The following is a 57671-nucleotide window of genomic DNA, read 5'->3' on the forward strand; positions in this document are numbered from 1 at the left end:
AAAATGACACCTGTGGAATTCGAAAAAAACTTTCCTTTGATGGCTAGCCATCAAAGGAAAACAATGACTATTTTTAACAACGAAGTATTAACCTAAAAACGGTCAACGCTAATCAGGGAAGTACATTTTGACTTTTGGCTAATTGCGAAATAAGGTTGGAGGGTTACAAAATGAAGTCCGACAGTTGTAAAATACACTTGGTCAATGACGGAATACACTTGGTCGATGCCAGAATGTGGTCGAAAGCTCTTGGGATACACTTAGTCGATACCAAAATACACTTGGTCGATGCTCAGATGAGGTTGGTTATAGTCCAAATGCACTTCGTCGAGCCCTGGATAAGATTGGTTACCGCCTTAGAAATATTAAATGTACCCCAAATCAGAAAACTCAAAGACTCACCCCTCACCCCTAAATAGGGTTCCGTTTAAAACTGATTTTTTTCAGGTCTTGTATTCGATATCATTGTTGTCCGATAAAAAAGTTGATAAGCTTTGAAAACCTCTATTACCATTAAGAAATTATGAGTTTATAGAAAAGACATCTTGCTTTCTAAAATTTAGACAACTTATTTTGAAACTGAATCACCTTTACTTCAAAAACTATAATAGACAAGTAGTTACAAATAAGTCTTTGTTCTATTTTCTAGCAGCGCAGCGGTCTATTTTCTTTAACCGGAAAATACTGATTCGATATTCAAAGTTGTATATTTGAACACTAAAATGTATCCTTTACGCTAATTTTATACTATTGTTGTTACAAAAATTTAAAGATCATATTACTGACGATTTTTCATTTTTAAAAGAGAAGACATTGTTGATTGCGTGTAGCGGGGGATTAGACAGCATAGTTCTAGTAGCACTTTGTCATCAGTTACAATTAGAATTTGGGATTGCACATTGCAACTTTAAATTAAGAGAAAAAGAAAGCGATGAGGATGACATATTTGTAAAGACTTTAGCAGAAAAACTCGGTATATTATGTTTTAGAACAAGTTTTGATACAAAGAAATACGCCAGTCAGCACAATGTATCGATACAAATGGCGGCTAGAAAATTGAGGTATGACTGGTTTAAAAAAATAGCCTTTGCATCTAAGTTTGATTATGTGCTTACTGCGCATCATGCCGATGATAATTTAGAAACATTTTTAATCAATCTCTCTCGAGGAACGGGGTTAAATGGTTTAACCGGAATTCCTAAGGTTAATGAAATATTCATTAGACCCTTATTGCCATTTTCAAGAAAAGAAATTTTAGATTTTGCTATAGAAAATAAATTACAATGGCGTGAGGATAGTAGCAATCAAGATAAAAAATATCTTCGAAATCATGTACGCCATGGTGTAGTTTCAGGTTTAAAATCTGTACACCCACAGTTTTTACAAAATTTTGCCAATACCTTACACTACCTCAATCAAAGTAAGCATTTTATAGAAGATCAGGTAGCCTACCTTAAAAAAGAGGTGTTTGATACTTCAGACACAAATACGATTAAAATCTCTATTGCCAAACTGCATCAATACAGTCAGCCAGAACATAGTGTATATTTTTTGTTTAGAGATTATGGATTTACCGCTTGGCACGATATTGCACAAATGATGACGGCACAATCTGGAAAACAGATTTTTTCTACTACCCACAGACTGGTTAAGGATAGAGCATATCTATTATTAAGTCCTATTACTGAAGAAATTTCGGATACTACATACTACATCTCAGAAGAAGAACAAAAGGCGATAATTCCGCCGGGTGTGATACAGTTAAGACGAGTTTCAGAAATAAAGCCAACAGATCTCAAAACGGTTTATCTAGATAAAGAAAAGTTAAAGTATCCTTTACTAGTAAGAAAATGGAAACCAGGCGACTATTTTTATCCCTTCGGAATGAAAGGAAAGAAAAAACTAAGTAAATTTTTTAAAGATGAGAAATTATCTATTCTTGCAAAAGAAAACGTATGGGTTTTATGCTCTCAAGAAGATATCGTTTGGGTAATCAACTATAGATTAGATAATCGATTTAAAGTAACCCCCCAAACCGAACAATTATTAAAGATCACTATTACTTGATGAACTATTTCTTACTACTCATTACTACGTTTTTATTGGCAAACCCTATTTTTGCTCAAACCCTGGATCCAATTCAATGGGAAGCTAGTGCCGAAAAAGAATCAGAAAATAACTATATAATATATGTTAAGGCAACTTTGGATAAAGGCTGGCACTTGTATTCACAAAATGAGTCGGATACAGACGAAATAACACCTACGCCAACTGCATTTACATTTAATGCTACAAAGGAGACCTATAGTTTACTAGGAGAAACTTTTGAACCAAAGGGTATCGAAAAATACGATAATATCTTCGAAATGAATGTTAAGTATTTTGAAAACGAAGTCACGTTTTCACAAAAAATACAACTCATTGATACAACTTTGAAGGTCGTTAAGGCTGAAGTCTTTTTTTCGGTTTGCGATGATGAAAAGTGTCTGGCACCAGAGGTTGTAGAGTTTACTATAAGTCTTACCGGAGAAGCCATCGAAACTAATGAGAATGTATCTAATATCTCTGCAGATGATTCTGCCAAGTCTGAAGCATTACATATCGATGTTAAAGGTTGGGATAAATTTCCAAAAGAAGAGATTAATGATAAAAGTTACCTTACCATATTTGTTTTAGGATTTTTAGGGGGATTACTAGCGCTTCTAACCCCATGCGTGTTTCCTATGATACCGCTTACGGTCTCTTTTTTTACAAAAGGAGGCGGGAGTAGAAACAAGGGAACGTTTAATGCCATTCTTTATGGCTTCTTTATCTTTTTGATATACCTTTTATTAAGTTTGCCATTTCATCTTTTAGACTCATTAGACCCAGAGATTTTAAATACCATTTCGACTAATGTGACATTAAACATTCTGTTTTTCATCATCTTTATCGTTTTTGCTATTTCATTTTTTGGATATTTTGAAATTACATTACCCGCATCCTGGAGTACAAGTCTTGACAGTAAAGCCAATAGTGTAGGTGGAGTGGTCGGCGTATTTTTTATGGCACTCACGTTGGCTTTGGTATCATTTTCTTGCACGGGACCTATTTTAGGCTCCTTGTTAGGAGGCTCTCTAAGTAGCGACGGTAGTGCGATACAACTCAGTTTTGGAATGGGAGGATTTGGTTTAGCACTTGCTTTACCTTTTGCATTATTTGCCCTATTTCCTAACTGGTTAAACTCATTACCCAAAAGTGGAGGATGGTTAACCACAGTAAAGGTTGTTTTAGGATTTATAGAATTAGCGCTAGCCTTTAAGTTTTTATCTAATGCCGATTTGGTAGCACACTGGGGGATATTAAAACGAGAATTATTTATTGCTATTTGGATAATAATAGGGGTTGCCATGGCATTGTATCTCTTCGGAAAAATTCGTTTTCCACACGATGGTCCTTTGCAAAAACTAAGTGCCGGAAGAAAAACATTAGGAGTAGTCACTTTGGCATTTGTGATATATTTACTTCCTGGATTAACCAATACCAAATACGCTAATCTTAAGTTACTTAGTGGATTCCCTCCTCCGTTATTCTATAGCATATACGAGAAAGAAGCACACGGACCTTTGGGCCTCAATGCCTATACAGATTTTGAAGAAGGAGTGAAAGCAGCCCAACTTCAAAACAAACCCATAATGATTGATTTTACGGGTTGGGCCTGTGTGAATTGTCGTAAGATGGAAGAACAGGTATGGAGCTATCCAGAGATCATGGATATTTTAAAAACGAAATACATTCTGATATCTTTATACGTAGATGATCGAAAAAAATTACCTGAAAACGAGCAATTTAAGTTTTTAAAACCTAATGGAAGTGTTAAAAATATCAAAACCATAGGCGATAAGTGGGCAACATTTCAAACGGTTAACTTTGAAAATAACTCACAACCTTTTTATGTACTTATCGATGCGAATATGAATTTGCTTAACACGACAACAGCGTATACACCAGATACCACAGCATATCTAGAATGGTTAAAGACTGGGTTAGAAAACTTTGAAAATCAGATTTTCATCAAGTAATACCAAATCTGCTATAAAATGGCATAAAAGATGCGAAGTTGCTTTTCTCTCCTTCGAAGCCGTAAAATCATTGCATAGGCTCAAGCTACGGAATTATTTTTCAATGAAGTAGGAGGGAAAATGAACAAGGAGATTTGTGCTATTTTATGGTAGATTTGGTATAAAAGTATGGCAAGGCAAATAGTAATGTCATCATTCAGCACTACGAAAACTTTTGACATGTGTATGTATACGTTGAGATTTGTTAAAATCTCCTTAAAAACAGAAAACTGGCGCTACCATTTTTTATCTTCAGCATTAAACAAAATACATACGAATGCAATCGATAAAAATTATTCTTTTTCAAAGTCTTTTATGCGTCTTTCTATCCTCGTGTTTTGCACAAGAATCTGATAGTTTTGATATCAAAAAACAGTATGTCAAACAAGAGGTTGACATAGAGATGCGTGACGGTATTAAATTACATACAACGATCTATTCGCCGAGGGACACTTCAAAAAAATATCCAATTATAATGCAAAGGACTCCGTATAGCTCAAAACCATACGGAAAAGATCAATACAGATCAAAAATCGGTCCTAATGAATTTTTGATGAAAGAAGGAAATATCATTGTTTATCAAGATGTTCGCGGTCGTTGGATGAGTGAGGGAGTATATGATAATATGCGCGCCTATATTCCAAATAAAAAAGGAAAACAAGTAGATGAGGCAAGCGATACATATGATACCATAGATTGGTTAGTTACTAATTTGGATAATACTAATGGTAAAGTGGGTATATGGGGAATTTCATATCCCGGATTTTATGCAACTTATTCTTTATTAGACTCACATCCGGCTTTAAAAGCGGTATCACCACAGGCTTGTATCGGAGATTTCTTTTTTGATGATTTTCATCATAATGGAGCATATTTACTGAGTTATTGGAGGGCAACCTCAGTATTTGGATATGAAAAGACCGCGCCTACTGCCAAAAGTTGGTATTCTTTTCCTGATTTAAAAAGTGAGGATCAATATCAATTTTTCCTAGATGCGGGTCCTTTAAGTACGCTGGATCAGTATTATAAAGAAGATAATGTGTTTTGGACTCAATTAAAAGAACATCCCAATTATGATGAGTTCTGGCAAAAAAGAGGTATTATACAGCATTTGGAAAACATAAAACCTGCAGTTATGGTCGTAGGTGGTTTGTTTGATGCAGAAGATCTCTACGGACCTTTCGAAACGTACAAAAATATAGAAAAACGAAGTGATAACTATAATATCATGGTTTTTGGGCCATGGAGCCATGGGGATTGGGCACGCACTACAAAAAGGCAAGCTATCGGCAATGTGTATTTTGGCGACGATTTATCGCTAAACTACCAAAAGAATGTAGAAACTCGCTTTTTTAATCATTTCTTAAAAGAGGAAGCTACCGGAGATACAGGTCTTCCTGAAATTCAGATTTTTGATACCGGGAAAAAGGAATGGAATACTTTTACTAGTTGGCCTCCTAAGGATGTGTATAAAAAGAAATTCTATCTATCTTCAAATAGTGCATTATCTGAAAAAAGTGATACCAGTTTTTCAGAATTTATAAGTGATCCTAAAAAACCAGTACCATATTCCGAAGATATTAAAATGGTGTTTACACCAAGAAAATACATGACAGATGATCAAAGATTTGCTGCTCGTCGTCCAGACGTATTGGTTTTTGAAACACCTGTACTTACTAAAGACATGACTTTATCAGGAGAAGTACTAGCACAATTAAAAGTGGCAACTACCGGTACTGATGCAGATTGGGTTGTAAAATTGATCGATGTTTACCCTAATGATGCAAAGGACACGCAAGAAACACAAGAATATCTCAAAATGGCAAATTATCATTTGATGGTTCGTAGTGAGGTGATGCGTGGACGATTTAGAGAAAGTTTCAGTCAACCCGAGCCATTTGTGGCCAATCAAAAAACAGAAGTGAATATTAAGTTGCAAGATGTACACCATACATTTAAAAAAGGACATAAGATTCAGATTCAGGTGCAAAGCACTTGGTTTCCATTAATAGATTTGAATCCGCAAACCTATGTACCCAACATTTTTAAAGCGAAAGCATCAGACTTTACCAAAGAAACGCATAAGATATATCATGATTCTGCCATAGAGTTTTCAATTTTAAACCCTTAAGCTAACCCTCTAAATGTAAACTATGAAGCATAAAATAACGGCAAGCATTTTGTTGCTTTTTTATATGGTACTTCTAAATAGTTGTAACAATCAAAAAAAGCAAACAAAAGAAAATATCGCGGTTACAACCGAATCGGTAAAAGAATATTCTGAACGGTTAAACGAATGGTTCGAGAAACAATTTCAGGACGAAGTTAGTCGATCACCTATGCGACAAACCTATCTGGGTATTAAAACAGAGGATTACGGGAAATGGGATGATATATCTTCTAAAAGAGAAGCAGATGATCTTCTAAGAGCTAAGCAACGTTTATCCTTTTTAAAAGACTCTATCAATACTAGTTTATTGAATGATGCTACTCTTTTAAGCTATCAATTAATGAAACAAGACTTAGAAAATCAAATTGAGGATTTTTCTTTTCGGCTTTATGATTACCCTGTAAATCAAATGAATGGTATGCATGCTCAGGTTCCTGCATTTTTGATTAATATGCATAGTATTGATACGAAAACCGATGCTGGGGCTTACGTTTCAAGATTACTGGGTATAAAGCCGCTGTTTAGACAATTGGTAGGCAATTTGAAGATTAGAGAGAAGAATGGAATCGTTCCTCCAAAATTTGTATTTACAAAAGTACTCGATGACTGTAAAAATATTGTTACAGGTCGCCCCTTTGATGCATCAAAAACGGCCAGTACTCTTCTAACTGATTTTAAACATAAAATTGCAGAGATAGATATATCAGAACAGGAAAGAAGCCAACTTATCGCTGAAGCAAATCAAGCACTTATAGATAGTGTTCAGCCCGCATATGAACATCTCGTTTCTTTTTTAGAAGGTCAACAACAACGAGCTACAACAGATGATGGTTGCTGGAAATTCCCAAAAGGGACTATATTTTATAATAGAGCACTTAGACGCACAACGACTACCGATATGACAGCCGATCAAATTCATAAACTTGGCTTAAAAGAAGTAGATCGTATTCATAATGAAATGAAAACTATTATGAAACAAGTTGCGTTCGAGGGTACCTTACACGATTTTTTTACATACCTCAAAGAAAATGAGGAGTTTTACTTTTCAAACGATCAATCAGGAAGAGCAGCTTATCTTAAAGAAGCCGAAACTTTGATTAATAAGATGCGAGGTAGATTAGATGAATTGTTTATTACCAAACCCAAAGCAGATATTATCGTAAAAGCCGTAGAACCCTTTAGAGAAAAGAGTGCAGGGAAAGCATTTTATCAACAGGGCACACCAGATGGTTCAAGACCGGGTAGGTATTATGCCAATCTCTACAATATGAAAGCTATGCCTAAATATCAAATGGAAGCTCTGGCCTATCACGAAGGAATTCCCGGTCACCATATGCAAAGGTCGATTTCATTAGAATTAAATGATATACCGAAATTTAGAGTATTTGGTAAGTATACGGCTTATACCGAAGGCTGGGGATTGTATACTGAACTTTTACCCAAAGAAATAGGACTGTATAAAGATCCATATTCAGATTTTGGGAGATTAGCGATGGAGTTGTGGAGAGCTTGTAGATTGGTAGTAGATACAGGTATTCATGCCAAAAAATGGACTAGAGAAGATGGCATCAAATACTATGTAGAGAACACTCCAAATGCAGAAAGTGATGCCATAAAAATGGTTGAAAGACATATTGTAATGCCAAGTCAGGCTACAGCGTATAAAATAGGAATGAATAAAATTCTCGAATTACGAAAAGAGGCAAAAAAGAAATTAGGGGATCAATTTGATATTAGAGAGTTTCACGATGTTATTTTGACCAATGGACCGGTACCGCTCAACATTTTGGAAGAACTGGTGCAAAAATGGATTGCCAAAAAAAGTGAAATGGCAATAAATACGGTTAAACCATAAATAATTGAAAGAATAATACTACAATATTATAAAAAATAGTATAATTTGTGTATTTTGCGGATGAAATATGTTTTTTGTCATATTTACCCCAAAATAAACAAAATGAATAAAACCACCTTAACCGTAATCTTGATGCTTTTGGTCAGCACCATAGTTGTCTCGCAAAGCCAAAAGTCTGAGAATAATTTAGAACATATAAAAACCCTTCAGGATTCTACTGCTTTTCTTAATTCAGTACGAAACTTAGAACAATTAGTTAATGAAGGACAATTGGATAGTGCTACTAATTTAGCTAATGCGTTAATAAACGTAGGTATTGCTATAGGTTATACTAATGGATTAGGCCAAGCATATATAGAAAAGGGGCGGCTACATCAGAAATATCGCAGAGATATAGCATCTAATAGAAATTTTGAACATGCGATTTATTATTTCCAAAAAAGTAATAATGTAGATGGTTTGGCAAAAGTGTATAGCACCAGATTCATAATTGAGCGGGGTAAAGGTAATTTTGAAAAAGCTTCGGATTATTTATTACACGCAAAATTATATAGAGAACAACTGCAAGATAGTATTGGTCTTACAAACATTTACAACAATCTTGGTATTATGTATAATGAGCTTAAAAATGTAAAAGCTGCCGAGACATATTATCTCAAATCCATTGAACTTAGAAAGCAATTAAATCTAGATGAACTCGGGCTAGTTATGAACAATTTGGCCTTGTTATATACCGAAAATGGGGACCTATTTAAGGCTCATGATTTAGTATCAGAAGCATTGGTCATTAATAAAAAAGACAAAGATTTTAAACATATTGCCCAATCTTATAGTATTATGGCAAAGATTGCACTTTATCAAAAAGAGTATAAAACTGCCAAAAAGTATTATGATACTACGCTTTGCGTAGCGAGTCAGACTAATTTCAAAATTTTGGCTATTAATGCTCAACAGCAATTAGGTATAGTTGCTCTCAAAGAAAGAGCGTTCGAAAAAGCCGAAGAATTATTACGAATTGCCAGAAAGGGTTTTGCTGAAGTTAATGCGCAACCCTTACTGCTTAAAAATTATCAATATTCTTTTAAACTAGATTCTACAAAAGGAGACCTGTTACGGGCAATTAGTTGGCAACAAAAATATCAAGAACTTCTGGATAAAAGAATGTCTGATTTGGCTAGCAAAAAAGTTGAAAAAACCAAAGCACAATACGAAGCCGAACTAGAACAATTAAAATTAATTGAAGAACAGCGGCAAAGCGAACAAGAAACAAGGGCCAAATTGTTTAAATTTCGTTTAATAGCATATAGCGCTGTTGCAGCTGTTCTTCTTATTTCGGTTTTTTTGATGATTTTAATAAAAAATAAAAACGAACGGCAAAGATTAATCAGGAAATTAGACAATTCAAATAAAGTAAAGAATAAACTATTTTCTATCATCGCTCATGATTTAAAAAATGAAATTAACGGATTAGATGGCACATTAAAACTATTAAAGGAAAACGCTATTTCTGAAAAAGAATTTAAAGAAATTATACCATTCTTATCTAATGGAACTCATCAAACCTCAATACTTCTGCACAATCTATTAAACTGGTCCAAATCTCAGCTTAAAGAGTTAAATGCCAATCCAGTTTATTTTGACATTACTGAAGTTATTAATGAGAAATTTACATTTTTTGAGCGAAAAGCCCGTGAGAAAGAGATTAAGCTTATCAACAAATTAGAGCCTACCCCCATTTATGCAGATAAAGATATGTTTGGTATAGTCGCCCAAAATTTAATTGCTAATGCTATTAAATTTTGCAACCCAGGAGATTCTATTGCCTTACTATCACTAGATAGAGAAAATCACTATGAGATATGTTTTCAAGATACAGGAGTTGGTATTAAGCCGGCATATATAGATAAATTATTTGCCGAGGATACGTTTACAACCCCCGGAACTCAAAACGAAACCGGTACGGGTCTTGGATTGAAAATTTGTAAAGAACTCATAGAGCTTAATCAAGGTAAAATTGAAGTACAAAGTGAACCCGGTACCGGCAGTACATTTTGTATTTCATTACCTAAAGCGGCATGATTGTAAGTCTATTACTCAAATTTATGTATTCAATTAACAGAATTTCCTTCAAGACGCTGCCTTGAATATAGATATTCCAGTTTACCCTTGAGTATAAGCACAAGCAAAGGCACCGTACCGTGAGGTATTCTGTAAATGGTTTGGTGTAGGTTTTGATGAATCGAATGTAAAGGAAAATCGATATAAAAATTCGCTATAACTCTTGCTAAAGCAGTTAAAGTACCCCAAACAACGGCATACCAAAGGGCATATGTTGAAACTCTAGGGATAAAAATTAATACTGCTATTATAAAATCCAAAATTCCGGCGATATATAAAAAGAGTTTTGCTGTAGCTTCTGTACAACCAAAAATTTGTATCACCATATCTACAAATTTTCCTGGTACAGGATAGAAACCAAACGCATACAATCCGTGTGAGAAAAAAGTTATAGCTATCAACACTTTTAAAATCAAAATGAACCTTTTCTCATTATAATTTTTATGATATAGTAATAAAACAAATGGTAAACCAAATTGAATACTATGCTCAAAAAATTGAGCACTGTGATAAAATTTCTCCTTTGTTAATAAAACCGATAGCAGCAGTAGTGAAATACCTCCTATCCAAATAGGTATTCGAATCCATACCACCTTAGATTTTATATAATATAAAGCACAAAACGAAGCAATGAGATAAATGGCACCATTAATTCGAATACTTGCCTGAATAGAATTATCTGTGGTAAGGCTGGTGACATAATCTTTCCATGGGGTATTAAAAATTCCTTCTACGATAGGTTGAAGTAATGCTTCATCCCAAAAAAATGATCGATATGGCGCATCCCAAAATAAATGTTGCCAGGCTCTTCCGAAGAAGATCATAAAAACGGAAAGGTGTAAAATTAAATAGGCTTTAGAGTTTTTCATGATAATATGATAAAATTTAGTTGAATGCTACTATCTCGAGAGTATTAATTTTTATTGGTACCGCCAAAGGGTATCATACCCCGAGGTAATTTACTAGGCTTTCACTTCCCATAAAGCGCAACGAACATATATTGAAAATTCACATATAGCGTTACCTTTTTAATTATCCTAAACGCTTTAGATAAAAAATATCCATCTCTAACTACACAAAACTTTCATTTTTCGCTAAAACCAAGAAAATGTAAACTAGTTCACTAAATAACGAATACATTCTCTTTTTATTTAAAAATTTTAGTTCTTGTTATGACTGGTGCTATCGAACTTAGTAAGAATATTCATTCAAATTTATAGAATTAATTAAAATAAATTTTATAAAAACGAGTTAGTAGTTTGATTATCTTTTCTATAATTTAATGTTGTCAAATTTAAGTTTACGTTAAAATTGATGATAGGAAAAGCATTATCATAGTCAGTGAATTAATTTTATAATACGAAGCGATATTTTCGTTTCTATAATAAAGAGTAATGTAGCTTGAATATTAAGATCAAATTAGCCTTAAAATAAATTAACTTAATATATACATTAACCCTTAATTCACACAAAATGAAGAAAATTTATTTGTTGTTATTACTAGTATTGACAACACAATTGTATTCGTCAAACGGTAAATATCGTTTAACGTTACGAGACAGCCCCGCTACCTCAATCGTAATTGGTTGGGATCAAACTTCCGGAAGTACTCCGGTAGTGTATTATGGCACCACAGATTATGGTACAAACTACACAAGTTACCCTAATTCTAAAGTTCCAGACAGAACCGTTTCTTATAAAGGAATGAACAATACATTTGCCCGGCTCACCGGTTTAACGCCAAATACAGCATACTACTTCGTAATACATGATAGCGAAGGTACTAGTGAGCGTTTCTGGTTCAAAACTGCTCCTGCAGATAATAGCAGGTTATCTTTTGTTGCAGGAGGCGATTCTAGAAACAACAGAACACCAAGACAAAATGCGAATCGGCTGGTTGCAAAACTTAAGCCTCATGCCGTATTGTTTGGAGGAGATATGACCAACGGAGATAGTAATGGTGAATGGAGAGACTGGTTTAACGATTGGCAGCTTACTATTGCCGATGATAACCGTATGTTTCCTATCGTTGCTACTCGCGGTAATCATGAAGATAGTAACAACAGTGTCTATCATCTTTTTGATGTACCTTCAGCCAATATTTATTATGCCATTACTTTTGGAAACAATCTTGTTCGAACATATACGTTGAATACCGAGATTTCTATTACGGGAAACCAAACTACATGGCTACAAAATGATCTTGATGCTAATCCTAATACAGTTTGGAAGATGGCACAGTATCATAAGCCTATGCGTCCTCATGTTTCGTCGAAGCGAGAAGGGAATAATCAATATAACAGCTGGGCACAGCTTTTTTATGACAAAGAGGTTAAATTAGTAATAGAGTGCGATGCGCATACCGTAAAAACTACATGGCCTGTACGACCGTCTACAGGTTCGGGAAGTGAAGAAGGTTTTGTTCGCGATGATCAAAATGGAACCGTATATGCAGGAGAAGGTTGTTGGGGTGCCCCGCTTAGATCTAATAACGATAATAAAAGTTGGACGCGCAACTCTGCGAGATTCAATCAATTTAAATGGATTTTTGTAGATGAGAATAAAATTGAAACTCGTACGATAAAGGTAGATAATGCTTCGCAAGTCGGTAGTGTTTCAAACGACGATCCTTTTACTACACCTACCAATCTTGACATCTGGAGTCCTTCTAACGGAAGTGTGGTTACTATAAATAACAATAATATTGCAGATGAAGAACCACCTTCTGCTCCTGCTTCCCTAAATTCATTTAATGTAACAGCAAGCACGGTGTCTTTAAATTGGGAGGCTTCTATCGATAATGTTGCTGTATCGGGATATGATGTGTATCAAAATAATATAATGATAGGGAGCACGGCTACAACAGGGTATGATATTAGTGGACTTGCCGGGAATACAACCTATTCGTTTAAAGTGCAGGCCAAAGATAGAGCAGGTAATATCTCTGCATTTAGTACTGTAGAAGACGTAACGACATTAGATAGTTCTACTGTTTTGTATACCGTAGGTGTTACGACCATAGGTGATAGGGATGCTACGCATGCCACTCGAAGGGCAATGCCGTATACAATGACAGAGAATGGAATATTGCAAAGTATTTCTTTACATATTGCAGGAGGTACGGGAGAAGTACAATTAGGCGTATATGCAGATAATAACGGTGCGCCTGGTGATAGATTAGCTGCTACGGCAATTACTCCGGTAAGAACTACCAGAGGTTGGCAAACTATTAGTTTAGAAACTCCTGTTACTGTTCTTAATGGTAACACTGTATGGTTGGCGTGGATGTTTTCAAACCATCCTGGTATAGCTTATGTTTCTGGAACTCCTGGTCGCTACGAAGCTACAGGTTCTAGTTGGTCTGCGGGTGGCAACAATATGCCTTCAAGCTACGGAAGCGGAGCACAAACCGACTATAGATACTCTGTGTATGCGAATTATCTTAAAGATACATCAATAGTTAGCTATACATTAACTACAACTACTGAAGGACAAGGTAGTGTTTCTGGTGCAGGAACATATCCTGAAGGCACTTCGGTAACTCTTACTGCTTCGCCTGCTGCCGGCTGGCAATTTGAGAGTTGGAGTGGTACATCTACAAATGCTTCTAATCCATTAACTATTGTAATGCAGGGCAATACAACTATTACTGCAAATTTTACCGAGAATACTAGTGGTGGTGCATCAGAAAAACTGGGTATTGTCACTGTAGGTGATCGTAATTCAACTCATACTACACAGCGTTCTATGCCCTTTACTATGACTAAAGACGGAACTTTGGAAAGTTTAAGTATACACATAGAAGGCGGTACAGGAGATGTACAATTAGGGGTTTATGCTGATAATAATGGCATACCCGGTAATCGATTGGGACGAACTGCTATTACTTCTGTAATCTCTACGAGAGGATGGCAAACTGTCGCTCTAGAAACTCCTGTTTTCGTGAATAATGGAGACACCATATGGTTGTCTTGGATATTTTCGAATAATCCTGGTGTTGCTTATGTTTCCGGAACTCCTGGAAGATATAATGCAGATGGAAGTAGTTGGTCTGCTACTGGAAACATGCCATCAACTCATGCAAGTGGATTGCAAGGTGATTATAGGTATTCTGTGTATGCCACATTCACTACTGCAGGCACTTCAGAAGCGGTACCTTCTCCAACAGAAGATTCGGCATTTTCAATATTCCCTAACCCGTTTACAAGCGAAATTACTATTGCAACTACTGCAGTAACGAAAAATACAAGTTCATTACAACTTATTATTTATAATCTTGCAGGAGAAGTAGTTAGTCAAGAAAACGTTTCTATGCAATCTAAAATAGTCATACAACCTAAGATTTATAGATCTGGAATCTACCTACTATCTATTATAGATAAAAATAATAATGTATTGGCCACAAAAAGACTAATTAAGAAATAAAATTGTCTCACTAATTTTGCAGTGCAAGCTGTATACCAAAAGGCTTTCTTAAAAAGTGATACTATATAGTTGTAGTTGTGCTTTTGGGAAAGCCTTTGGTTTTTAATAGTATAGTAGTCTTTACATAACAATTTTATAATTCGGTAAAGAATGAAGTTGGATAAATTATTCATATTTTAGTGAGTATATCATCTTAAAACGTATTGTTATGAAATAAGCCATAACGATTAAGATGATACCCATCGATATGATTCATTGGCGATTCCATTTGACCATTAAAAAACAATAAAAATAAGCAGATGAAACGAGCATTAATAAATTTTAAAAATTACTTCACAAAAGGGAATGTTTAAAATTTTTAATGTGAGAGCGTAGCGCTTACATACGTTCTCAATTTTTTAATTATTTCGTTTCCAAACAATTAAAAAGATTTAAACGTATGAAAATAGTACAAATTTCAATTTCAATTTTGATTGCGACACTTTTACTTTTCAATATTTCATGTGAGACACCAAGCCATGAAAATCCACAATCAAAAACCACCTTCAAAAATGCGTTGACATATAACATCCGTTTTGGTTCAGAACATTATGTTCCCAGCGATGACCCCGGTGGAATTCAAGGGTTTTATGCTATTAATATTGAAACGAGAGATATATATTATTCCGACCGAATAGGGCAATATTCTTATGATAATAAAATATTAAATATTCCAGAAGGCACTTATGAATTCGGGGCTTTCGAAGGGTATTTTGAAGGAGCTTCGTCTGAGATTATTGCGTTGCGCCAAGATCTTATTGGAAACGATGGTTTTGTTCAGGTTGATTTAAGATTTTGGTCAGAATAATTAATTCTACGGAAAGCCCTTATAATTAGGAATGTATAATTTATATTATTCTTGTTTCTAAATAAAAACTATACTCCCCGTTTTGCTTCAAGCAAGGGGAGTGTTTTATATTATCTTTTCAGGGATATAAGAACTACTTCGCGTATAGCCCGTATTAATCTTATGAAGATCAGTTTATCGATATTACCAAAGGGAATAATACTTTAAGGCTTACCTCGAAATTGAGAAATTGTTTTCAACGAATGCCTCGTGGTCTCGCCTAAGGTATTACTGAATTAATTTGGTAATCACTTGTGTCTCGCTGTGTAAAGTTTTATGAACAGGACATTTGTCTGCGATTTCTAGAATTTTAGCAATCTGTTTTTCATCTAGATTTCCATCTAATTTGATCTCTCGTTCAAACGTATCTATTTTTGCTGAAGGATCTTCACAGTTTTCACAATCTGTAGCATGATCTTTACCGTAGCTGGTATGTACTTCGACATGTTCTACATCCCATTCTTTTCTGGCTGCATACATTTTGATCGTCATGGCTGTACAAGCAGATAAACCTGCCGATACAAGTTCGTATGGAGAGGGACCAAAATCATGGCCTCCTACATTTTCGGGTTCATCGGCTACCATATAGTGATTTCCTACTTTCATCTGGGTGGTAAATCCTTCTTCGTTGCCCAAGCTAGCTACCACATGGTGCTGACTATTAATTTTAGGAGTATCAGGGATATTGACGTATCTAGATGACCAACCTGCAATTACTTTTCCTGCATATACAGAATCATCTTTTTGCATAAGAAGATGATCGGCTCCATCAAGTGTGACAAAACTTTTGGGGTGTCGAGCTGCAACATAAATCTCTTCGGCATTTTTTATAGCTACTGTAGCATCCTGTGGGGAGTGCATTACCAATAGTGCCTTATTTAAATTTTTTGCAACCTCTGGAAGTGATTTAGTATCCAAATCGTCTAAAAACTGCTTTTTGATTGTAAAATCTCGTCCGCTTAAATTAACAATAGCTTTACCATTAGCTTTGATTTCTTCTATATTGTTTTTTAATAAATGCGTTACATGTTTTGGATTAGAAGGCGCACCTATGGTTGCTACGGCTTTTACAGATTTAATTTGGGCTGCTGCAAAAATAGCGGCAGCTCCCCCCAAAGAATGACCTACCAAAAGACTGGGAGCCTGGTGCTCTTTTTCTAAAAAATCGGCTGCGGCTACGAGATCTTCAACGTTACCAGAAAAATTGGTATCTGCAAAATCTCCTTCACTTTCTCCCAATCCGGTAAAATCAAAGCGTAATACAGCAAACCCTAGTGCTGTGAGCCCACGGCTAATATTTCTTACGGCTCCTAAATTCTTATTGCAGGTAAAGCAATGTGCAAAAAGTGCAAAATTATGGGGATGTTGATCTGGGGGAAGTTCTAAACGCCCAGATAGTGTTTGACCTTCGGTACTGGTAAATGTGACTTTTGATAAACTCATTGGTTATTGTTTTAAATCAGTTCTTTATTTATGCCTGCCATAAATATAATTCTAATATTTAGAGTTCTCAGATTTGGTATGCTAACTATTTCATAAAGAACCCGTTTAACTCTCATAACAAAGTTTTATTATAAAGTTTGGATTCAAAGGTTTTATAAAATTTATCTTTCTCTCCATATGTATGCGGGAAATGCTATAATTTTTTATGATAGCGTACGTAAGAAACAACACAAGTTTGTTAAAGCAAGTTACTAATTTTGATGTAGTATTGATTTTGACTACATTTACATAATAACCAAAAAATAGGTATTATGTTAAAACAAATTCTTAAGCTAGACGGGGTGAGCGAGCTAACTAATAATCAATTGAAAGTTGTAAAAGGCGGATATGTTTGCAGTGAACAGGCCTCTTGTCCCGCGAATAGGTATTGCGATTTTAGATGGGGAAATGAGGGATTGTGTATTTTGTGAATAAAAAAGTTGAATAATCAACTGAGTATTTTAACAGGTTCTTAAAGTATATCCATGCGATGTAAAAACACCTCCAAACTTTAATGAATTTTAAAGTTTGGAGGTGTTTTTATTATGGGCTTACTAAGATTGCCGTAATGTTATACTTTTTTATCCACGTTAGTTGATGTGTTTTTATCGTCATTTGTGGCTTTGACACCTTCACCTTTTAAATAGGTATCCAGGAATTGACGTACTTTTCCGTAGGCTTCGATTTGATTTTCCTTTTTTACGAATCCGTGACCTTCATCTTCAAATAAAACATACTCTACCGGAACACCATTTTTTCGAACACCTTCGACTATTTCGTCTGATTCTACTTTGAGCACCCTAGGATCTTTTGCTCCTTGAAGTACGAGAAGAGGTTTTGTCACCTTTTCGGTATGAAATAAAGGAGAAATTTGTTTTAGTCTTACTGAATCTGCAGTATTAGGGTCGCCCATTTCAGTATACAATGCATCTTTAAAAGATTCCCACCATGGCGGGATACTTCTTAATGTTCTTATCCAATTTGTTACTCCAAAGATATTTACGCCTACTTTGAATTCTTCTGGTGCATAAGTTAGTGCTGCCATAGTCATATAACCCCCGTAAGAACCTCCAATAATTCCTATTTTATCGGCGTCTATACTATCTTGTTTCGCTAACCAGTCTTTTCCTGCTATACAATCTTTTAGATCTTTATCTCCATGATTTTGATCATCCATTTTGAAAAACGACTTTCCGTAGCCACTACTTCCTCTATTGTTCACAGCCAAAACTGCATATCCATGATTCACCAGGTATTGAATAAATGCGCTAAAACCTTGTCTGGATTGTCCTCCTGGCCCACCATGTACCCAAACCAAAGCGGGAACTTTTTCGTTTAAAGATGCCTGTTTGGGGCGGTAGTAGATTGCAGGTATTTCTGTTCCGTCAAAAGAAGGAAATCGTACTACTTCTGCAGTCACGAGGTGATCGGGATCTATTTCTTTATTTAAAACATCGGTTAGTTGATAATAATTTTTGGTTTCAAGATCATAAGCATAAGAGTTGGTGGGTGTGTTTGATCCTCCTACACGTAATAATGCCATAGTTTCATCTTTAGAAAAACTAGCACTTAATATTTGTTGATCTTCGATGTTTGGAAATTGAACTTCATTACCAGAGGCTACTTCCTTTATACTCATTACTGTTTTTGCATCTTCGTTGGTAAACATAATTTGATACGTACCATTCTTTGTAAAATAGAAGTTAGAGATATCCCAGTCTTTCTCGATTAGTTTTTCCTGAGTACCATCTTTAAGATTGTATTTCATCACATAACTAAACTCGGCGCCATCATCGGTTGTATAATAGAAAAATGCATTGTCTGGAGAGAAGTCTTGTGGGGAATTACCACTTACATTTTTATTAATTTTTGTTTTTTCCTTTGTTTTTGTGTTTAACAAATAAAGATCGGTGTCATTAGTGTTAATAGATTTGGTAAGTGCAATAAAGGTTCTGTCATCAGACATTCCGCCAAATTGCATGCCTTCATCATTTTGATATATCATTTTTGGTGTAAAATCACTAAGGTTCATTTCGTAGTGATCCATAAATTTTGGATTACGCTCATTACTGCCATAAAAGAAGCTTTTACCATCTTTGGCCCATCCCCTGAACAAAGCCCTCACATTCTTCTCGGGTGTTAGCCTTTTGATACCGGTGCTATCCTTCATAAAAATTTTGAAGATTTCGTCGCCATTGCCATCCATTCTAAAAAGTATCCTGTCATCTTCTGGGAAATATGATATGCCGAAAACAGAAGAGCTGTCTGATGCAGTTATCGGCGCAAATTCACCACCTTTTACTGGTGTTATATACATGTTATATATCCCAGACCTGTTGCTTGTTATCAACACAGTTGACTTATCTGGAGAAAATCCATTGGAAAACGCATTTTCGTTATCCATAAATTGTTTGATAGAATATTGTTCTATCTTTTCGGTAGTAGCAGTTTCTTGCTTCTTTTCTTGTTTGCACGAGACTAATAAGAGCAAACCAATACTGAAAATGATTAGTTTTTTCATACGTTTAAATCTTTTTAATTGTTTGAAAACGAAATAATTAAAAAATTGAGAACGTATGTAAACGCTACGCTCTCACGTTAAAAATTTTAAATATTCCCTTTGGTGAAGAAATTTTTAAAATTTGTTAATGTTCGTTTCATACGTTTAAGCTTTATTTATTATTTGATAATGGTATAATTATAAAATTGAGCGCGTAGTAACCGCTACGCACTCAGATTAAAATTTCAAAACATTCCCTTTGATAAAATCATTTATTCATTTTATATATTTATAATTTTTGTTCTTCAATTGTCAAAAGTCAATTACACTCAATGCAGCAATGGAATCCTTATACAATCATGTTGTTGATGATCAACATATTTATTATGGTTTAATTTATAAGGATGTTGATATTGATGTATGAAATTAAATCCATTTTAATCTAAGCCAAAGCTTTCTATTTTTTTGAATGGAGAAGTATTTAACTTCTCTATAGTTTCTCTATAAGATTTCCATTCGTTGGTAAAAAATGTATTAGTTTTCTTTAAGGCTTCTTGCAATGCTTCTTTTGCTTGTTGTATTAGTGTATTTTCAGTAGTTGTTAGTCCATTTTGCCTGCTGCCTACATACCAATTAGCTGTGCCCATACGTTGCATAACATGAACTTCGGGATTGCGAGTGATACCTTGTCGCTTGTCTTCTTTTCCGATATAAAGCGCAATAACACTATCGATTTTTTTTGAAATTTCTTTAGAAAGCTGTATTTGATCTTTGAATTTCTTTTTATCAAGTTCTTTAAGCTCTTTTTGATAGCCAGAGGCTACCTCTTTACTTTCAACGAGTTGTTTTACGGCATCAGCGGCTGTTTGTCTCATTTTTTCGATATTTTTTAATGCAGTGTATATTTCATCAATATTTTTTTGAGACACTTGTAGTCGCGGATCAGATTGTACCTTGATTACAGTTTCAGAAGTTTGATCGCCATATTGCATTTTTAATTGATATTGACCTGGTTTTACCAATACTCCGCTAGGTTCTTTAACCTGTTTTGTTAATTTTCTAGAAGGGCGATCTGCTCCTTTTTCTTTCATACCCCATGTAATTTTATGAAGTCCGGTAGAATCAGGTGCCTTCTGTTTTAAAGTTCGTATTAATTGATCGCCATTATAGACTTTGAGGTAAATCGAATCCCAGGTTACTTTGGCTTCCTTTTTTTCATTTTCTTCCGCATCGTTCTCTTTTTCATTATCATCTTTAGTATTCGTTTTCTTTTTTTCAACTTGTACGTAATAGGATATGAGTGCTCCTTTATCTCGGTTCTCTCCATTATACAATGCATCTGCACCAAAACGACTACCTGTAGGTTGTTGATATGCTGCCTGGTAGGCAACTGGTGGATTAAAAAGATGCAATTTCTGATTCAAAAGGGATCTATTTTTTGCTATGGCTCTTAAGGGCCGAATATCATCTAATATCCAAGCCGCTCTACCAAATGTACCAATAACGAGATCATGCTCTCTGGGTTGAATGACCAAATCTTTTACCGATACAGTTGGAAATCCTTTAGTCCATTTCATCCAGTCGTTACCCGCATTTATAGAAACATACAATCCGTCATCAGTGCCCAGAAACATTAGATTTTTTTCAATAGGATCTTCAACAATACAAAGAGTATAACTTTTTACATCATTTTGGTCTACAATACGATTCCACGTTTTACCATAATCAGTAGTTCTATATGCGTAGGGAGTATAATTAAACCTTCTGTAATCATTAGCTATTAGTAATGCTTCGCCTTTCTTCTTGTTTGAAGCTTTAATCTGTACGATCCAGCTACCTTGTGGTAATCCCTTTACATTTTTGGATACTTCTGTCCAGTTGGTTCCTCCATCTTTAGTGATATGCACGCGACCATCATCTGTACCTACCCACAACATGTTTTGTTCAAGAGGTGAAGGTTCGATAACCAATATCGTACAATGATTCTCGGCTCCTGTGGCATCCATTGTTAGTCCGCCACTTTCAGATTGTTTTAATTTTTTTGGGTCATTGGTAGTTAAATCTGGTGATATCACTTTCCAGGTGAGTCCTTTATCGGTACTTTTATGCACAAACTGACTTCCGAAATAAAGGGTGCTATTATCAAATGGATCTATATTAATAGCAGCATTCCAGTTAAAACGTAGTTGTATTGCTGGATCGGGATGTGTAGGGCGTACGGTATAATTATTTCCTGTCTTCCAATCGTAACGACTCACGTATCCTTGTTGACTCATAGACCAACCATATCGAGAATCATCTTTATCGGGCACTACATCAAAACCATCTCCGAAAGAGATTTCTTGCCAGTATGAATTTCTAATGCCCTGATCTTTCCAAACATAAGAAGGGCCGCGCCAACTCCCGTTGTCTTGCATGCCCCCGTATACGTTATATGGAAATTCGTTATCAACATTGATATGATAAAATTGCGCTACAGGCAGATTACCAATAAATCGCCAAGTTTTACCCCCATCCCGGGTAATATTTAATCCCCCATCGTTACCATCAATCATAAAATTACCATCGTGAGGATGAATCCACCAAGCATGATGGTCGGGGTGTACACCATTATCTACCCCATAGGCAGGCATTAACTCAGCAAAGTTTTTACCACCATCTTCAGAAACATTGACATATGTAAATACAGAATATATTCTGTTTTCGTTTTCAGGATCTACAAATATATCAGAGTAATAAAAAGGACGATTGCCAATATCTTTTTTGTCATTTACTTTGGCCCACGTAAAGCCCCCATCAGTTGATTTGTAGAGTGCATTTTTCTTTGCTTCTATGAGGGCATAGATTATATTAGGCTTGTTTGCAGCAATAGCCAAACCTATTCTACCTAAATTACCTTTTGGCAATCCGTCTTTTTCTGTTCTTTCTTCCCAGGTATCACCTCCATCGTAACTTATAAATAAACCAGATCCTTCACCACCAGATTTGAAAAACCAAGGATCGCGTTTGTGCTCCCAAAGGGCTGCGATAAGTTTGTTTGGATTTGTAGGATCCATAACTAAATCTGCAGCTCCTGTTTTATTATTTGCAAAGAGAATCTTATCCCAGGTTTTTCCTCCATTTTTAGTCTTGTATACGCCTCTTTCTGGATGCTCTCCCCATGGCGATCCAATGGCAGCCACATATACGATATCTGGATTAGATGGATCTATAACAACTCTATGAATGTGTCTTGTTTTTTCGAGCCCCATACTTTTCCAGTTTTTACCACCATCTAATGACTTGTAGATACCGTAACCACCGTTTAGACTGTTTCTTGGGTTGCCTTCTCCCGTACCTACCCATATTACAGATGGATTAGATTGTTGTATAGCTACCGCACCTATTGAAGCAGTTATCTGGTTATCAAAAATAGGCTCCCACTGGATACCTCCCGATGTAGATTTCCATACTCCCCCTGATGCCGTCCCGGCGTAAATGATATTAGGATCAGAGGTAACAACGTCAATAGAAGTTACACGCCCGCTCATACCGCCAGGCCCTATGTTTCTTGGAGTTAAATCCTGTATTAGATCCATAGAAAATTGCTGGGAAAAGACGGATATTGAAATAAGTAAGAATACTGCTAAAATGATGTTTTTCATTTTTGAATATGGGTTAATTATAGTTGTAAACGTTAAATAGAAATAATCAGAAAGGTGTTTGGCATTTATACTCTAGTTATTTCTAACGGATATTAGAAATATATTTTTGAGTCTTAAACCATACATACAAAGCAACTGTAGTAAAAAGTAATGAATTATTTTAATACGTTTTTGATTGACTGACTATTTATCGTCTAAAGTAAATAAAATGGAAAAGCTAAAGTCTTAAAAGCATGTTAAGGTAAAAACGCCGTTATACTTATATTTATGGGAGAACATTTCTAGATAATTCTGAAAATTTGCATGTTTCTGGCATAATGATTTTAAGGATAAAGAGGTATTTTAAGCCGTAATAGCTGCCCGCCTTTTTTTAAATAAAATAGCAGGTGGGGATCTTATAATGCATAATGTGGGTTAAACCAATCCTGTTTTAGCGTTACTTGATTTTAAGATTGTTTCCATCTCTTGCTGAAATTAAATTGAAATCCTTATCAACTTTGATGATGATTTTTTTACTGGTACTTAGATTTACCATTTTCCATCTAAAACCGTATGATGTTTCAAAAATTGCAGATCTTGCCATTTTCCGTAAATCTATGTCATCCATTTCTTCTACAATTTGATTGACCTGTAAATCTATACCGCGTTGCTGTACTTCTTCAGGAGAAAGTTTACGATCTCTGGGATTTTGTGAATGATCAATACAGGCTAAAGTCGTTTTTACTTCCTGAACGTTGCCATATATAAAAGGGGAGAGCAGTACCAATAGCAGTAGTATGTAATTTTTCATAATTGTGGGGTTTACATTATAATTACATACTATGCAAGCACATAGTTATGCAATTACAATATCATTTTTATTTGTATCCATATTGTATTTGTATTTTGCTTTCGACAATAATTTAAAACGAAGGGGTAGCTTCTAATATAACGATTTTTATCGTATTATCGTGCTGTTTTTCGAAAGAAATATTGAAACTTAGTAAGTAGAGAACGTGTTACGCTAACTATACCTACCTCTATATCACAATTAACTTATAGCATGTATAGAGACTCCTTACAGGTAGTTTTTCTTTCAACCGTCATGCCAAGGGTTCGCCCTAAAATTGTTTACTGAAGTTTGATCTACTTCCTGTTTAATTCGAAAGTATATATTTGTCGTCCTAGTTCTGCTAAGAACGGGATTCCGATAGTGTCATATTCATACTGATCGTCATTGTAGATTTCATTTTTATTAACATGTACAGTAGCAGACAGGATAAACTCGAGGTTATTTTTGGTATCTATTATATATGCACAATCGGTAAGATATCCATACGCATACCCCACCTTATTATACATCTTGATGTGATCAGGGATACCCCTTTTATGATCACCAAAAATGAAAAATTTAACGTAAGAGTCATAATAAATTGTTTTATCAAATCCGGCTTGATGAGGTAAATTTTGCATAGCTTTTAGGATAAACGTTCTATCAGCTGGATTCATATCAAATTGATCAGATTTTTTATAGGAGTCAGGAAAATGAATACGCTTCATCATGCTATGTAAAGATCGTAAGGGAAGGTAGTTCTTTTTAGAAAAATCTTTTGGATGTTTAATTAAACTGTCATTTTGAAAATATCCTTTACCTTTTGACGTGTTTTTTAACGACAATTTTGGTAAGGCTTTATTTTTAATAGGATACTGTTTATATACTGGGATACTATCATCGAGATGCTTCTTGAACATAATAGATGCTGTGGTTAAGCTTCTAGAATTAGGAATGGATAAACGATGAGAAATATTCCCTTTTAGTTGTTTTGAATGCAAATTTTGATTGATATAATCCTGACCTAGAAATTCAAACAAACGATTGTAAGCCTGATTATCGCTAATAGCAAAAATATCGATAATAGACTTTTCTATAGAAGAATGATACGTATCGTTTTGCGTTTTAAAATTTGTTTTTCTATCGATACGTACCCCTTTTTCCTGTAATTCTTTTAATTTTCCTAATGCAAGCAGCGCTATAGGAAACTTTACCGAACTAGCGGGGTAAAAATAAATACTGTCGTTTACGTTAAATTCAAAATCGGTAAAACTGACGTTTCCTTGCGTATTTCGGTCTATCTGCGTATATAGTATTTGTACCTCATAATTCTTATAGCTTTGCATAATATTTCTAATCGCATCTTCTTTAGATTGCAATACTTGTTCTAAAGGATTTTGCGTAGTGCATGATACTATCATGAGTAAAACAACAACAACATACTTTGTGCTCATACGTGTAAATTTTAGTAATTACTTGGTCATAAAATACTTATAAAATCGAAAACGTAGGTAGCTGCTACGCTCTCTCGTTAAAAATTTTAAACATCTCTTCTAGTGAAGAAATTTTTAAAATTCATTATTGTTTGTTTCACAAGAAGAAAAGGCGAGGAGCATTCTACCTGTTTAAGCATTTCTTTCAACATGTACAGCAAGTTAAAAGTAATCTTTTTAAAGAAAAGAGTGCTAGAGTTTAACCTGACTTGGCTCAATACAGAAATTCTGACAGAATATCGCTTCAGTAAAAAAATCTGTCAAATATATTATGTTAATTCTTATTCGTTAATCCATTTTATGGTTTCGTTCTTAATGAACTAGTTTAAACTTTTTTCAATTTGCTAAAAAAATGCTGTTTTGCACTTATATTTTATAATTTTTGACTTCCGTAGCGCTGCTATGCAAGTAAAAAATTACTTCATTTAAGCACAAAACCTTCATTTTTCATCTAAATCAAAAAAGTTTAAACTAGTTCAGTTAAAATATACTAACTTTAGCTAATGAAAAAGAAAAAAATGAATCGTAAAAGAGGTTTCGTCTTCAAACCTTTTGAAGCCAAAGAGCAATCCCCATTCGAGAAGCTTTTTGATATTTTTCAGGAAATTATTACACATACTTCTGGTGATTTGGATGAAGCTCTGGATTGGATGAAAGAATTAGATAAAGAGTATCAACTAACTGACGAGAACTATACTCTGGACGACTTTGTAGAGGATTTAAAAAGGAAAGGATTTATTAGAGAGGAAATCAAACCAAACGGCAAAGGTGGAATGTCAATAACTGCCAAAACCGAACAGGCTATTCGTAAAAGAGCCCTGGATCAAATTTTCGGGAAATTAAAACGAAGTGGATCGGGAAACCATCGAACTAATTATATCGGTAGAGGTGATGAACATGCAGGAGAGTTCAGAAATTATAACTATGGGGATTCACTAGAACGTATCTCAATCACAGAAAGCTTAAAAAATGCACAAATTAATCACGGTATTGGCGACCTTCATTTAACCGAAGATGATTTGGTGGTAGAAGAAACGCAGTACAAAGCCCAAATGAGTACCGTTTTAATGATTGATATAAGTCATAGTATGATTTTGTATGGAGAAGATCGTATTACTCCGGCCAAAAAAGTAGCCATGGCATTAGCAGAACTTATTACTACTAGATATCCAAAAGACACACTCGATATTTTAGTTTTTGGTAATGATGCATGGCCCATCGCTATAAAAGATTTACCCTATTTGCAAGTGGGGCCCTATCATACCAATACCGTTGCTGGATTACAATTAGCGATGGATATGTTGCGTAGAAAGCGAAATACCAATAAACAAATTTTTATGATCACCGATGGTAAACCCAGTTGCCTAAGAATGCCAGATGGGCAGTATTATAAAAATAGCAATGGTTTAGACAAGCACATTGTTAATAAATGTTATATGATGGCGCAACAAGCAAGAAAGTTACATATTCCTATTACTACATTTATGATTGCTCAGGATCCTTACTTAATGCAATTTGTAAAAGAATTTACCTATGCCAATCAAGGAAAAGCATTTTATACCGGACTAAAAGGACTCGGGGAAATGATTTTTGAAGATTATGAAACCAATAGAAAGAAAAAAATACGAGGATAATTGTAAAGAATTCATTGTTTTTAAGAAGAAGAACATATGAAGTGAGTATAAACCACCTAAGAACAGACAGATTTTAATTTCTTTATGTTGAATACACTAAAAAAATAAGCAGATGAACATTGAAGCTATAAAGACTTTTGGCGATTTAAAAAAATCTGGATATCAAAGTAAGTCTATTAAAGACGAACTACGGGATAATTTAAGAAACCGAATTACCGCCAAAGAAGATACGTTTACCGGGATACATGGATATGAAAACACTGTGATTCCTGAACTGGAAAGAGCAATTTTATCAAGACACAATATCAATTTACTCGGTTTACGAGGTCAGGCCAAAACACGTTTGGCAAGGCAAATGGTTCAGCTTTTGGATGAATGGATACCAGTAGTTAAAGGATCAGAAATTAATGATGACCCTTTTCATCCTATTTCCAGATATGCGTCCGATATATTACAAGAGAAAGCAGATGATACACCCATAAGCTGGATACACAGATCAGAACGTTTTGCTGAAAAATTAGCAACACCCGATGTTACTGTTGCAGATATTATCGGAGATGTTGACCCGATCAAAGCAGCAAATTTAAAGTTAAGCTATGCCGACGATAGGGTGATTCATTTCGGAATGATTCCAAGAGCAAACAGAAGTATTTTTGTAATCAACGAACTCCCAGATTTACAGTCACGAATACAAGTTGCGCTTTTCAATATATTGCAAGAGGGAGATATTCAAATACGTGGTTTTAAATTAAGATTACCTCTGGATATTCAATTTGTTTTTACTGCCAATCCAGAAGATTATACCAATCGAGGGAGCATAGTTACACCATTAAAGGATAGAATCGGATCCCAAATTCTAACGCATTATCCAGAAACTGTTGAGATTGCTAAAATAATCACACAACAAGAAGCAAAATTAGATGCACGACAACAGGACCTGGTTTATGTGCCTGAAATTGCTAAAACGTTACTCGAACAAATTGGTTTTGAGGCTAGAGATAGTGAGTTTATTGATCATAAAAGCGGTATAAGTGCAAGAATGAGTATTACGGCTTATGAAAATTTATTAAGTACCGCAGAGCATCGGGCTTTGCGATCAAACGACGAAAAAACCACCTTGCGCTTAAGTGACTTTGTAGGTGTGATCCCTGCGATAACAGGAAAAGTAGAATTAGTTTACGAAGGCGAACAAGAGGGAGCATCTTCGGTGGCTAATTCTCTAATTTCTGAAGCTATCAAAACGTTGTTTCCCGATTATTTTCCTGCTATAGAGAAATTAGAAAAAGAAGATTATGAAAGTCCGTATCAGGATCTGATCAATTGGTTTTTTGAAGAGAGCGGGTTCGAACTACTTGATGATGTATCAGACAAAAACTATATATCACAATTAGATGCCATTGCGCCTCTGGATGATTTAATAAAGAAATATCAACCTGATCTGGATAAAACCGATAACTATTTTATGAAAGAATTTGTATTGTGGGGGCTAGTCGAATATAAAAAATTGAGTAAACATAGACTTTCTGAAGGTTTTCAGTTTAATGATCTCTACGGAAGTTATATTAGTGGGCTTTAAATTATCAATCACCACCATACTACAAATAGTCGAACATATTCATCTTCATTACGTTTTATCCAAAGTAATGATGATGTTTTTTGAAGATATTTTTGGCGTATATCATCAACTATTTCATCGTAGCACAACCAAGTTTTATTATATTTCGGATGCATGACCCATTCTTTTTTAAAAGGAATGTAAAATAATAAGGAACCAAAACGCTCTTTGCTTACTTCTTCCATTCGTATCCAGTATCCGACAATACAATCTTGGTAATGTACTTGTAAACGTTCTTTTTGATATGAAAACGGAATAAATAAATTGACTAAATAGCAAATTTGCTGTTCAATTTCGCCAGGTCTTAAATCATAATCTTTTAGTGCGATTTTGGTTTGCTCGTGATACAGCAATGGAAATTGTTTATGCGTAAGCTTTTCTAATTTTTGAGGTAATGAATCCTTACGGTTTGGTCCTATCCAACGTTGAATCTCCTGTTTCACTTCGGGGTCATAAAGATAGAATTTATACACCAGTTCTACATGTATTGTTTTTTTTGAATAGGTATCCAGCATGATAAAATCAAGTTCGCCTACGGTAATTTTATCATCAAAAATTTGAACACCCTTAGCAATGAGTTGATATCGATTTGTATGAAGAATACAATACTCAAAAAATTGTTCAACAAACTTTCCTAATACCTCATTTTTTTTGTAATCAATAGTAATCTTTTTGATAGTTGAGAACGAAAGTGTTGATAATTCTTTAAAATCAAAAGGTTTAACAGGTAATAATGATTGTATATTTTGTAAGGTGTTGCTTTGTAAGAAACCTAAAAACTGATGCGGCATTGACATTTAAATAGTTTTCGATTTTTTAAATTTAGCGCTAGTCGTGTATTTTTGAAGGATGGGTTTTAAAAGTCGCTTGTCAATAGGTTTTGCGATAAGATCATCGCAACCCGAAGCCAATGCTTTTCGAATATCCTCTTCGGTCGAATATGCTGTTTGCGCCACTACCGGTAATCCTGGTCTTATTTTTTTGATTTTTTTGGTGGCAGCATATCCATCCATAATGGGCATTCTTATATCCATTAATACAAGGTCAATATTTGGATTGTTTTTACATAATTCTACCGCTTTTTTTCCGTTTTCTGCACGATAAATTACAAATTTGTATCCCTTCATCTTAAGTAATATAGTTTTGAGATAGATAAAATTAGTATTTCCATCTTCAGCAATTAGAATAACCTGTTTTAAATCGTTGTTAATTGCTTCAGAAGTTATACTATTCGTAGGATCTGCGTAAATTTGAGCATGGATAACCGGATGATATGGGATACATAAAGTAAAGGTAGAACCTATGTTTGGTCTGGAAATAAAAGATATTTTTCCGTTCAAATAGGCGGCATATTTTTGCGCTATAGATAGTCCCAATCCTAAGCCATCGTAACTCTTGGTTACTTCTTTTTCAGATTGCGAAAAGTCGTTAAATATAAGATCCTGATCTTCTTTTTTTATACCAATACCACTATCTTTAATCATAACCATAAGAAAATCATCTTTGATTTTTGTTGTAATTTCTACAAGGCCTTTATGGGTAAATTTTATAGCATTATCAATTAGTCGTTGTAAGATTTTATAAATCTTCGCACGGTCTGCAAAGATGAACCCATGTTGTGAGGGGATCGTATTTCGTATACGAAAAACAATATCTTTCTCGAGGGCCTTATCTTTATACAAATCGTTTAATTGCTGTAAAAGTTCATTAAAATTCACCTCTTCTTCTTGTACTATTATTTGATTGGTTTGTAACTGTGATATTTCAATAATATCATCTATAATATTGATGAGCTGGTAACCACTGCTCGCAATAATCTTAGCATATTCTTCATAATCCTCTTTAGGGGTTTCTGGATCATTAATAAGTTCAGAGAAGCCAATAATACCATTCATTGGCGTTCGTACTTCATGAGAGATATTATGTATAAATGCTGTTTTTAATCGATTGCTTTCTTCAGCCTTATCTTTTGCAATCATCAACTCTTTGGTTTTTTGCTTTACTAAAAATTTGAGGTATCGATTTAGCAATAAAACGATAATCATCAAAGAGAGAATAACTGTAGAAAGTGCAACCCAAAACCTTGCTTGCTTATACAGTGGGACGAATGTATGATACAACCAATTATCGATAATAGTTTGTTTCTCTTTATCCAAAATACTGCCAGTTGCTTTATCAATAATTTGGTTAAGCATTTTTTGATTTTTTTGAACCGCAACACTGGGGGTATAGGTATACTTTGTTTTGGCAGTAATACTCAAATTTTCCAAATTTTCAGACTTTATTAAATAGTTGGCAACTGCTTTTGGACCAATGTACGCAAAGTGTTCTCCTGTACTTACTTTGTGAAGACAAGTAATATCATCTAATGCTGTAGTGATATTAATCCTTTTTTCTTTTTCTTTTAATATTTCATAAATACCATAATCTTTGGGAACCACTACACTTTTGTTTTGTAGATCTGTTAGGCGTACTACGATATTATCTTTTTTGGTAACAATGACATAGTCTGACGTAAACAATTTTGAATAAAAATTGAGATAGTTTTTTCTATTCGATGTTTCTTGGATCTCGAGAATAAGATCTATTTTATTACTTCGTGCATCATTTAGAAGTTCTTCCCAATTCGCATATCTCTTTTTTATAAAATTAAGGCCTGTTTTTTGCTCTAAAAGATCGAGATAGTCGATTAAAACACCATCAACTTTTTGATTATCATCAACGAATTGATAGGGTTTATAGTAAGGAAATAGGGCTACAGTGACTTTATTTTTGTTTTTGCTTACCCATGCTGCTTCAGTATCTGATAATATGGTAGCGTTCGAACATGAATAATATGTGTTCACAACCCCTATAATTAGCAAATGATATAACAATTTTTTCGACATAGTTCTAATACAATAAATCGGGTTCAATAATCGACTTCTAAGCCGAACCAGCATTGAAAAGTTAGCTCGTAGCTTAATTCGAAATTAAAATTGTATTCCATTTGTTGTCTTATACCAAATCTACCATAAAATAGCACAAATCTCCTTGTTCATTTTACCTCTTACTTCATTGAAAAATAATTCCGTAGCTATGGCTATGCAATAATTTTATGGCTTCGAAGGAGAGAAAAGTAGCTTCGCATCTTTTATGCTATTTTATTTTATAGCAGATTTGGTATTAGAAATTTACCCTTTCCTAATTTTAAACCCGGTTTATGCATTAGAATTTCGTTATGAGGGTTGAAAATGCTATAAAAACCAAATGTTTGCTAGGTTTCAGCATAGCACCGCTATTGTGAAACCTAAAAATACAACGTAGTGCTTGGTTTTGCAGCAGTTTCAAGCCGTAGTACCTGCCCGCCTTTTTCTAATAAAATGGCAGGCGGGGATTTTCTAGTGCGTAAAGCAGGTTAAATTCCTCTATTAAAGATACTATAATAGTAACACTTTTAAAAATGCAATGTTTAAAATTATTGAATTCTATAGTAAAAAAATTGATATCACATGTGATAGGCTGTGGTGTGATACTTTTAACTTGCTAAATTTACTTCGAATATCTTAGTTTACTGGTGCCGCCAAAGAGTATAATACCTCCCCGGAGGTTTGCCTCGAAATTTAAAAATTGTTTTCAACGGATACTTCATGGGCTTGTCCCGAAGTAGTTTAGTTTTATTTACAAGGTGTAATACCAATTTATACTAAGCCAAAGATCGTTTTCTTGTCCAGAAGATAATAAATTGTCTAAACGATAATCCAGCCCAAGTTCTACTTTATTTTTTTTATTAATTTCATATCCTATAAACGGTAAAATTCGGGTTTCAAAAGTGGTTTCTGAATTTTGGAATTTCATAAGATATTCGTTGCTTATTTTAAAATATAATTCTTTTGGATCTACCTTATTTCCTGAAAGAGGTCTTTCTAAAGCAATTCGATACCGCAGTCTAAACTCTGGTGATTCAGATCGACCAAATGTTTGATCAGTAACAAATCGATGTCCTAGTCGAATCCTATCATAATTTTGAACCAGGGTAAACTGTTGAATCGCTCTATGAAAAATGTAATCACCCTCAAATCGTAAAAGATATCCCCCGTTTATTGCTCCATAAGCTCCAATCTTTAGCGAAAGTAGGGACGATATATCGGTAAGTACATATTCATATTTTAACGTTTCTTCCCTTGTGTCATCAATAAAAAGCTGTCTTGTCTCTAAACCGTTAACCCATTTTAATTTTTCTGATACTTTGGTTGAAATACGAACTCTTGGCAAAATACCTGAAGAAAAAGAAGTTTGTGCAATGACATATTTGGTGGTCATAAGCAGTAAAAACATGGCTAAAGTTTTTTTCATAGGATATGCACTCTTCTTTTTAAAACTCTAGATTATCAGTAGGACGTTGCTTAATTTCAAGAAATTTTTCTACTGTTCCAATACTGTCCAGTAGCATCTCATACATTTTAAAAGCGTTGTCTTTTTTAGCTTTTAGAACCAGTTCATAGCGTTGGTAAGACAACTTATTTTTTTCTTGTTTTTTGATAGATTGTAGCAAATCTTCAGGATTTCCTTTCCACTGAATCTGTGTTTTTATAATCTTGTACTTTTCAAAGAGACTGTCTAATGCAGAAGTAATGTGATTTTGTGTATGTTTTTTAAGTGATGTGAAGTGGACCTTACGTTCTACGTCAATAAGACGGCCCGCAGGATCAAATTCGATACTATGTTTGATTTTTGAATAACAAGTTTTCGCCTCATACGTACGGCCATCCTGACTTTCTTCTGCATACCATTTTACTTTTTTATCAGGGAAAGCTTGCCTAATAAATGCAGTTGCTCCCACAGGTACATGCTCTGCTTTTGTGCGATGCTCTTTCTCAAACTTAGTTTGCGCAGTCATTGTTATTATACTTAAAAGATTGCATATCAAAATGATGGTTTTGATATGTAGTAGCGAAGCTATAGTATACCTTTTTATTTTTAGTTGCATTGGTATGAGTTTATTATACATTAATTTTACAATACTTAAACCCAGTTTATGTATTAAAATTTCGTTATGAGGTTTGAAAATGCCATGACAAAGCATTGCTTTGGGCGAGACGAAGCGTTGAAAGTCTTTTCTAAGTTTCAGCATAGCGGTTTACCTTGAACGGAGTCTAAGGGCTATGGTGACACTTAAAAATATAACTTAATGCTTGGTTTTGCAGCATTTTCAAGCCATAATGGATTTTCTGATACACGAAAAGGATTAAACGTATACGATTAAATATTTTCTGAAAAATAGGGATTTATAGGGATATTAGTCTTAAAGTGATGTTAAGTAGAATAAAATTTATCGGAGCTTTGTCTTTGGAATAGCTCATTTATGGTCAGATGCCAAATGAGCTTTTTTGTTAGAGTGTTTACTATCGCATCATTTCGGCCATAACATAACGTCACTATAAAGGGTTCTTCCCACCGCCTGCTGGGTATTTAAGTTTCGACATTGATCAAAAATAATAAAAGTAGTACGATCAAAACTCAGGTATTTTCTGTATTTAGAATTGTGTGAATTCTCTTTTTCTTATTATGATATGTATCGTATAGTTTTTTTGTAAATATATCGAGCTCTGTGGACACCAACTCTATATATTTTGAGTAGTCCTTTAGGGATTGTGCATTCATTTCTTCATTTTTTATGAGTTGTGTAAGCCCTAGCATTGTACAGATCGGTTTACGAAGCACATGAGAAATATCGAATGATATTTGTTCAATAGTTTGTTCATACTCCTTTTGTATCGAAATATCCTGAAGGATGCCATACCAAACTATGGTTCTATCATTTCTAACTTCTCGTTTGGCAACTCCTTTGAACCAAATAATTTTATGATTTGCATCTATAATTCTAAATTCTTCTTGCCAAACAGAAGTATACTTTGAGAGATTATAGAGACTATTTTTAATAGCTTCAACATCATCCTCGTGAATTACTTTTAAAAGAAGTCGCGGATCAGTCCAAACATCTTGAAAGTTGATATTTAAGTCTATATTATTAATTTCTTCATTTACAAATGTTATAGATTGTTGCAGATTTGTAGCGATTTCATATTGAAAAATGATAGCAGGAACCTGATCTGTTAGCCTTTGTAGTCGTTTTGCATTAAATTTAATGGTTTTGGCTTGTTCGATGGTCAATTTTCTTGAATTCAGGAAATCCATCACCTTTTTTGCAAGCAACTGTAACGCTTTTTTTTGATGTTCAGAAATATGTCTTGGTTTTCTATCAATGATGCATAACGTACCAAGAACATTGCCTAGGGGTGTAACTAACGGCGCCCCAGCATAGAATCTTATGTTAGGATCGCCTACGACTAAAGCATTATCCTTAAACCTTTCGTCGAGCCATGAATCTTCTACGACGAGAACTTCTTCGGGGTGGTCAAGAGTGAATTTGCAAAAGGCCTGTTCGATAGGTGTTTCTCTAACTTTTAATCCTTTTACAGCTTTAAACCATTGTCGAGAGTCATCAAGCAGTGAAATTAAGGATATAGGCGTTTCACATATAGCTGATGCGATCTCTGCCAGCTCATTCAAATCCTCTTCTGGCAGAGTATCCATAATATAATACGCTTCTAGATCTTTTAGCCGGTCTTTTTTATCTGTCATATATCCTTAACGTTTAAAAGAGTCAGATAAGTAAGATACTAAATTTGTTTTGATTTATATTACGGGTTACCGTAATTATAGCAATAGCGAAGCATAATGAGTAAAAGATTATAGACCAATTGCTGTTAATTTTACTCAATAATTGAGATTCAAATATTCAAAGGTTTGATCGAAATAAAATAGTAACATACCACTGATGAATGTAATGTGATCGTGTCAAAATATACTTTACTTTACCTGTTACGAATTATAAATTTCCTATTCAAAATCTGTCAATTGGAGTGCTTCGACCAGAGGAAGAAGTGTATCGAGCCCTTCGACAAGTTCAGGATGACGTAGGATTTTGGATTTGAAAAGCTTTCTCGATATACCCAATCAAGTTAAGGGCAGGCTAATTTTTCTTCTATGTCATCTCGCAGTCGAGAGGTTATTATGAAAAAATTATCAAATTGAAGCTTTTCTTTAATAGTTCTGCCAAAATGAACAGACGGGTTTTACTTTAAATATTTTGAATGAATCAAATCACAAAATGCTGTTATTTTATCAGTATTGCCCTCTCTTGCATTAAAAAAATTAAGAATGCTCATCTCAAAAGGAAGTTTGGCAGAGTAGAGGTAGAGGGGTAATACAATATCATTTCCCTCTTTTATGTATTTTAAATTACAAAAAGAGTACTCATATCTGCACACCTTAGATTGTACATAAGTATCTGATAAGCATACGATAAAACGTTTAGAGCTAGCCATAGCTTCATTGATTTTATCCAACCAGTTTGTTCCTATTTCAATATTTTGGGTATCTATAAAAAGGTTAAATGCTCCCCCAAGTTGCTGTTTTAAAAGACTTACTTCTGGTTCATTTTTGCGACTGTAACTCACAAAAAAATCATATTTATAATCAATTTTTTGATTTTCTAATAGTTGTCGCTTTTCATCGATTACTTGTTTTAATAGCGCAACTTTTTGATCATTAATTTCTACAATTTTAATTGTACCAAAAGGTTCTTTTTCTAACCACAACAAACTTGTGTTTATAAGCTCTTTCACGACTTTGTTGACATCATAGTTTTGTTCGCCGGTCAATAGTAATGGTAGTGCTATACTCTTGATTGAATGACTTTTGGAAATAAAGGTGAGGCTCTGAAATATTTCTGCAATTTGTGAATAAGGATTTGCTGCTGGATCAGGTTTGGGTTCAAAACACAAAATTCTATCTATATTTTTAAATTTGAGTTTTCTTGAAGCCCAGCATTGTGTATACGCTCTTAAATCCAATTCTTTATTTTGTGCCAAAATATCAACAGAGCATCCTTTACGGTCCAAAGCTCCTATCAAAGAGGTGGTCGTAGGAGCATAGTTGTCAGGAAATGCCGAAAGAACTAAGAAATCAATTTTATGAGCCTCAGGAATATTGGTTATATCTCCTTTAAATAATTGTAATGATTTTTCAGGAGATAATTGTATTTCGGAGATTAATTGCATCGGTTCGCGTATTCAAATTGCTAGCAAAATAAAGATAACATCTTTTTTAATCAATAGATAGTAAAATCTGAAAGTCAGTATGAAAACAGTAAAAATAGCGCAATACTTCGATTTAAGGGCTTTTACACCACGATTGATACCCTTAGCAGTATCTAAAAAAGATTTTAAACAAAATCTAAGGTACTACCTTCGTATCGATATAAAAATTAGGATCTATCTGCAGCTTATTTCCTGTTAATTTTTCGGTTTGCCAAGCTGTACTGGGCTGTATCCATTTTGCTTTTTTATCTATAAAAATTCGAACGGGCATATCAAACTCGTCGATTATATTACTATATCTATATTTTAAATTGCCATTGGCGAAATGATATTCTAAAGTTGGTATTTTTGTAGTTCTCAAATATTGATCAAAAAAATTGGTGAGATCAATTTTTGTTTGACTACTTAGGTATGCTTCTATTTGTTGTGTGGTGACCGTTTGGTGATAAAATACCTCGTTTACACCTCGAAGGATTGATCGCCACAGCTCATCATCACCTATAAGCTGTCTTAGCGTGAGCAGCATATTCGCTCCTTTATAGTACATATCTGAAGATCCTTCTTGATTCACATGGTACGTGCCGATAATTGGGCGATCATTATTAATCATCTTTCGTGTACCTCTAATATATTCTTCTGCTGCTGTTTTTCCATAATAATATTCAAGAAACAAACTTTCAGAATATGCCGTAAAACTTTCGTGTATCCACATATCTGCAGCATCTTTATAGGTAATATTATTGGCGAACCATTCGTGACCTGCTTCATGTATGATGATAAAATCGAATTTCATACCCCAGCCAGATCCCGAGAGATCTCTCCCCTGGTATCCGTTACGATATTGGTTTCCATAGGTAACCGAACTTTGATGTTCCATCCCCAAATAAGGTACTTCAACCAATTTGAAACTATCTTCGTAAAAGGGATAGGGGCCAAACCAATGTTCAAATGCTTTCATCATTTTAGGAGCATCTTTAAACTGTTTTTTTGCTTTCTTCAGATTATATTTTAAAACATAATAATCCATATCCAACGTTCCTTTTTCTCCCTCATATTGTTCGCCAAAATGCACATAATCTCCTATATTGATATTTACACCGTAATTATTGATAGGGTTGCTCACAAACCAATGAAAAGTTTTGGTTTTTTCAAAGGTTTCTACCTTGCGAAGTCTACCATTAGATACATTGATTAAAGATTTAGGTACATTTACACTAATCAATAAGCTATCGACCTCATCATACATATGATCTTTGTTTGGCCACCAAACACTTGCCCCTAAACCCTGGCAGGATGACGCTATAAAATGATTGCCGTTTTTATCTTTAGTCCACGAAATTCCGCCATCCCACGGGGCATTAACAGCTTCTCTAGGATTGCCACTATAATATACTTCAATACTCTCAATGCTTCCTTTTTTTTGTTTTTTTGAAAGTGTTATAAAATGTGCATTGCCCTCAGATTTAACATTCAGTATAGCATTACCTTGTATAGCCTTTTCTAAGGTTAAAGGAGACTGCAGATCTATTTGTAAGACTTGTTGCTCTTTTAAAACTTTATAGTGGATTGTGTTCTTACCTGAAATATATTTACGATCAGGTTCTACCCGGATGTCCAAATGATAATATATCACATCCCACCATTCACGTTCTGGAGTGATTGATCCTCGTAGCGTATCTTGTCGAGTAAATTGTTGTTCTTGAGAAAATAAATGAACTGTTTGTAATACTATAAAAAAAAATATAACTATTCTATTCATTATGGATTGCTTAAAAATCACAAAATAGTAGTTTTAATTTTCTTCCACAACTTACTTAGAACTAATGTTGCAATGATCACTATGATTGACACAATAATGGCAAGAGTGTATCGACCATAAATCCAATATCCTGTAGCAAAAAGAACCCCATAAATCAAAATACAACCTACCAACATGGCCAGTATGCCTGAAGGAACACTCCAGGTACCATCATCGGTTTGTATATGTTTTTGTTGAGCTTTGGCCGCTTTTAGAATCACTTTCCAACCCGGTCCGCCAGGCTGTGTTTTCTTATAAAAATTGAATAACACACTTTGAGTTTCTGGTTTAGTGGCATAGGTGACTAATAACCAAATAATTGTAGTGATACCAACGACAAGCAGATACTTTGACCATCCTGGTAGCATACCCTTTTGGAACAAAGTCATATCAACAGATTCTAAACTAAAGATAACAGAAACAATACCAGAGGCGAACATTCCCGAGATTTCACTCCATGCATTGATGCGCCACCAAAACCAACGCAGTATAAATATCAACCCGGTGCCGGCACCAAACATGATGATGTAATCAAAAATTTGCTTTGCGTTTGTAAGTTTCAACGCGAGTACAGTGCTGATCAGCATTAATAAAGCGGTAGAAATTCGACCGACTCTTACTAATTCTTTTTCAGATGCATTTTTATTGACTTGTTGTATGTAAAAATCGTTTACGATATACGAAGACCCCCAGTTAAGGTGTGTTGAAATAGTAGACATAAACGCAGCAATTAATGAAGCTAACACCAAACCTAATAAGCCAGATGGTAATCGAGTAAGCATCGCTGAATATGCCAGGTCATGACCAATTTTATCTTTCTGTACTTTGTCCTCCGGAAAAGCTTGTCGTATGGCCGTCAATCCTTCTGAAGCAAAATAGTACGTATCCATTTGTGTTTTTTCTTCTTCGGTGAGTGCTCTCGTACTTTCCAACTTTTGCATTTGAGCATAATTGTATTGAGCATCTTGCATGGTATGGATATCATCTTTTGGATATAACACCAATGATGCTAGTGCTACCAGTATCCAGGGCCACGGGCGAATAGCATAATGCATGATATTGAAGAAGAAAGTAGCTCCTATCGCATGATTTTCATTTTTTGCAGCGAGCATACGCTGAGCGATATAACCACCACCACCGGGTTCTCCGCCAGGATACCAAGAACTCCACCATTGTACTGCCAAAGGAATAATAAGCAGTGTGATGAGCAACTCTGTATTATCAAAATCAGGTAGCAAAGAAATCTTATCGATGACTTGTGGGTGGCTAATAAGGTTAGTTATACCATTAACTTCGGGGAGATTGATACAATAATAAGCTGCACCAATAGCCCCGATCATGGCTGTAAAAAACAAGACAAAATCAGTATATACAACACCTCTAAAACCTCCTACTGCACTAAATACTACGGTAATCACTGCTGCGATACCAACTGTGTATAAAGGGTCAAGCCCGAGCATTACCTGACTAATTTTTATTGCGGCCAATGTAACACCAGACATCGCCAAAACATTAAAAATGACACCGAGATACAGGGCTCTAAAACCTCGTAAAAAATGAGCAGGTTTTCCTCCGTACCTTAAATCATAAAACTCTATATCGGTTTTAACGTTAGACTTTCGCCATAATTTAGCATACACAAAAACGGTAAGTAATCCTGTAATTAAAAAAGCCCACCAAGCCCAATTTCCTGACACACCACCTTTGCGAACAATATCGGTAACAAGGTTTGGGGTATCTGTTGAGAATGTAGTAGCAACCATTGATAGCCCCAAGAGCCACCAGGGCATATTGCGACCAGAAAGAAAGAATTCGCTGGTATTTTTTCCTGATTTTTTGGAAACAACTATGCCGATAATAAGGGTAAGCGCAAAAAATGAGAAAATGAGAATAAGGTCAAGTGTTGATAATGTGATCATTTAAATGATTTTTTAGACGTGTAAGTCTTTGTTGTTATTAAAAATGGTTTCTTTGACATGTTTTACGTAATTGCGCCCAATGGGAATTTTCTTGGTTCCAATTTCAATTAAATTTCCTTCTACAGATTTTATTTTATCAATGGCTATAGTATACGATCGATGTACTCGTATAAAGTTTGATGCAGGAAGTTCTTCAGTAATTCCCGTAAGTGATTTATGAACGAGATAGTTTTCTTGGTTGGTAATCACCTTAATATAGTCTTTTAGACTTTCAATAAACAATATATCTTTCAATACTATTTTTACTAGTTTCTTATCAACTTTAAGAAAAATGAATGGGTCTTTGTTTCCCAGATATTCATTGTTTTTACTATGATTTTGATTCAATACTTGATTTAGTTTATTTATCGTTTTCAAAAATCGATTAAACGGAATAGGTTTAACCAAGTAATCAAGAACGTCTAACTCAAAACTCTCGACTGCATATTCGCGATAAGCCGTAGTAATGATAATATGATATTTATGTCTACTATTTTTGATAAAATCCAATCCGCTCATGCCAGGCATATTGATATCCAGAAAAACGGCGTTAATATTTCCGCTCTCAATCGTTTGTAAGGCATCCAAAGGATTGTTGAACGTATCAATCAATTCAATATTCTTAAATTCTGAAAGATGAGATTCTATAACCTTAATAGCCAATGGTTCGTCGTCTATAATTATGCATTTGATACTCATAATATTGGAATTTTTAGTAGCACATTGTAAGTATTGTCAATAATCTTTGTTTCCAATACATATCGATTTTTGTATAGTAATTCTAAGCGTCTTTTAATATTTTCAATCCCAATCCCATGTTTTTTTATAATCTGATTATGTAAGTTAAAATTGTTTTCAGCTTTAAATATAAGTTGTTCGTCTTTTAAATTTTCAAAATAGATACTCAAGGCTATGTCGTTATTGTTTTTTGCACCGTGTTTAAAACAATTCTCTATGAAGGGAAGTAGTAATAGGGGAGGAATAGTGATATCGTCGATGTCTCCTTTAATTTCGATTTTTGAAGAAATTCTATTTCCATACCTCAACTCTTCTAATTCCAGGTAACTATTAATATAATTAATTTCACTAAGCAAGCCGATTTTAGACTCTTTAACATCATAAAGTACATACTGCATAATTTCAGATAATTTTAGCACTACGTCAGACGCTTTTTCAGACTTCTCTATAATCAATGCATAAAGATTGTTTAGTGTATTGAAGAAAAAGTGTGGCTGGATCTGAGATTTTAAATATTTTAGTTCAGTTTGTAATTGAAGCTCTCTAAGAGACTCATTTTTTTTGCGTTCTGTAATCCAATCTACTGTTAATTTTATAGCGGTTACTAGAGCTACTACGTAAAGTTCCCCAATAATAACAGCCAAAATGTGATTAAAGCTAAAAGCTTCTTGGTTGCCAATAGCTTCTGGCCATATATTTTTGGTAACCAATATATAGTTAAGTCCTGTTCGAACCACATACACTATAATTAGACTGAGCACTAAAAAAATAACATAAAGAAAAAACCTTCTTTTCAAAATAAATTTTGGGATCAAATACCAGATGTTAAAATAGACCAAAAGGATATGGATTGGAAACTCTACCAAATTCGATTTTAAAGAGTACATGTAATCACCAAAGTAGCTTCCCCAACGTATAAAATTAATCATGAAGTAGCACAGCCAAAATAGGAAATGATATTTTGGCGAAATAGGATTATTATATGCTTGAGATATTTTTGTAAGCATGCTATAGTATTCTTTTTTTGTGAAAAAATGTTAAAAAACGTGAAAAAATTATGTGTTTTTTTACTTAAAACCAAAATAGTTACCGAATTAATTTAAAAAGTGTAAATCTGTAAATCACTTGTATCTAAAAAAGTGTTGTTTGTTGTTTTTTTTCTGCTGTTTGGATATTTAATTTCCATTTTAAATTTATTCAGATATACCTTTAGAAAAGAATAATCAAACAAATTCAATCTTAATTTCATGAGACGAATAGTAATAAATTTTAAAATTTCTTCACAAAAGGGAATGTCTAGAATTTTTAAGATGAGAGCGTAGCGGTTAGATGTGTTCTTAATCTGCCTACCTACGTAGTAGGTTTTTTAATTATTTCGTTTTCAAGAATTTAAAAACATTTAAACGTATGAAAAAAACTATTTTGATTTTTTCAGTGTTTTTTATGCTGTGTACGATGCATTCAATAAAAGCACAAGAAAAAACAATAACGGGGACAGTAACTTCTGCAGGTGATAATGCCGTACCGCTTCCAGGAGTAAATGTAATTGTAAAAGGAACTACAAAAGGAGTACAAACAGATTTTGATGGTAACTATTCAATCGAGTCTTCACCGGGTGATGTTCTAGAATTTAGTTACATAGGGTTTTTGACAGCCTCAAAAACCGTGGCTGGGAGCAATAGTATTAACGTAGCTTTAGAAGAAAGTCTAGAGCAGCTAGAAGATGTTGTGGTTACTGCATTAGGGATTCAAAAAAGCCGTAAATCCCTTACCTATGCTGCACAGGATATTAATGCAGATGAACTTAATAAAGTAAAGGATGCAAATCCTGTAAATAGTCTCTCTGGTAAGGTGGCCGGTGTTGTTATCAATAGGAGCGCATCTGGAGTTGGTGGCTCTGTAAAATTAACAATTCGAGGTAATACGTCTACTAGAAACAATCAACCGTTATATGTTATTGACGGAATCCCAATTTTAAATAATTCAGCAATTCAACCAAATGATTCTTTTGGAGATATAGCTAATGCCGGAAACAGAGATGGGGGAGATGCCTTATCTTTAATCAATCCTGAGGATATTGAAAGTTTAACCATTCTACGAGGAGCATCAGCCTCAGCATTATACGGAAGTCAGGGTTCCAATGGAGTTGTATTAATTACTACCAAAAAAGGTAAATCTGGTAATTTCAAAACAAATGTATCTTCTAATCTTACAGTAGATACCCCAGCGTATCTATTAGATTTTAATGATAAAGTTCAGGATGGAGTCGATAGCTTTCTAAACAACGGTACGACCGCTATTAATGCCATTTCTGTGTCTGGTGGCACAGAGCATGCTCAAACTTACTTTTCTTATGCTAATACTTTTGCAGAAGGTGTCATCCCAACTCACAATGTAAAAAGACACACTTTAAACTTAAGAGAAACTGCAAAATTGCTAAATGATCGACTTACTGTGGATGCAAGTGTATTATTGTCTACACAAAGTATTAGAAATAAGCCCATATCAGGCTTGTATTACAATCCGTTGGTGGGTGTGTATACTTTTAATTCTGAATCTGAAACATTACAAGACTATGAACGTTTTGAAGAGTTTGATCCTAGTAGAAATCTTTTTGCACAACGCTGGTTTAGACAAGAGAGTGATCTTGTTGATCAAAATCCTTATTGGATATTAAACCGAAATGAGAGTGATGATAAAAATCAGAAATTACTAGCGTCACTATCTTTAAAATATAAATTTAATGACTGGTTATCCATACAAGCCCGAGGTAGCTATGATAAAAACATGTATCAATTTGAAAGGCGAATGTTTGCAACTACAAATCCTACATTGGCTCCGCGTAATGGTAGGTATTTGTATAATGAATTAGAAGATCTTCAGCTTTATGGTGATATTATTGCAACTATCAATACCGTTTTTGCAGATGATTTTTCTATAAATGCCAATTTGGGAACAAGCGTAAGAAGGTCTGATTTAGGCGAAGGATTACTATTAGATTCCAGTATGGGAGGGCGTCTTTTGATTCCGAATGTATTCACTATCTCTAATTTTGTTTTAGGCGACGGCTCTAATCCCATTTTACAGCAAAGTATTGCAGAGCAAAAAGAAGTACAATCTGTTTTTGCAAGCACAACACTTGGTTACAAAGAGATGGTCTACCTAGATTTAACAGCGCGTAACGATTGGTCTTCTACAGTAAGTGAGTCTTATTTTTACCCCTCTTACGGGCTTACATTGGTACTGTCGGAAATGTTCGAAATGCCAGAAAGTATAACATTTGCTAAGATTAGAGGTTCTTATGCCGAGGTTGGTAACGATATACCAAGCTTTCTAAATAACCCTATAGCTACAGTTGATCCTGCTGGAAGAGGATTGAACCGCCCGACAATAGTACCATTAGAAGAATTAAGACCGGAAGAGCAACAATCTTTTGAAATTGGAACAGAATGGAGATTTTTCGATAATCGATTAGGTTTTGATATTGGGTATTATAAAACCAACACCATTGATCAGTTTTTAACCACAGAAGCTGAATCTTCTACCGGTGCTGATTTAAGCGCATTTAACGGTGGTGATTTTGAAAATAGTGGATTAGAAGCGTCTATAACTATTGCTCCAATACGAAACGACAAAGTTACATGGGATTCTAATATTAATTTTGCCTATAACGAGAATGAAATTATCAGGTTAAGTGACATATTGCCTAATGACTTCATAGAGCTTACCCCAATTTCAGTTAATGCATATGCTTTGTTGATTAAAGAAGGAGGTGCCTTTGGAGATATCTACGGAAGAAAGTTGTTGCGTAATGAGAATGGGCTACCAATTAGAAACGAAAATGAGCTTTTCGATCAAGCGGAAGCAGACGAAAATACTCGGCGAGGCTTTGATTTATTAGGTAATGCAAATCCGGATTTTATGATGGGTTGGAACAATACAATATCATATAAAAACTTTACGCTTAATTTTTTGGTTGATGGAAGATTTGGAGGTGAAGTAATGAGCCTTTCCGAGGCAATAGCAGATGGTGAAGGAACTATAAACAGACCAGGAGAAGTTTTGGTTTTTGATTCGGTTACCAATTCTGAAGTAAGTATTCCAGCACAAGATTTTTACCGTACGATAGGTGGGCGAAGTGGATTTACTGGTGAGTACATTTATGATGCTACCAATATACGGCTAGCAGAATTATCGTTAGGTTATAATTTTAAACTGAACGATACCAGTTTTTTTAACGCAATTAATGCTTCTGTAATAGGGAGAAACCTATTCTTTTTCTATAAAGAAGCACCCTACGATCCCAACATATCTTTGAGTACTGGTAACGGATTGCAGGGAGTCGATATTTTTGGTTCGCCATCAACACGTAGTATTGGTGTTAATGTAGGATTATCATTTTAAATTACAAACACAATGTCTACAAATAGATTTTTGAATAAGGACTCATGATTAGTTTTAAGATTAAATATTATAATGAGCTTTATGAGTTAATGTAGATATAATTAAATAGTAAAAGACATGAAATTAACAACAAGAAACATATTAGTAACAATTTTTGGAATGTCTTTCCTTTTTTCCTGTACAGATGATTTTGATGCATTGAATCAGGATCCTAATGGAGTTACAGACACTCAAAGCGCAGGAGATTTTATAGATATAGGAGGGCCATTCGACCCGATATTTCAAAATATATACAGATACGATCCGGCATGGCATACGCAGCTACAACACAATCTAAATGCTGATACTTTTAGTGGATATATGGCTCCGCCGCTTCCTTTTGTTAAGGGTGTGAATACTACAAATTATGGTTTTGTAGATTTTTGGGATCAATGGGCTTGGGATGTTCCTTATTCTGCAAGAGGAGTAATGGTTAATGTTGAAGTTATTCAAAACCTGGCAAAAGAAAAAGAACTTCCTATATTTTCTGCATTAGCCTTAATACTAAAGGTTGAAGCTATGCATAGAGTAACAGATGTGTATGGTCCAATTATATATTCAAATTATGGTCTCGATGGTACTGTAGATTTTGTAGCTTTCGACGCTCAAGAAAAAGTATATCGCCAATTTTTTCAAGAATTAGATGAAGCTGTAGCTATTTTATCTCAAATTGATGAGAATAACGGTCAGTTTAAAGCTTTTGATTTGGTTTATGATGGTAATATCCCGTCTTGGATAATGTTTGCCAATACGCTAAGACTGCGATTAGCCATTCGAATTTCAAAAGTGGATCCTACTCAAGCCAAAATTGAAGGAGAAAAAGCCTTATCCAATCCAGGTGGTTTGATAACATCTAATGATAAGAATTTTATAATTAAAGGAGGGCAAACACATCCACTTTCAATCTTTAATTCCAGTTGGAATGATGTACGTATGAATGCTTCTATGGAATCCATTTTGGTTGGTTACGAAGACCCTAGAGGGACAAAAATGTTTCAAGAATCTGAAGTAGTAGAAGGTACTTTGAAGGGATTGCGTGGAGGAATGCCCTTACTAGATAAATATAATGGAGACGATTCTCAGCAAAAATCAGATTATGTTGCATTTTCGAAATTAGGCAATACATATGACTTATCTGAAAATCCTACAACCGATATTCAATTGTTGGTAGCCGCAGAAACTCATTTTTTAAAGGCTGAAGCAGCATTACGTGGATGGACTGGTGCAGGTGACGCGCGTACCAATTATGAAAGGGGTATCACTACTTCTTTTTCTCAATATGAAGCATCTGGTAGAGTGGATTATATTAGTAATTCCACTAACACCCCCTTAGACTACATAGATCCTTTAACTCCTTCTAATAATATTGAAGCTTTATCTGATGTAACTATTGCTTGGAATGAGGCAGATGATAATGAGAAAAAACTTGAAAAAATTATCACACAAAAGTGGATAGCCATGTTCCCTGACGGACAGGAAGCTTGGAGCGAATTTAGACGTACAGGATATCCAAAGATATTTCCCGTTGTAGTAAATAATAGTGGGGGTACTGTAGATACAGAAATTCAAGTACGCAGATTGGCTTTTCCAGCAAGTGAAAGGAGTACCAATCCCCAAGGCGTAGAAGATGCAAAATCTTTATTAAAAGGCCCCGACAACGCTGGCACAAGACTCTGGTGGGATGTACCCGGAGGAAATTTTTAATTTGAATTGCTATATATCAAAAGAGGGAAATTCGACTATTGGCCAATTTCTCTCTTTTATCAATTTTAAAAATCATATGATCACAAAACTACCTAACACAAATACCTATTTTAATTATGAAACTACTAAAAAAACTTACTGTAGTCTTTGTTTTACAGGTTGTTTTGCTTTCGTGTACGCACGAAAATTTTATGGATCAAACACCTGAAAATGCAAATACAACTGAATTATTAGAAAGTGATAAGTTACTCACCAAGCCCATAGTTCTAGGATATTTTCCTTCTTGGTCAGAAAGTTGGACCACTACCGGACAAGGATCAAAATTAAGAGATATTCCTAAACATATTACTCATGTGTTTTTGGCATTTGCTAAACCTAATTTAAGATATCAAAAAGGATCTTTGGATATTACGAATACAGGAATCCAAACCCCTTATGGAGGTGAAACATTAAAAGAATCAATTGCAGCCTTAAAATCCAAGGGAATCAAAGTTATTCTATCTGTTGGTGGAGAAACATACTGGGGTTCTAATGCTGCATATGATATCAATTATCAGCAAATAAAAGATTTGGTAGATGATATGGGTTTTGAAGGGATCGACTGGGATTTTGAACCTAATGGTAGTTTTGCAACTATTGGAGAGCCTATTAATGTACAGCGATTTATTGATTTTTTTACTAATTCTAGAGCCATCATGCCTAAAGGGCAATACTTATTAGCGTGTGCACCAGCAGGTGTTGGTGCTTTGGGAGGATTAAATAATGATGATCCTGCATCTCCTTACGCATACAATAAAAGAAATGCAGTAACCGGAGAATCTGATGCAAATTTGTATAGAGCTACCTCGCCTAATCAAGCCATAAGCTTATATGGTTTTGCAACTACAGGTCATATGATCCCCGTTATAAAAGCTGTAGGTGATAAAATCGATTTAATCGCTTATCAAGGATATAATACGGGTGCTGCTAGCAATCGAAAAATAATGTATGATGCCTATAAACATTATGCAGATCAATATGGATTTTCTATTGCAGCAGGAACTCATTATCCTAATGAACCCTGGGGGCCTTATTTTACATACACGTATCAAACAATGGCAGATCTTTCTGCTCATATTTCAGCTAATAATTCGAATAACGATGGGGTAATGATCTGGCAATTGTTGCTAGACGACGGTGCCTCATCGGCTTATGGATATATGCATGTTGCTAGTCAGGTTTTAGGGGGTACAGCACAATCACAAGCTATTGCTAATGCAGAAAATTATCCAGAGTCACCTTATTCTGGCGAAGGAGATGGTGGCGGTAACGGCGGTGGTACCGATTGTGAGTCGCCGACATGGAACGCTGCAAATGTATATACAGCTGGTCAAGAAACAGTTTATAAAAATAAACTATACAGAGCCAAATGGTGGACAAGAGGTGATGTTCCTTCTGCTACTAATGATCCTAATCCTTGGGAATATGTTAAAAATTGCGGAAACGGCGGTAGTGAAACTGATAATCAATTACCTACGGTAACAATTACGGCTCCGTCAAATAATACAACTATGACTGCAGGACAAACAGTAGTAATTACTGCAAATGCTTCAGACAATGATGGTAGTATTACTAAAGTTGAATTTTTTCAAGGCACCACCAAATTAGGTGAGGATACTGCAAGTCCCTATTCCTTTGATTGGTCAAACGCAGCAGTAGGAAATTATAGCCTTATAGTAAAAGCAACAGATAACAGAGGAGCTACAGCTAGTTCATCTGTTACTATCAGCATTCAATCTACCGGAGGAGGATCATCTTGTAACGGGGTAACGGCTTGGCAGCCTTATCCGACGATGTACAACCAAGGAGATCGGGTAGTTTACCAAGGTACCTTATACGAAGCTCAAACAGGTCCTATTTGGGTGACCCCGGGTAGTGGTGAACATTGGTGGAAAACTACAGGTACTTGTCCATAAATTTGATTTACAACAAATTAGTTTTTAATTGTCGAAAACCCTGATTAATAGCGTTGTGGCTGCTATATATCAGGGTTTTCATTATGAAAATTCAGTTTTAGAAATTTTAATTGCTCCTTTTTGATTAAAAGAATTATATATTCATTTCCATTTATTTCAATCAACTCCATAGCTTTTAATTGTAAACCATGCAAAATATTCGGAAGTTTGAATGAAAGCGAAATTTGGTTTTTTACTTGATTTCCAAAAAGGAAATACCCTTTGGCTGCATCATATCGAATAGTTTCAACTTCTGCTTCGTACAAAGAGCCGATTCCGAATATATCGATGCTTCCATCGTTGTTAAAATCTGCAGTTAAAAAATCGGTTGTAGGTCCAAATTGCGCAACTTTAGGTAAATTTTGAATATCAAAAGCACCATTTCCTTTGTTTATCAATAGCATACTACTTAATGTTGTAGCCGTATAGTGTATCGCTTCATTTAAATCTTCTTTCCCATACATATCTATAATAGAAGCCGAAGCGAACTCTTTATAAGTCTTAAACTGTTGTGATAGTTTTGGTACTTGTTCAGAAGAGCATTCTTTTCCCCGAACAGGTACTAAAAGTCCGTTTTTGGATTTTTTACTCAATATAATATCAAAACTACTGTTAGCATCAAAATCTTTTGCGTAAATATGAAGAGGTTTGTTGGGGCTAGGTTTAAATTTATTATTTTCTCCTAAATTTCCAATCAAATAATCGGTATCACCGTCGTTATCAAAGTCAGACGGATGAATCTTAAAATACCACCCTTTATTTTGAGCTAATTGTGGGATATCTGATGCTTCAAAAGAACCATTCTTATTCTCGAATATGTGAACAGCCATCCACTCACCGACTACAAAAAGATCTTGGTCCCCATCTAGATCATAATCTGAAAAGATGGCATCGTTTACTATTCTTAATGTGTCAAAGTTTGACATGTTTTCAGGATTCATTTTGGCAAAGGATCCGTTATTATTTAACAGGATAAGAGAAGAATACGATACTGGATATTGACCAGGTATGACGTCACCACCAATAAAGAGGTCAATATCTCCATCCTGATCTATGTCTGAGGCAGCTATTGCATTCGAGTTTGTGTGAATCTCTGGTAATGCAAGTGCCCTTTTAAAGTTTCCGCTACCATCGTTCTCATATATTCTGTCTTGTAGTAATGGGCTATCTGGCTCATCTTCATAACTTCCGGAAGCTACATATAAATCCAGATCCTGATCATTATCCATATCAAAAAATAAAGCTTTCTTATCCTCGTAGATCTTGTCCTCTTCAAAAATATTCTTACTCGATAATTCAAATTTTCCAGAACTATTTTGAATGTAAAGTGCTGCTGCAAATCCTTTTCCGTTTCCAACAAAAAAATCGTTTTTCCCATCGTTATTTACATCAGCTACAGTTAATACCGCACCCTTTTCACTCTGTTTTTGAGGTAAAAGAAGCTGTTTTGAATAATCATTAAAAGGAATTTCTTTATTTTCATAATGAATACCGAATTCTGAACCATTGTGTAATGAAAATGCGCTCAAATGGTCTTTCGAATTAGCAATGCTATTATCTTTAGACTCAGCATGTGACAATGTTACATGTTGATTTGCCTTAATAGCCTCTAATTTACTCACCTTACCATCACCCCATTGTATTAACAAACTATCGACGTGTGTAGATTTTCCTAGTCCGAAATGTAAGGTGTAGGTGACCGACGATTGGAAACCTCTAGACGGATATACTTTTTTTACCTGCTGATTATCTCGTGTATATAAGGTAGCACTAGCGCCAATACTATTTGGATTTGATTGCGTTCCTTTCAGGTCTACTGAAAGAAAATTATTCGATTGATTATTTTTATAAATAGTTGCTATGTCGGCTTGGTTATTTACCACAAGATCTAGATCACCATCGTTATCAAGATCTGCATATGCTACTCCATTAGAGTTTACTTTTTCATCTATACCCCATGCTTCCGATTTTTGAACAAAAGAATAATCTCCGGTATTCATAAAAGCCCGATTTTGTAATTTGGTTGATGGCATCATCTGGATGGCCTGCTCTAATGTTACTTTTTTTCGCTTACGAATATTATTTTTCATTTGATTACGAAAATCCTGATTTGACAAATCATGTTGTATTCCGTTAGTGACAAAAAGATCATTAAAACCATCGTTGTTAAAATCAGCAAATAGTGGTGCCCAACTCCAATCGGTTTTTGCTATACCTGCAATTTGTCCGATTTCACTGTAAACGCCTGCTCCTAGATTAAGTTGAAGCATATTGGACATATATTGATGATGGTATCCCGAGTTGACTAGAAAATTGAAATTCTCAGTACTCATTGTCGCCATATTTTCCTTACTGCGTTGATGATCATCGGCAAGCATATCGAGCGTAATTAAATCAGGTTTTAAATCATTGTTAATATCGGCAACATCAGATCCCATACTATTTGCTGGGATATGATCAAAGATTTCTAGAATTTTATCTGTAAAAGTTCCGTTTTGATTGTTGATATATAAGAAGTCAGGCTCCAAAAAATCATTAGCCACGTATACATCGGGCCAACCATCTTCGTTAAAATCGCCTATAGATGCGCTTAATCCCCAGGCTTTATTTAAAATTCCTGATGTTTTGGTTATATCTGTGAAAGTTCCATCAACATTTTCAAACAGTTGATCAGTACTTTCTTTTTGAAAATCAAACCTTATTTTAGGGTCAATCGTAACATTGTTATTAAAATCGGCCCTGTGATTTACGAGGTAGATATCCACGTCCCCATCCTTATCAAAATCGAAATAATAGGCTTGCGTAGAATAGGCATTAGAATCTAAGCCATAGGTTTTTGCTTGCTCTAGAAAAGTGCCATCTTTTTGGTTGATGTACAGTTTATTTCTTCTGGCTTCGTCATCATTTAGTGATCCAGATTTGCATACATAGAGATCCAACCATCCATCGGCGTTGATATCTACCATAGAAACACCAGTAGTCCATCCAGAATCATCTGTTACGTTGGCTTTTTTGGTCATATCTTCAAAAACAAAATTACCTTTATTTAGATACAACGCATTGCTATTTTGATTCGAACTGAAATACAAATCTTCGAGTCCGTCATTATTAATATCTCCAACAGCAACTCCACCACCATTATAAATATAAGAGTAGTTTAAAAAATTGAAGTACAGCGTTTCATTTATATGATTAGAAAAATTGACCTTAGTATATGTCGAGGGTAGCTTCTCGAATAGCGGTTGATGATTAGACTGTGTTGATTTTTGATCATTCTTCTCCTTCTTATTACACCCAAAACATAGTAGTACTATGAATAATAAGCTTTTTATAATATTCATTTTTAATGTTTTTATATCGATGAGAATCAAATGATAGATGTGTGTGAATACTGTAAAATATTAAAGTTTTATAATCATTTTCAATTTATCCTCTAAACGACCTATTTTAATCGATAAACGACATAAGTTTTAGAATAAGTATCCATTGCTGTAGTTCATAATTTTTAAAATGTATGAACTCAACAAGATCCAGACTTAAATACTCCTGGGCTTATCTCAAAACAAGATTTGTTTTCAATTAGATGGCTTATAAGTTTATGGGTTAGATCCATATACTCAATTTTTTTAGTCATTTATAATTCCTTTTATGTCATCTGTCGAAAAACTTTTTTTTAAAACGATTTAGATAATAGCTTCATTCTTTGTAAGCTATAAACTACTTAATTTATCTTGAAAATGAGTTCAGAAACCCAGTATGACAAAACATTAAATAAAAGTAATGCGCTGCCATATTATAAAGATATTAGCTATCGAGAAGCTGGAAAGTTTGAGGATACTCGATTCGAAAAAATTCATAACGTAATTTTCAAAAGCTCAGATTTTGCTTCAGTAATCATTGCTCAGGAAATTGGGAGTTTGATCAAAGAAAAGCAGAACAAGCAAGAATATTGCGTTTTGGGGCTTGCTACAGGTTCTTCTCCGATTAAAGTTTATGAAGAGCTAGTACGTATGCATAAAGAAGATGGTTTAAGTTTTGCAAACGTGGTGACCTTTAATTTGGATGAATATTATCCTATGGAAAAAAATAATGTACAAAGCTATCATTATTTTATGCACGAACATCTGTTTGATCACGTTGACATTTTACCCGAAAACATACATATACCTAATGGTGCGATAGCTCAAGGAGATCTTCATCAATATTGTATTGATTATGAATTGAAGATCAACTCTTTTGGGGGGTTGGATTTTCAACTTTTGGGAATCGGAAGAACTGGACACATCGGATTTAATGAGCCAGGATCTCATTACAATTCTGTAACCAGAAGTATTACCCTAGATCATTTAACTCGATCTGATGCTGCACCTGCCTTTTTTGGTATTGATAATGTTCCTAAAAGAGCCATTACTATGGGAATCGGAACCATTAAAAAGGCACATCGGATTATTATTATGGCTTGGGGTCATAAAAAAGCAGAAATTGTGAAACAAACTATTGAAGGGTCAGTTTCATCGAACATTCCTGCTACCCACCTTCAATATCATGACAATACTACTTTTATACTAGACGAAGAAGCGTCAGAAGAATTAACTCGTATTAAAACACCATGGCTGGTAGGGCCTTGTCGTTGGAATGAGAAACTCAAAAGCAAAGCGATTATCTGGCTAAGTCATCAGGTAAAAAAACCTATATTAAAACTTACAGAAAAAGATTATAACGATCACGGGATGTCTAGTCTTTTGTCTGAAGAGGATTCTTCATATGACCTAAATATTAGAATGTTCAATACCCTACAGCATACTATTACGGGGTGGCCGGGAGGTAAACCCAATGCCGATGATACCCATCGACCAGAGCGAAATGTACCTCATAAAAAAAGAGTACTGATTTTGAGTCCGCATCCAGATGACGACGTGATCTCGATGGGAGGAACATTTCTACGTTTGGTAGAACAAAGGCATACTGTGCATATTGCTTATCAAACTTCAGGAAACATAGCGGTATCTGATGAAGAAGCTATCAAATATGCTGAGGTTATCAAAACTATGGATTCAAAAGATGCAACACATCAAAAAGCATCGTCTATTCTCAAAGATCTAAAAACGAAACAAGAAAATACTATAGATTCTTTAGAGGTAAGAAATTTAAAAGGGGTCATTAGAAGGTGCGAATCTTTAGGGGCAACTCGGTTTTTTGGACTTCCTGATGCATATGTTCGTTTTCTTGACCTTCCTTTTTATGAAACAGGTACTGTAAAAAAGAAGCCTTTTTCAAAAGAAGATGTAGCGATCACTATAAAATTGATTAAAGATATAAAGCCGCATCAAATTTTTGCTGCAGGAGATCTTGCCGATCCACATGGTACTCATAAAGTATGTCTCGATATACTGTTTAAGGCACTCGAGACTTTGAAAGAAGAGGATTTTATGAAGGATTGTTGGGTTTGGCTTTATCGAGGGGCATGGCAAGAATGGGACATTCATGATATTGAAATGGCAGTTCCTTTGAGCCCAGATGAAGTGCTTAAAAAAAGAAAAGCGATTTTTTTTCATCAATCTCAAAAAGACGGAGTTATGTTTCAAGGAGACGACTCAAGAGAATTCTGGGTAAGGGCAGAAGAAAGGAACCAACAAACCGCAAAGAAATACCATCGATTGGGACTTGCAGATTACGCAGCGATCGAGGCGTTTAAACGGTATCACTTTTAAAAAAAATTGATGAAAAGATATTTTTATATTGTAATAGTTAGTGTTCTGGTATTTCAAATGGGGTACGGTCAAATACCAGACAAAAAGCTTAGTAATCTTATGCCTTTGCCCAAAGAAATTACATTTCACGAAGGTGAATTTGTAATTACCAGAGATTTTAGTGCAGGTATTCAAGAAAATTCTAGTAAAAGAGTTAAAAAAGCCGTTACGCGTTTTATAAGGAAACTCGGCGAAGAAACCGGAGTGTTTTTTAAACAAGGTTTTCCGGTTTCCCAAAAACGAGATAACGTTCTTTTCAAAACATCTTATGACAGAGAAGGTCAATTAAACCTTTTTGAAGACGAATCTTATGTTCTGACGGTGAGCCCTCAGGGTATTCAAATTGATGCTCCTACAGATATAGGCGTGATTAGAGGTGTTGAAACTCTGTTGCAACTCGTGCATTCAAATTCTAAATTTTTTTATATTCCCTCTGTAACCATAAAAGATTCACCTAGATTTCCATGGCGGGGCCTTATGATCGATGTAGCCAGGCATTTTCAACCGCTAGATGTAATTAAAAGAAATCTAGATGCTATGGCTGCTGTTAAATTGAATGTATTTCACTGGCATTTAACAGATGATCAGGGCTTTAGAGTAGAGTCAAAAACATTTCCGAAGTTACACGAATTAGGTTCTGAAGGGCAATTTTATACTCATGAGCAGATACGAGAAGTAATTCAATATGCCTCAGATAGAGGTATACGAGTATTGCCTGAGTTTGATGTGCCTGGTCATGCAACAGCTATTCTTACCGCATATCCAGAGATAGCAAGTAAGGATACAATTTATACTATCGAAAGAAATTCAGGTATTTTTGACCCTACCTTGGATCCTACAAAAGAAAAGACTTACGAATTTTTAGCTGCTTTTTTCAAAGAGATGTCTGATCTCTTCCCCGACGAGTATATTCATATTGGAGGTGATGAAAATGAAGGTAAACACTGGGATGAAAATGAAAGAATCAGAAAGTTTAAGAAACATCATGGTTTTAAGAATAATCATGAATTACAAACTTATTTCAATATTAAAATACAGAAAATTTTAAAAGAATTGAATAAAAAAATGATGGGTTGGGAAGAGATTATGAGTCCCGATATCGAAAAGTCTGCTGTTCTTCATTCGTGGAGGGGTGAAAATGAAGGCCTCCCCGATGGAGAGTCACTAATCAATGCGGTAAAACTTGGCTATCACACCGTTCTTTCAAATGGGTATTACATTGATCGCATGCATCCTGTAGAAAATCATTATTTAGTAGATCCTCACCCCAAGGGAGTATCGCTAACCAAAGAGCAGAAAGCTAAAATCTTAGGAGGAGAGGTAACCATGTGGAGTGAATTAGTAACTCCTACCACAATCGATTCCCGAATTTGGCCCAGAACAGCAGCCATCGCAGAACGGTTTTGGTCTCCCGCAACGGTAATCAACCTAAATCACATGAAAAGTAGGTTAGAGAAAGTAAGTTTGCAACTCGAAAAATTAGGAATTACTCATATCAAAAATGCAAACGTGATTTTAAGAAATATAACCAAGGAGAACGATATCGAAGCCATTTTAACCTTATCGAGGGTATGCGAACCATTAAAAAATTATGAACGAAATAAAGGAGGAACTGAATATCAAACCTACTCACCTTTTACATTGTTTGCAGATGCTTGTACTAGTGATGCTCTAGATGCTAAAAAATTTAATGATGTAGTACTTCGACTACTTAATGACCCAAATGATAAAGAGGTTCGTAGTAATGTTCATCAATATTTATCAAAATGGAGCTCTTTGTCTAGTGATCTGGACCGCTTTGATAATCCTGTGATTAACCAAGTAAAACCCATAGCCGTGAATTTGTCTGCACTAGCAGATATTTTGAGCTACTGTATGAAACATAATAAGATATCTTCTACACAATTAGAGCTGTTTGATAAACACATCGAAACTGCTAAAATTCCTGTTGTTGATGTAGAATTAGCAGTAATCCCATCTTTTGAAAATCTAGTTGAACATTTTAAAAAGTATGAAAAAGCTATGAATAATTAAAAGTACAACGCACATATTTATGTGGCAAAACCACTTAAAATTTTGCATTTTACTTCTTTAATATAATTGCGACCTATAGGTATCATTTTATCATGGATATGTACACAATTTCCTTCTATAGCTTTAACGTGTTGTAGAGAAATAGTAAATGAGCGATGTATCCTCATAAAATCTTGTTCTGGAACTAATTTAGTAATAGCCGATAAATTATAATGTGTAATGTAGTCTTGAGTCGTAGTTTTGATAGAAACGTAATCTTTCAAACTTTCGATATATAAAATTTCATCAAAATTAATCTTTACCATTTTCTTATTTACTTTCACAAAAAAATGAGCATTTTTTGATGAAGTAGTATGAGAATCGTTTGTGTTTTCT

Annotated in this window: 34 protein-coding genes (1 of these 34 running past the window's edge); 16 read left to right on the top strand and 18 right to left on the bottom strand. The window is 34.7% G+C overall.

All coding sequences use genetic code 11. The annotated features are described in order from the left end of the window. Positions 1-170 precede the first annotated feature (170 nt). The 6 genes from J8281_RS12345 to J8281_RS12370 all read left to right on the top strand — a co-directional run bounded on the left by J8281_RS12345 (position 171) and on the right by J8281_RS12370 (position 10204). Positions 171-419 (top strand): hypothetical protein, encoded by a 249-nt coding sequence (locus J8281_RS12345; protein ID WP_210197943.1) that lies wholly within the window; start codon positions 171-173, stop codon positions 417-419. 334 nt (positions 420-753) lie between these two features. Then, positions 754-2067, top strand: coding sequence for a tRNA lysidine(34) synthetase TilS (gene tilS, locus J8281_RS12350; RefSeq protein ID WP_210197944.1), 1314 nt, complete (start codon positions 754-756; stop codon positions 2065-2067). Next, positions 2067-4061, top strand: coding sequence for a cytochrome c biogenesis protein CcdA (locus J8281_RS12355; RefSeq protein ID WP_210197945.1), 1995 nt, complete (start codon positions 2067-2069; stop codon positions 4059-4061). Before tilS ends, J8281_RS12355 begins: the two co-directional genes overlap by 1 nt. A gap of 316 nt (positions 4062-4377) precedes the next feature. After that, entirely contained in the window at positions 4378-6231 is a 1854-nt protein-coding gene (locus J8281_RS12360; protein WP_210197946.1) for a CocE/NonD family hydrolase, read from the top strand. A 22-nt stretch (positions 6232-6253) separates the two neighbouring features. Further along, on the top strand, positions 6254-8125 hold the full coding sequence (locus J8281_RS12365) for a DUF885 family protein (protein ID WP_210197947.1): 1872 nt from the start codon (positions 6254-6256) through the stop codon (positions 8123-8125). A gap of 102 nt (positions 8126-8227) precedes the next feature. After that, a complete protein-coding gene (locus J8281_RS12370) occupies positions 8228-10204 on the top strand; it encodes a tetratricopeptide repeat-containing sensor histidine kinase (protein ID WP_210197948.1) in 1977 nt (658 codons plus the stop codon). Positions 10205-10233: 29 nt separating this feature from the next. Here the strand turns inward: J8281_RS12370 and J8281_RS12375 are convergent, their stop codons facing one another. After that, complete coding sequence (locus J8281_RS12375) at positions 10234-11112, bottom strand: DoxX-like family protein (RefSeq protein WP_210197949.1); 879 nt, start codon at positions 11110-11112, stop codon at positions 10234-10236. Between the two features lie 604 nt (positions 11113-11716). On the opposite strand from J8281_RS12375, the gene J8281_RS12380 reads away from it, so the two are divergent. Continuing rightward, entirely contained in the window at positions 11717-14668 is a 2952-nt protein-coding gene (locus tag J8281_RS12380; RefSeq protein ID WP_210197950.1) for a fibronectin type III domain-containing protein, read from the top strand. Positions 14669-15107: 439 nt separating this feature from the next. Then, positions 15108-15515 carry a hypothetical protein gene (locus J8281_RS12385; RefSeq protein WP_210197951.1) on the top strand — a complete coding sequence of 136 codons (408 nt, stop codon included), beginning with the start codon at positions 15108-15110 and terminating at the stop codon, positions 15513-15515. A gap of 267 nt (positions 15516-15782) precedes the next feature. Here the strand turns inward: J8281_RS12385 and J8281_RS12390 are convergent, their stop codons facing one another. Further along, positions 15783-16997, bottom strand: coding sequence for a bifunctional alpha/beta hydrolase/OsmC family protein (locus J8281_RS12390; protein ID WP_210197952.1), 1215 nt, complete (start codon positions 16995-16997; stop codon positions 15783-15785). Between the two features lie 311 nt (positions 16998-17308). Here J8281_RS12390 and J8281_RS12395 point away from each other — a divergent pair, with 311 nt between their 5' ends. Beyond that, the gene (locus J8281_RS12395) at positions 17309-17467 is read left to right on the top strand and encodes a hypothetical protein (RefSeq protein ID WP_210197953.1); all 159 of its coding nucleotides are present in this window, start codon (positions 17309-17311) and stop codon (positions 17465-17467) included. A 140-nt stretch (positions 17468-17607) separates the two neighbouring features. Here the strand turns inward: J8281_RS12395 and J8281_RS12400 are convergent, their stop codons facing one another. The 4 genes from J8281_RS12400 to J8281_RS12415 all read right to left on the bottom strand — a co-directional run bounded on the left by J8281_RS12400 (position 17608) and on the right by J8281_RS12415 (position 25445). Next, on the bottom strand, positions 17608-19557 hold the full coding sequence (locus tag J8281_RS12400) for an alpha/beta fold hydrolase (RefSeq protein WP_210197954.1): 1950 nt from the start codon (positions 19555-19557) through the stop codon (positions 17608-17610). Between the two features lie 416 nt (positions 19558-19973). Continuing rightward, a complete protein-coding gene (locus tag J8281_RS12405) occupies positions 19974-23180 on the bottom strand; it encodes a hypothetical protein (protein ID WP_210197955.1) in 3207 nt (1068 codons plus the stop codon). A 436-nt stretch (positions 23181-23616) separates the two neighbouring features. After that, on the bottom strand, positions 23617-23970 hold the full coding sequence (locus J8281_RS12410; RefSeq protein ID WP_210197956.1) for a hypothetical protein: 354 nt from the start codon (positions 23968-23970) through the stop codon (positions 23617-23619). A 335-nt stretch (positions 23971-24305) separates the two neighbouring features. Next, entirely contained in the window at positions 24306-25445 is a 1140-nt protein-coding gene (locus J8281_RS12415) for a serine hydrolase (RefSeq protein ID WP_210197957.1), read from the bottom strand. A gap of 542 nt (positions 25446-25987) precedes the next feature. Between J8281_RS12415 and J8281_RS12420 the strand changes: the two genes are divergently transcribed. Both J8281_RS12420 and J8281_RS12425 read left to right on the top strand, forming a co-directional pair. Further along, complete coding sequence (locus J8281_RS12420) at positions 25988-27118, top strand: VWA domain-containing protein (protein WP_210197958.1); 1131 nt, start codon at positions 25988-25990, stop codon at positions 27116-27118. A gap of 112 nt (positions 27119-27230) precedes the next feature. Continuing rightward, a complete protein-coding gene (locus J8281_RS12425) occupies positions 27231-28694 on the top strand; it encodes a magnesium chelatase (RefSeq protein WP_210197959.1) in 1464 nt (487 codons plus the stop codon). Positions 28695-28702: 8 nt separating this feature from the next. On the opposite strand, the gene J8281_RS12430 is transcribed toward J8281_RS12425, so the two are convergent. From J8281_RS12430 to J8281_RS12475, 10 genes are all read right to left on the bottom strand, one after another. After that, the gene (locus tag J8281_RS12430) at positions 28703-29530 is read right to left on the bottom strand and encodes a DUF1853 family protein (protein WP_210197960.1); all 828 of its coding nucleotides are present in this window, start codon (positions 29528-29530) and stop codon (positions 28703-28705) included. Beyond that, the gene (locus J8281_RS12435) at positions 29531-31579 is read right to left on the bottom strand and encodes a response regulator (protein ID WP_210197961.1); all 2049 of its coding nucleotides are present in this window, start codon (positions 31577-31579) and stop codon (positions 29531-29533) included. Positions 31580-32393: 814 nt separating this feature from the next. After that, on the bottom strand, positions 32394-33068 hold the full coding sequence (locus J8281_RS12440; protein ID WP_210197962.1) for a DUF2490 domain-containing protein: 675 nt from the start codon (positions 33066-33068) through the stop codon (positions 32394-32396). Between the two features lie 19 nt (positions 33069-33087). After that, positions 33088-33612, bottom strand: a complete 525-nt coding sequence (locus J8281_RS12445; RefSeq protein WP_210197963.1) for a hypothetical protein — start codon at positions 33610-33612, stop codon at positions 33088-33090. A gap of 620 nt (positions 33613-34232) precedes the next feature. Next, the gene (locus J8281_RS12450; protein WP_210197964.1) at positions 34233-35357 is read right to left on the bottom strand and encodes a GAF domain-containing protein; all 1125 of its coding nucleotides are present in this window, start codon (positions 35355-35357) and stop codon (positions 34233-34235) included. 494 nt (positions 35358-35851) lie between these two features. Further along, positions 35852-36838, bottom strand: a complete 987-nt coding sequence (locus tag J8281_RS12455; protein ID WP_210197965.1) for a toll/interleukin-1 receptor domain-containing protein — start codon at positions 36836-36838, stop codon at positions 35852-35854. Between the two features lie 175 nt (positions 36839-37013). Then, positions 37014-38636 (bottom strand): M1 family metallopeptidase, encoded by a 1623-nt coding sequence (locus J8281_RS12460; protein ID WP_210197966.1) that lies wholly within the window; start codon positions 38634-38636, stop codon positions 37014-37016. 17 nt (positions 38637-38653) lie between these two features. Next, positions 38654-40594 carry a sodium:solute symporter family protein gene (locus J8281_RS19700; RefSeq protein WP_246849107.1) on the bottom strand — a complete coding sequence of 647 codons (1941 nt, stop codon included), beginning with the start codon at positions 40592-40594 and terminating at the stop codon, positions 38654-38656. A 12-nt stretch (positions 40595-40606) separates the two neighbouring features. Further along, positions 40607-41332 carry a LytTR family DNA-binding domain-containing protein gene (locus J8281_RS12470; RefSeq protein ID WP_210197967.1) on the bottom strand — a complete coding sequence of 242 codons (726 nt, stop codon included), beginning with the start codon at positions 41330-41332 and terminating at the stop codon, positions 40607-40609. Beyond that, positions 41329-42378: a sensor histidine kinase gene (locus J8281_RS12475; protein ID WP_210197968.1), complete on the bottom strand. Its 1050-nt coding sequence runs from the start codon at positions 42376-42378 to the stop codon at positions 41329-41331. Before J8281_RS12475 ends, J8281_RS12470 begins: the two co-directional genes overlap by 4 nt. A 400-nt stretch (positions 42379-42778) precedes the next feature. On the opposite strand from J8281_RS12475, the gene J8281_RS12480 reads away from it, so the two are divergent. The 3 genes from J8281_RS12480 to J8281_RS12490 all read left to right on the top strand — a co-directional run bounded on the left by J8281_RS12480 (position 42779) and on the right by J8281_RS12490 (position 49473). Continuing rightward, positions 42779-45775: a carboxypeptidase-like regulatory domain-containing protein gene (locus J8281_RS12480; RefSeq protein ID WP_210197969.1), complete on the top strand. Its 2997-nt coding sequence runs from the start codon at positions 42779-42781 to the stop codon at positions 45773-45775. A gap of 117 nt (positions 45776-45892) precedes the next feature. Then, positions 45893-47518 (top strand): SusD/RagB family nutrient-binding outer membrane lipoprotein, encoded by a 1626-nt coding sequence (locus J8281_RS12485; protein ID WP_210197970.1) that lies wholly within the window; start codon positions 45893-45895, stop codon positions 47516-47518. Positions 47519-47634: 116 nt separating this feature from the next. Further along, a complete protein-coding gene (locus J8281_RS12490; protein ID WP_210197971.1) occupies positions 47635-49473 on the top strand; it encodes an Ig-like domain-containing protein in 1839 nt (612 codons plus the stop codon). A gap of 62 nt (positions 49474-49535) precedes the next feature. Here J8281_RS12490 and J8281_RS12495 read toward each other — a convergent pair whose 3' ends face one another. After that, a complete protein-coding gene (locus J8281_RS12495) occupies positions 49536-52853 on the bottom strand; it encodes a VCBS repeat-containing protein (RefSeq protein WP_210197972.1) in 3318 nt (1105 codons plus the stop codon). A gap of 396 nt (positions 52854-53249) precedes the next feature. Here J8281_RS12495 and nagB point away from each other — a divergent pair, with 396 nt between their 5' ends. Together nagB and J8281_RS12505 are read left to right on the top strand one after the other, a co-directional pair. Further along, positions 53250-55223 (top strand): glucosamine-6-phosphate deaminase, encoded by a 1974-nt coding sequence (gene nagB, locus J8281_RS12500; RefSeq protein WP_210197973.1) that lies wholly within the window; start codon positions 53250-53252, stop codon positions 55221-55223. 9 nt (positions 55224-55232) lie between these two features. Then, positions 55233-57296: a beta-N-acetylhexosaminidase gene (locus J8281_RS12505; protein WP_210197974.1), complete on the top strand. Its 2064-nt coding sequence runs from the start codon at positions 55233-55235 to the stop codon at positions 57294-57296. A 17-nt stretch (positions 57297-57313) separates the two neighbouring features. Here J8281_RS12505 and J8281_RS12510 read toward each other — a convergent pair whose 3' ends face one another. After that, a protein-coding gene (locus J8281_RS12510; protein ID WP_210197975.1) for a LytTR family DNA-binding domain-containing protein crosses the window boundary here: on the bottom strand, positions 57314-57671 show its end. 377 nt of this gene lie beyond the right edge of the window; the window shows 358 of its 735 coding nt (coding positions 378-735); its start codon lies off the right edge, out of view; the stop codon is at positions 57314-57316.

This window comes from Aquimarina sp. U1-2, from assembly GCF_017897595.1.
Lineage (GTDB): Bacteria > Bacteroidota > Bacteroidia > Flavobacteriales > Flavobacteriaceae > Aquimarina.

Coding starts and splice junctions, on each gene's coding strand:
- J8281_RS12405 (WP_210197955.1), bottom strand. CDS start 23,180: ATGAAAAACATCATTTTAGCAGTATTCTTACTTATTTCAATATCCGTC.
- J8281_RS12505 (WP_210197974.1), top strand. CDS start 55,233: ATGAAAAGATATTTTTATATTGTAATAGTTAGTGTTCTGGTATTTCAA.
- J8281_RS12355 (WP_210197945.1), top strand. CDS start 2,067: ATGAACTATTTCTTACTACTCATTACTACGTTTTTATTGGCAAACCCT.
- J8281_RS12440 (WP_210197962.1), bottom strand. CDS start 33,068: ATGAAAAAAACTTTAGCCATGTTTTTACTGCTTATGACCACCAAATAT.
- J8281_RS12430 (WP_210197960.1), bottom strand. CDS start 29,530: ATGTCAATGCCGCATCAGTTTTTAGGTTTCTTACAAAGCAACACCTTA.
- J8281_RS12345 (WP_210197943.1), top strand. CDS start 171: ATGAAGTCCGACAGTTGTAAAATACACTTGGTCAATGACGGAATACAC.
- J8281_RS12455 (WP_210197965.1), bottom strand. CDS start 36,838: ATGCAATTAATCTCCGAAATACAATTATCTCCTGAAAAATCATTACAA.
- J8281_RS12380 (WP_210197950.1), top strand. CDS start 11,717: ATGAAGAAAATTTATTTGTTGTTATTACTAGTATTGACAACACAATTG.
- J8281_RS12375 (WP_210197949.1), bottom strand. CDS start 11,112: ATGAAAAACTCTAAAGCCTATTTAATTTTACACCTTTCCGTTTTTATG.
- J8281_RS12445 (WP_210197963.1), bottom strand. CDS start 33,612: ATGACTGCGCAAACTAAGTTTGAGAAAGAGCATCGCACAAAAGCAGAG.
- J8281_RS12495 (WP_210197972.1), bottom strand. CDS start 52,853: ATGAATATTATAAAAAGCTTATTATTCATAGTACTACTATGTTTTGGG.
- J8281_RS12480 (WP_210197969.1), top strand. CDS start 42,779: ATGAAAAAAACTATTTTGATTTTTTCAGTGTTTTTTATGCTGTGTACG.
- J8281_RS12470 (WP_210197967.1), bottom strand. CDS start 41,332: ATGAGTATCAAATGCATAATTATAGACGACGAACCATTGGCTATTAAG.
- J8281_RS12420 (WP_210197958.1), top strand. CDS start 25,988: ATGAAAAAGAAAAAAATGAATCGTAAAAGAGGTTTCGTCTTCAAACCT.
- J8281_RS12490 (WP_210197971.1), top strand. CDS start 47,635: ATGAAACTACTAAAAAAACTTACTGTAGTCTTTGTTTTACAGGTTGTT.
- J8281_RS12425 (WP_210197959.1), top strand. CDS start 27,231: ATGAACATTGAAGCTATAAAGACTTTTGGCGATTTAAAAAAATCTGGA.
- J8281_RS12385 (WP_210197951.1), top strand. CDS start 15,108: ATGAAAATAGTACAAATTTCAATTTCAATTTTGATTGCGACACTTTTA.
- J8281_RS12370 (WP_210197948.1), top strand. CDS start 8,228: ATGAATAAAACCACCTTAACCGTAATCTTGATGCTTTTGGTCAGCACC.
- nagB (WP_210197973.1), top strand. CDS start 53,250: ATGAGTTCAGAAACCCAGTATGACAAAACATTAAATAAAAGTAATGCG.
- J8281_RS12360 (WP_210197946.1), top strand. CDS start 4,378: ATGCAATCGATAAAAATTATTCTTTTTCAAAGTCTTTTATGCGTCTTT.
- J8281_RS12460 (WP_210197966.1), bottom strand. CDS start 38,636: ATGAATAGAATAGTTATATTTTTTTTTATAGTATTACAAACAGTTCAT.
- J8281_RS12485 (WP_210197970.1), top strand. CDS start 45,893: ATGAAATTAACAACAAGAAACATATTAGTAACAATTTTTGGAATGTCT.
- J8281_RS19700 (WP_246849107.1), bottom strand. CDS start 40,594: ATGATCACATTATCAACACTTGACCTTATTCTCATTTTCTCATTTTTT.
- J8281_RS12475 (WP_210197968.1), bottom strand. CDS start 42,378: ATGCTTACAAAAATATCTCAAGCATATAATAATCCTATTTCGCCAAAA.
- J8281_RS12450 (WP_210197964.1), bottom strand. CDS start 35,357: ATGACAGATAAAAAAGACCGGCTAAAAGATCTAGAAGCGTATTATATT.
- J8281_RS12395 (WP_210197953.1), top strand. CDS start 17,309: ATGTTAAAACAAATTCTTAAGCTAGACGGGGTGAGCGAGCTAACTAAT.
- J8281_RS12410 (WP_210197956.1), bottom strand. CDS start 23,970: ATGAAAAATTACATACTACTGCTATTGGTACTGCTCTCCCCTTTTATA.
- J8281_RS12400 (WP_210197954.1), bottom strand. CDS start 19,557: ATGAAAAAACTAATCATTTTCAGTATTGGTTTGCTCTTATTAGTCTCG.
- J8281_RS12415 (WP_210197957.1), bottom strand. CDS start 25,445: ATGAGCACAAAGTATGTTGTTGTTGTTTTACTCATGATAGTATCATGC.
- J8281_RS12365 (WP_210197947.1), top strand. CDS start 6,254: ATGAAGCATAAAATAACGGCAAGCATTTTGTTGCTTTTTTATATGGTA.
- J8281_RS12390 (WP_210197952.1), bottom strand. CDS start 16,997: ATGAGTTTATCAAAAGTCACATTTACCAGTACCGAAGGTCAAACACTA.